Origin of the sequence: Verrucomicrobium sp. BvORR034, assembly GCF_000739635.1 — a bacterium.
Lineage (GTDB): Bacteria > Verrucomicrobiota > Verrucomicrobiia > Verrucomicrobiales > Verrucomicrobiaceae > Verrucomicrobium.
Window position 1 is genome coordinate 1 of the sequence record NZ_BATQ01000098.1, and the last position, 49,153, is coordinate 49,153.

40 protein-coding genes and 1 tRNA gene are annotated in these 49,153 nt (G+C 61.2%); 25 read left to right on the forward strand and 16 right to left on the reverse strand.

What is annotated here, in order from left to right:
- Positions 1–244: 244 nt before the first annotated feature.
- Positions 245–1,156, reverse strand: a complete 912-nt coding sequence (locus tag BV034_RS16360; RefSeq protein WP_050028077.1) for a LysR substrate-binding domain-containing protein — start codon at positions 1,154–1,156, stop codon at positions 245–247.
- Positions 1,157–1,273: 117 nt separating this feature from the next.
- Here BV034_RS16360 and BV034_RS16365 point away from each other — a divergent pair, with 117 nt between their 5' ends.
- From BV034_RS16365 to BV034_RS16390, 6 genes are all read left to right on the forward strand, one after another.
- Entirely contained in the window at positions 1,274–1,876 is a 603-nt protein-coding gene (locus BV034_RS16365) for a flavodoxin family protein (protein WP_050028078.1), read from the forward strand.
- A gap of 49 nt (positions 1,877–1,925) precedes the next feature.
- The gene (locus tag BV034_RS16370) at positions 1,926–2,294 is read left to right on the forward strand and encodes a hypothetical protein (protein ID WP_050028079.1); all 369 of its coding nucleotides are present in this window, start codon (positions 1,926–1,928) and stop codon (positions 2,292–2,294) included.
- A 94-nt stretch (positions 2,295–2,388) separates the two neighbouring features.
- Positions 2,389–2,820: a hypothetical protein gene (locus tag BV034_RS16375; RefSeq protein ID WP_265593085.1), complete on the forward strand. Its 432-nt coding sequence runs from the start codon at positions 2,389–2,391 to the stop codon at positions 2,818–2,820.
- A gap of 151 nt (positions 2,821–2,971) precedes the next feature.
- Positions 2,972–3,442: a VOC family protein gene (locus tag BV034_RS16380; protein WP_050028081.1), complete on the forward strand. Its 471-nt coding sequence runs from the start codon at positions 2,972–2,974 to the stop codon at positions 3,440–3,442.
- A 93-nt stretch (positions 3,443–3,535) separates the two neighbouring features.
- A tRNA-Val gene (locus tag BV034_RS16385) sits at positions 3,536–3,610 on the forward strand.
- A 305-nt stretch (positions 3,611–3,915) separates the two neighbouring features.
- The gene (locus BV034_RS16390) at positions 3,916–4,212 is read left to right on the forward strand and encodes a hypothetical protein (protein WP_265593086.1); all 297 of its coding nucleotides are present in this window, start codon (positions 3,916–3,918) and stop codon (positions 4,210–4,212) included.
- Between the two features lie 194 nt (positions 4,213–4,406).
- On the opposite strand, the gene BV034_RS16395 is transcribed toward BV034_RS16390, so the two are convergent.
- From BV034_RS16395 to BV034_RS16440, 10 genes are all read right to left on the reverse strand, one after another.
- Positions 4,407–7,586 carry an efflux RND transporter permease subunit gene (locus BV034_RS16395; RefSeq protein WP_050028083.1) on the reverse strand — a complete coding sequence of 1,060 codons (3,180 nt, stop codon included), beginning with the start codon at positions 7,584–7,586 and terminating at the stop codon, positions 4,407–4,409.
- Between the two features lie 74 nt (positions 7,587–7,660).
- Positions 7,661–8,914: an efflux RND transporter periplasmic adaptor subunit gene (locus BV034_RS16400; RefSeq protein ID WP_050028084.1), complete on the reverse strand. Its 1,254-nt coding sequence runs from the start codon at positions 8,912–8,914 to the stop codon at positions 7,661–7,663.
- A gap of 70 nt (positions 8,915–8,984) precedes the next feature.
- Complete coding sequence (locus tag BV034_RS16405) at positions 8,985–9,680, reverse strand: TetR/AcrR family transcriptional regulator (protein ID WP_050028085.1); 696 nt, start codon at positions 9,678–9,680, stop codon at positions 8,985–8,987.
- Between the two features lie 976 nt (positions 9,681–10,656).
- Complete coding sequence (locus BV034_RS16410) at positions 10,657–13,146, reverse strand: glycogen/starch/alpha-glucan phosphorylase (RefSeq protein WP_050028086.1); 2,490 nt, start codon at positions 13,144–13,146, stop codon at positions 10,657–10,659.
- A 61-nt stretch (positions 13,147–13,207) separates the two neighbouring features.
- A complete protein-coding gene (gene rsmI / locus BV034_RS16415; protein ID WP_050028087.1) occupies positions 13,208–13,951 on the reverse strand; it encodes a 16S rRNA (cytidine(1402)-2'-O)-methyltransferase in 744 nt (247 codons plus the stop codon).
- 78 nt (positions 13,952–14,029) lie between these two features.
- Positions 14,030–14,539, reverse strand: a complete 510-nt coding sequence (lptE, locus tag BV034_RS16420) for an LPS assembly lipoprotein LptE (protein ID WP_050028088.1) — start codon at positions 14,537–14,539, stop codon at positions 14,030–14,032.
- Positions 14,540–14,589: 50 nt separating this feature from the next.
- Positions 14,590–15,993 (reverse strand): outer membrane protein assembly factor BamD, encoded by a 1,404-nt coding sequence (bamD, locus tag BV034_RS16425; protein ID WP_050028089.1) that lies wholly within the window; start codon positions 15,991–15,993, stop codon positions 14,590–14,592.
- A 156-nt stretch (positions 15,994–16,149) separates the two neighbouring features.
- A complete protein-coding gene (gene leuB, locus BV034_RS16430; protein ID WP_050028090.1) occupies positions 16,150–17,253 on the reverse strand; it encodes a 3-isopropylmalate dehydrogenase in 1,104 nt (367 codons plus the stop codon).
- On the reverse strand, positions 17,250–18,467 hold the full coding sequence (locus BV034_RS16435) for a putative zinc-binding metallopeptidase (protein WP_050028091.1): 1,218 nt from the start codon (positions 18,465–18,467) through the stop codon (positions 17,250–17,252). The genes leuB and BV034_RS16435 overlap by 4 nt, the downstream gene beginning before the upstream one ends.
- 134 nt (positions 18,468–18,601) lie before the next feature.
- Entirely contained in the window at positions 18,602–19,144 is a 543-nt protein-coding gene (locus BV034_RS16440) for a pyridoxamine 5'-phosphate oxidase family protein (protein WP_050028092.1), read from the reverse strand.
- Between the two features lie 118 nt (positions 19,145–19,262).
- Here BV034_RS16440 and BV034_RS16445 point away from each other — a divergent pair, with 118 nt between their 5' ends.
- The 11 genes from BV034_RS16445 (at position 19,263) to BV034_RS16495 (ending at position 29,580) form a co-directional block, all read left to right on the forward strand.
- The gene (locus BV034_RS16445) at positions 19,263–19,982 is read left to right on the forward strand and encodes a metallophosphoesterase (protein ID WP_050028093.1); all 720 of its coding nucleotides are present in this window, start codon (positions 19,263–19,265) and stop codon (positions 19,980–19,982) included.
- A gap of 61 nt (positions 19,983–20,043) precedes the next feature.
- A complete protein-coding gene (gene ribH, locus BV034_RS16450) occupies positions 20,044–20,544 on the forward strand; it encodes a 6,7-dimethyl-8-ribityllumazine synthase (protein WP_038169019.1) in 501 nt (166 codons plus the stop codon).
- Positions 20,545–20,549: 5 nt separating this feature from the next.
- Complete coding sequence (gene nusB, locus BV034_RS16455) at positions 20,550–20,987, forward strand: transcription antitermination factor NusB (RefSeq protein ID WP_050028094.1); 438 nt, start codon at positions 20,550–20,552, stop codon at positions 20,985–20,987.
- 25 nt (positions 20,988–21,012) lie between these two features.
- Positions 21,013–21,858: a signal recognition particle-docking protein FtsY gene (gene ftsY / locus BV034_RS16460; RefSeq protein ID WP_050028095.1), complete on the forward strand. Its 846-nt coding sequence runs from the start codon at positions 21,013–21,015 to the stop codon at positions 21,856–21,858.
- A gap of 124 nt (positions 21,859–21,982) precedes the next feature.
- Entirely contained in the window at positions 21,983–23,107 is a 1,125-nt protein-coding gene (locus tag BV034_RS16465) for an Lrp/AsnC family transcriptional regulator (RefSeq protein ID WP_050028114.1), read from the forward strand.
- 217 nt (positions 23,108–23,324) lie between these two features.
- Positions 23,325–24,371: a hypothetical protein gene (locus BV034_RS16470; RefSeq protein WP_050028096.1), complete on the forward strand. Its 1,047-nt coding sequence runs from the start codon at positions 23,325–23,327 to the stop codon at positions 24,369–24,371.
- Between the two features lie 169 nt (positions 24,372–24,540).
- A complete protein-coding gene (locus tag BV034_RS16475) occupies positions 24,541–26,079 on the forward strand; it encodes an MBOAT family O-acyltransferase (RefSeq protein WP_050028097.1) in 1,539 nt (512 codons plus the stop codon).
- A gap of 89 nt (positions 26,080–26,168) precedes the next feature.
- Positions 26,169–27,374 (forward strand): bifunctional 3,4-dihydroxy-2-butanone-4-phosphate synthase/GTP cyclohydrolase II, encoded by a 1,206-nt coding sequence (locus BV034_RS16480; RefSeq protein WP_050028098.1) that lies wholly within the window; start codon positions 26,169–26,171, stop codon positions 27,372–27,374.
- Between the two features lie 68 nt (positions 27,375–27,442).
- Positions 27,443–28,036: an ACP phosphodiesterase gene (locus BV034_RS16485; protein WP_050028099.1), complete on the forward strand. Its 594-nt coding sequence runs from the start codon at positions 27,443–27,445 to the stop codon at positions 28,034–28,036.
- A gap of 362 nt (positions 28,037–28,398) precedes the next feature.
- Entirely contained in the window at positions 28,399–28,701 is a 303-nt protein-coding gene (locus BV034_RS16490; protein WP_038169012.1) for a hypothetical protein, read from the forward strand.
- Between the two features lie 174 nt (positions 28,702–28,875).
- The gene (locus BV034_RS16495) at positions 28,876–29,580 is read left to right on the forward strand and encodes a Sir2 family NAD-dependent protein deacetylase (protein WP_050028100.1); all 705 of its coding nucleotides are present in this window, start codon (positions 28,876–28,878) and stop codon (positions 29,578–29,580) included.
- A gap of 368 nt (positions 29,581–29,948) precedes the next feature.
- Here the strand turns inward: BV034_RS16495 and BV034_RS16500 are convergent, their stop codons facing one another.
- Both BV034_RS16500 and BV034_RS16505 read right to left on the reverse strand, forming a co-directional pair.
- Positions 29,949–30,944, reverse strand: a complete 996-nt coding sequence (locus tag BV034_RS16500) for a hypothetical protein (protein ID WP_050028101.1) — start codon at positions 30,942–30,944, stop codon at positions 29,949–29,951.
- Entirely contained in the window at positions 30,925–31,731 is an 807-nt protein-coding gene (locus BV034_RS16505) for a ParA family protein (RefSeq protein ID WP_050028102.1), read from the reverse strand. The genes BV034_RS16500 and BV034_RS16505 overlap by 20 nt, the downstream gene beginning before the upstream one ends.
- A gap of 163 nt (positions 31,732–31,894) precedes the next feature.
- On the opposite strand from BV034_RS16505, the gene BV034_RS16510 reads away from it, so the two are divergent.
- From BV034_RS16510 to BV034_RS16535, 6 genes are all read left to right on the forward strand, one after another.
- A complete protein-coding gene (locus BV034_RS16510) occupies positions 31,895–33,319 on the forward strand; it encodes a PTPDL family protein (RefSeq protein WP_265593087.1) in 1,425 nt (474 codons plus the stop codon).
- Between the two features lie 155 nt (positions 33,320–33,474).
- On the forward strand, positions 33,475–34,071 hold the full coding sequence (hisB, locus tag BV034_RS16515) for an imidazoleglycerol-phosphate dehydratase HisB (protein ID WP_050028104.1): 597 nt from the start codon (positions 33,475–33,477) through the stop codon (positions 34,069–34,071).
- Between the two features lie 53 nt (positions 34,072–34,124).
- Positions 34,125–34,751, forward strand: coding sequence for an imidazole glycerol phosphate synthase subunit HisH (hisH, locus tag BV034_RS16520; protein ID WP_050028105.1), 627 nt, complete (start codon positions 34,125–34,127; stop codon positions 34,749–34,751).
- Between the two features lie 506 nt (positions 34,752–35,257).
- Complete coding sequence (locus BV034_RS16525; RefSeq protein WP_050028106.1) at positions 35,258–35,842, forward strand: TetR/AcrR family transcriptional regulator; 585 nt, start codon at positions 35,258–35,260, stop codon at positions 35,840–35,842.
- 27 nt (positions 35,843–35,869) lie between these two features.
- Complete coding sequence (locus tag BV034_RS16530) at positions 35,870–36,994, forward strand: efflux RND transporter periplasmic adaptor subunit (protein ID WP_050028107.1); 1,125 nt, start codon at positions 35,870–35,872, stop codon at positions 36,992–36,994.
- A 41-nt stretch (positions 36,995–37,035) separates the two neighbouring features.
- The gene (locus BV034_RS16535) at positions 37,036–40,137 is read left to right on the forward strand and encodes an efflux RND transporter permease subunit (protein ID WP_050028108.1); all 3,102 of its coding nucleotides are present in this window, start codon (positions 37,036–37,038) and stop codon (positions 40,135–40,137) included.
- 401 nt (positions 40,138–40,538) lie between these two features.
- Here BV034_RS16535 and BV034_RS16540 read toward each other — a convergent pair whose 3' ends face one another.
- The 3 genes from BV034_RS16540 to BV034_RS16550 all read right to left on the reverse strand — a co-directional run bounded on the left by BV034_RS16540 (position 40,539) and on the right by BV034_RS16550 (position 46,116).
- On the reverse strand, positions 40,539–44,642 hold the full coding sequence (locus BV034_RS16540; RefSeq protein ID WP_050028109.1) for an autotransporter-associated beta strand repeat-containing protein: 4,104 nt from the start codon (positions 44,640–44,642) through the stop codon (positions 40,539–40,541).
- A 200-nt stretch (positions 44,643–44,842) separates the two neighbouring features.
- Positions 44,843–45,232 (reverse strand): VOC family protein, encoded by a 390-nt coding sequence (locus BV034_RS16545; RefSeq protein ID WP_050028110.1) that lies wholly within the window; start codon positions 45,230–45,232, stop codon positions 44,843–44,845.
- Between the two features lie 44 nt (positions 45,233–45,276).
- Positions 45,277–46,116: a helix-turn-helix domain-containing protein gene (locus BV034_RS16550; RefSeq protein WP_050028111.1), complete on the reverse strand. Its 840-nt coding sequence runs from the start codon at positions 46,114–46,116 to the stop codon at positions 45,277–45,279.
- Between the two features lie 110 nt (positions 46,117–46,226).
- Between BV034_RS16550 and BV034_RS16555 the strand changes: the two genes are divergently transcribed.
- Both BV034_RS16555 and BV034_RS16560 read left to right on the forward strand, forming a co-directional pair.
- A complete protein-coding gene (locus BV034_RS16555) occupies positions 46,227–46,448 on the forward strand; it encodes a hypothetical protein (RefSeq protein ID WP_050028112.1) in 222 nt (73 codons plus the stop codon).
- A 128-nt stretch (positions 46,449–46,576) separates the two neighbouring features.
- Positions 46,577–49,153, forward strand: a 2,577-nt coding sequence (locus BV034_RS16560) for a PSD1 and planctomycete cytochrome C domain-containing protein (RefSeq protein WP_050028113.1), incomplete at its 3' end; no start/stop codon positions are given.

Here is a 49,153-nt window from a genome sequence, read left to right on the forward strand (position 1 = left end):
AGAACCTGTTTGGATAAAAACGCTGGGTGTGTTGCGAGGCATTTTGAGTCTGGACAAGGCGAAGAGGGCGTGAATCGAGATTCACAACCGATGAGCAACGCAGTCCAGGCTCAAAAGGACCGCAACCCCGGAGGGGGCAGTTCTCAGGCTCGGCGAAGCCGCTTTTATCTCATTCCCTTAATTGAACCTGCCACACCCGGATGTTTTTATCCAAACAGGTTCTTAGTTGGCACCGCCCGACCTTCTACAGCGGACGCTGGGAGGGCACATTTTTGGCAACCGTGCGGGCGTGTTTCATGAACCGCTCCACGGTGGCGTCCTGCAGGTCATCGCGACAGGCCAGCACCACTTCCATTTCGGGCGGAGCGGGAGTTATGGGTACGAACTGGATGCGGGGGCCGGAGATGCAGAGCAGGCTCTCCGCACTGAGGGCAATGCCGCGGCCCCCCTCTACGGCGGCAATGAGGCTCAGCGCTCCGTCACATTCTTCCTCGATGTGCAGTTTCTTGGCAGGCACTCCCAGGATGCGGGAGAGCCAGCCGTGGTAGTCGTTGTAGTCCTTGCGGGTGTATGCCACCAGCGGCTCTGCGACCACTTCCTGCGCGGTTACCGCCTCTTTCAGGGTGAAGGGATGTCCGGGAGGCACAGCCACACCCACGCGGTATTTGCGCAGGGGCTGGTACACAATGCCCGGCATGATGTTGTGGGGTTGAGCCACCAGCAGTGCCAGGTGAAGTTCATCCTTGCGCAGCCCGTTCAGCATTTCTGCTGAGGTCATGTCATGCAGGGTGACTCGTACCCCGGGTGAGGACTCGCGGAAGGCCCGCAGGGCAGGGGGCAGGATCTCCACCGTGGGAGAGGGGGCATACCCCACATGCAGCTCACTGAGCTGGGACAGTGCCGCATCTCGAGCCGCCTGAATGGCCTCCTCAGCCCGCTGCAAGACTGCCCGGGCTTCATTGAGAAATACCCGCCCAGCCTGGGTTAGCTTCACGGATTTCGCTGTCCGCTCCAGCAGATCCACGCCCAGTTCGTCCTCCAGATCCCGAATCTGCCGGCTCAGCGGCGGCTGGGAGACATGGAGCCTTTCCGCAGCGCGGGTGATGTTCTGCTCTTCAGCAACAGCGACGAAGTAGCGGAGGTGACGAAGTTCCATGTAGCTCCAGCATACCTTTGGAGTATGCCAAGGCAAGTTAGATCATCTTAGAACAATGCGCGGTCCGATGGTTCGCTCCGGGTGTCAACCACAACACCTTTTCAGAACAGCAACATCATGAAAAACATCGCCATCGTCTACTTCTCCGGTTCAGGTCACACTGCTCTCATGGCTGAGGCCGTCAAAGGCGGTGCCAGCTCTGTCGAGGGGGTGAATGTCACGCTCATCCCCATCGAAGGCAAGGACATCGTCGAAGGCCGATACCAGAACGATGACGTCCTGGCCCGCCTAACCGCTGCGGATGCCATCGTCTTCGGTACCCCGACCTACATGGCGGGGCCTTCTGCGCAGTTCAAAGCCTTTGCCGATGCCACGGGGATGATCTGGTTTCAGCGCGGCTGGCGCAACAAGATCGCGGGTGGTTTTACCCACAGTGGGTCACCCAGCGGTGACAAGGTGGTAACGCTTAACTACCTCAGTGCTCTGGCTGCCCAGCAGGCGATGATCTGGGTGAACTTCCCAGAGATCCCGTCCTTCAACTTCGGCAAGGACGATGGGCTCAACCGTTTCGGCTTCTACACGGGTGCCGCTGGTGCCACGCCGATGAATCCTGGGGCTCCTGCAAAAGTTGACGCTGGCGACCTGCTCACCGCGGAAACCTATGGCCGCCATCTGGCGGAAGTGGCGCTGCGTTTCAACACCGTTCCCGCCCAAGCCTGAGGATCATAACCTTCCACGTCCCGTCATCCTTCCTTTGCACGTCTTCCGTATGAAAACTGCGTCCCTCATTGCCCGCGTTCTCCTTGCTTTGATCTTCATTGTCTTTGGGCTCAACTTCTGGTTGAAGCTCATCCCGGTACCACCAGCGAGCGGTCAGGCCGGAGCCTTCCTCGGTGCCATGTTCCTCAGTGGCTACCTGGCAGTGATCAAGGCCTTGGAGGTTGTCGGTGGCCTGCTGGTTCTCAGCAAGCGCTTCACGCCCCTGGGCCTGCTGGTGCTTGGGCCGATCATCATCAACATCAACCTCTACGACCTGTTCTTGTCCAAGGGATTCAATCCTCCAGCCCTGCTGGCCGCGGTACTTTCCTTGTTCCTGTTGTGGACGGAGCGGAACCGCTTTGCCGCGCTGGTGAGGTAACGGGCTGAAGTTCATCGTCGGCCCCCAGATAGAGGCGCAGGGAGACCTGCGCCTCTTTTGCTTTGTTCATATTCGTGGCGGCGCTTCGGACCCTGTGCTATCGGTTTCCCCCTCACCCGAGGCGACCAATCTTCATTCCGACCCGACGATCATGTTCAAGACCGGCCAGCAGGTGGTGTGCATCAACGACGAATTCGACCCGTGGGTTTATGACCTGTACCGGGCTCTGCCGAAGAAGAACCGGATCTACAAGGTCCGGGCCGTGGGAGTGGGCCGGTCCAATCCCACCTTTGTGGTCAATGATGACGCCGAGATCAAGCTGAGCGGGGCCGAGTTCGACCTCCTTCTGCTGCTGGAAGAACTGCGCAATCCAGATGATCCCCATTCCAGTGTGAAGCAGGAGCTTGGGTTCCGCTCAGAACGTTTTGCCCCGCTTGATGAAGAAGAGGAAGAGGAGGAGGAGTTCGAGCTCGTGGGCACCGGAAAAGCCGCCGAATCTTGGGAGCCAGCCACGAAGCCGGGTTGAGCAGGGGGGAAGTTGGCGTTCGCAGCGTTTGCCGCGGCACCATGCCCCTACATCCGGGGCGGGGTAGGGGAGCGATTTGGAGGGGGCCAGCCTCTCTCCGAAAGTGAGGCGGATCGCGTAGTTCGTGTCCAAACCCCAGCCATTTGCCGCCATGTCAGTTGCCTCCCTCATCCCCGCTGGTTACGAGGGGGCAACGCCCTATCTCGTCTGTAAAGATGCCGCTGCGGCGTTGGACTTTTACAAGGCGGCCTTTGGAGCGGAGGAATTGTATCGCATGCCGATGCCGGGCGGCAAGATTGGACACGCTGAGATTCAACTCGGGAAGGCCAGGGTCATGCTGGCGGATGAGTTCCCGGATTGGAAATGCTTCAGCCCTGCCACCATCGGCGGTACCGGGTGCAGCATCCTGGTCTATGTGGCGGATGTGGACGCCCTCGTGAAGCAGGCCAGGGCAGCCGGTGCCAAGGTCCTGATGGAACCAGAGAACATGTTCTATGGGGACCGCTCGTCCAAACTGGAAGACCCCTCCGGGCATTGGTGGATGTTCTCCACCCGCATCGAGGATTTGTCTCCAGAGGAGATGATCAAAAGAGGAGAGAAGCTGTTCGGCGGCAACGAGTGATGACTGGGCAGGGCCCATAAAAAAGTTCGTCTACCTGAAAATTTTTGTGGCAAAGTTCGCGACCTGAGGTACATAAACCTCCGCTTCGGCGACGCGCGGTTAGCTCAGTGGTAGAGCGCTTGCTTCACACGCAAGATGTCACAGGTTCGAACCCTGTATCGCGCACCATCCTCCTAGGTGTTTGTTTCGCCCGCAGACTCGCATGATCAAAGCTCTGCGGGTTTCTTATGCCGAAATGCTGACCACAAGGGTTGGGGCGATCATCGGTTGGCTGGTGATGTAGCCGAAATCCCCGGCTTTGCGATCCTCGATGCGCTGAAGGAATGCACGATATCCGTGAGGCGCGGCAGAATCAAACACCCTAGATATCTTACCTCCCACTGAGGGTGTGACGCGACTTGGGCCTTTTCGGTCACTGGGAGGGCTCACTGCGAGCGCTGGAACGCAACGCAGGGGCGCCCGGACCCGACGGGATGAAGACCACGGAACTACGAACGCACCTTGCCCGACATGGGGAGGTGCTCAAGAGAAGGTTGCTTGAAGGCAGTTACCAGCCTGGAGCTGCAAGGCGCAAGGACATTGCCAAGGCAGGCGGCGGAGCCCGCCCGCTGAGCATCCCCGTTGTGCAGGACCGCTTTGTGCAGCAGATGCTGTTGGGCGTGTTGCAACTGGAGTTTGACCCTGGCTTTAGCGCAAGCAGCCACAGGTTCCGCCCTGAACGCAGCGCGCATCAGGCCGTTGAGGCGGCAAGGGAAACGCTTTGGGTTTAAGATGCCATCAGAACTGAAAGGTTAAAACCAGCCGATCCAACCGCCGGATGGAGACCCGCATGTCCGGTGGTGTGGGAGGGCTGGGGAGCGTAATCTCCCCAGCTCGACCCGATCGCCTGAGGCGGATGCTGAAAGTAGTAAAGAGTCCCGCATGTGGGACTCTTTACTACTTGCTTCGCCCATCGCGCTGCCACTCAGCCTGCCTGTGGCGCGATCAAATGCGCATCACCATCAACAGCCGGCACCACCTTCTTGTCGTCCTTCGGCTTCACCGGTTTCACGCGGAAGATCCTCAGCACCACCACGTAGTACAGCGGCACGAAGAACAGCCCGAGGATGGTGGTGGTCACGGCGCCACCCACGACGCCGGTACCGATGGCGTTCTGGCTGCCTGCGCCGGGGCCGGTGCTGAAGGCCAACGGGAGCACGCCAAGACCAAATGCGATGGAGGTCATCAAGATGGGGCGCAGACGCTGTCTCACGGCAAAGACGGCGCTGTCGATGAGGCTCTCGCCCGCATCGAAACGCTCCTTGGCGAACTCGACCACGAGGATGGCGTTCTTTGCCGAGAGGCCGATGATGGTGATGAGGCCAATCTGGAAATACACGTCATTGGGCAGGCCGCGGATGGAGACGGCGGCGAGCACGCCGAGTGCGCCGAGCGGCATGTCCATCATGACGGAGATGGGGATGGCCCAGCTCTCATAGAGGGCGGCCAGACACAGGAACACCATGAGCAACGCCAGGCCGTACAAGGCGGCGGAGTTGGAGCCGGAGAGGCGCTCTTCATACGAGATGCCTGCCCAGGTGTAGCCGATGCCTGCGGGCAGCTGCTTGGCGAGGTCCTCCATGATCTTCATGGCTTCACCCGAGCTGTGCCCCTTGGCGGCTTCACCGCTGATGGCCACAGAGGGCGCGCCGTTGAAGCGCTCGAGCTTGGGCGAGCCCATAATCCAGCGCGCGGTGGCGAAGGCGGAGTAGGGCACCATGTCGCCGCGGTTGTTTCTGATGAACCAGCGGCCGATGTCCTCCGGCGTCATGCGGAAGGGGGCATCCCCCTGGATGAAGACCTTCTTCACGCGGCCTTTGTCCAGGAAGTCGTTCACATAACCAGAGCCCCAGATGTTGGCGAGCTCAGAGTTGATGCTGGCAATCGAAAGGCCCAGGGCGCTGGCTTTCTCTTCATCGATATCCAGCTGGAACTGCGGCGTATCGCTGAGGCCGTTGGGCCGCACGCCAAAGAGCGCCGGATTCTGCGAGGCCATGCCGACGAGCTGCATGCGTGCATTCATCAGCGCATCATGCCCCAGACCGGCCTGGTCCAGCAGACGGAGGTCGAAGCCGCTCACGTTGCCGAGCTCCTGCACGGCAGGCGGGGCGAAGGCGACGGCCATGGCTTCCTTGATCTGCATGAAGACGCCCATCGTCTGGCCCTGGATGGACTTCACGCCCTGGTTCGGCCCCTGGCGCTCCTTCCAGTCCTTGAGGTGGGAGAAGGTGATGACCTGGTTTTGACCGGCGCCGAAGAAGCTGAAGCCTGCCACGCCGAACACCCCGGCCACGGAGTCGCCTTGTTTATCGAGGAGATAATCCTCCATCTTCTGCACCACCGCGAGCGACTGCTCACGCGTGGATCCGGGAGGCAACTGGGCGGCAGTGAAGATCACGCCTTTGTCTTCATCCGGCAGGAAGCCGGTCTGCAGATGCTTGAAAAGATAGAACACCCCGGCAGCGATGAACCCGTACACGATGAGCAGATAGGCACTGCGGCGCAGCAGGTGGCCGACGGTCCAGGCATAGGCATCTGCGGTGCGATCAAACACGCGGTTGAACCAGCCGAAGAAGCCCCGCTGCTTGTGATGGGCTCCCTTGTGCACGGGCTTGAGCATGGTCGCACAAAGAGCGGGTGTGAGGATCAAAGCGACCACCACGGAGAGCACCACGGCGGAGACGATGGTGATGGCGAACTGGCGATAGATCACGCCAGTCGAGTTCCCAAAGAATGCCATGGGGATGAAGGCGGCGCAGAGCACAAGGCCGATGCCGACCAACGCACCGGAGATCTGGTCCATTGATTTCTGCGTGGCCTCGCGAGGTGCCAGCCCTTCCTCCTCCATGACGCGCTCCACGTTCTCGACCACCACGATGGCGTCATCCACGAGCAGACCGATGGCAAGCACGAGCCCGAAGAGGGTGAGGGTGTTCAACGTGAACCCGGCCGCCGCCAGCACGCCAAAGGTGCCCAGCAGCACGACCGGCACGGCGATGGTCGGGATGATTGTCGCCCGCCAGTTCTGCAGGAAGAGATAGATGACGAGGAACACCAGGATGATGGCTTCCACGAGCGTCTTCACCACCTCCGTGATGGAGTGGCGCACGAAGGGCGTGGTGTCATAGGGATAGACGACCTTCAGGCCGGGCGGGAAGAAGCGGGAGAGCTCGTCCACCTTGGCCTTCACGGCCACGACAGTCTCCAGTGCGTTCGCCCCGGCGGCGGCGCGGATGGCCATGCCCGCGGCGGGGCGGCGGTTGTAGCGGGCGAGGTTGTTGTAGTTCTCACTGCCCAGCTCCACGCGGGCCACATCCTTCAGCAGTACCCTCGAACCATCCGTGTTCACACGCAGCAGGATGCTCTCAAACTGCTCAGGCGACTGGAGCCGCCCGCGGGTGACGATGGTGGCCGTGAGCATCTGTCCCGGCACGGCGGGCAGGCCCCCCAGGGAGCCGGAGGAGACCTGCGCGTTCTGCGAGCGGATGGCGGTGTTCACATCCGCCGCGGTGAGCTGGTACTGCACGAGCTTGTCCGGATCCAGCCAGATGCGCATGGCATACTGGGAGCCGAAGGTCTGGATGTCGCCCACGCCGGTCACACGGCTGATGGGGTCCTGCATGGAGCCGAAGAGGTAGTCACTCAGGTCGGTGTTGTCCATGCTGCCGTCCTCTGACACGAGGCCGAGCACGAGGAGGTTGTTGTTGGTCGCCTTCGCCACGCGCACGCCCTGGGCCTGCACCTCCTGCGGGAGCAGCGGCAGGGCGAGCTGCAGTTTGTTCTGCACCTGCACCTGGGCGATGTTGGGGTCGGTGCCGCCTTCGAAGGTGATGGTCACCGTGGCGCCGCCGTTCGAGTCGCTGGCGGACTCGATGTAACGGAGGTTGTCGATGCCGTTCATCTTTTGCTCGATGACCTGGGTCACCGTATCCTCCACCGTCTTGGCGGAGGCACCGGGGTAGGTGGCGCTGATGGCCACCGCGGGAGGGGCAATATTGGGGTACTGCGAGATGGGCAGGGCCATCATGGAGATGCCACCTGCCACCATGATGACGAGGGCGACCACCCAGGCGAAGATCGGCCGGTCAATGAAGAAACGGGACATGAGGGAGAGGGGGTACGGGCTGCGGAAATGAGCCGCCGCCCGGGGGTTTAAGGAAAGTTGTCCGGTTCGATGAACTAGCGCTTCTGTGTGTCAGCGGCAGCGGTCGCTGCCGTGGCGGCTCCTGCCGGGGGCAAGGCCGTGGGCTTGATGGCTGCGCCGGGGCGGATGCGCTGGAGGTTGTTCATGATCACGCGATCACCTGCCTTCAGGCCATTGAGCACCAGCCAGTCGCTGCCCACCGTGCGGCCGGTTTCCAGCACCCGCAGCTCCACCTTGTCTCCCGCACCGACGACGAAGGCCGTGGCCTCGCCCTTGGAGTTGCGCGTGATCGCAGGCTGCGGCACCAGGATGGCGTCGGACTTGCTGCCTTCCACCAGGCGGGCCCGGACAAAGAGACCGGGAAGCAGCATGCCATTGGGATTAGGAAATATCGCCCGGATGGTCACTGAGCTGGTGCTGGGGCTCACGGAGACGTCGGAGAACTGCAGCGCGCCTTCCTGGGCGTACTCGGTGCCGTCGTCCAGCAGGAGTTTCACCCGGGCCCGGCCTTCCTTGTCGGTGCTCAGTTCGCCGCTGCCGAGGGCCTTCTTCAGACGCATCAGGTCATTGCTGGACTGGAGCACGTCCACGTACATCGGATCCAGCTGCTGCACGGTGGCCATGAGCGTGGCATTGGCCGCCTGCACATAGGCCCCCTCCGTCACCTGGGAGATGCCCACCCGACCTGGCACGGGCGAGGCGGCCTTGGTGTACTCCAGATTGATGCGGGCGCTCTGCACGGCAGCCTTGTTGGAGAGCACATCCGCGTCGAAGGCCTTCAGCGTGGCCATGGCGTCATCATAGTCCTGCTGGCTGATCGCCTTGGTGGAGATGAGCTGCTGGTAGCGTTGTTCCTTGATCTTGGCAGCATCTGCATTGGCCTCAGCCCGGGCCAGTGCGCCCAGAGCACGGTCCAGCTCTGCCTGATACGGGGCGGAATCGATCTCATAGAGCACCTGACCTTCTTTCACATCGGCCCCCTCGGTGAAGAGGCGCTTCTGGATGATGCCATTCACCCGGGCCCGCACCTCCGCCACGCGGAAGGCGGATGTACGGCCGGGCAGATCCTGCGTGAGGGTGACTTTGCGAGGTTCGATCGTGATATAGCCGACTTCCACCGGAGGCGGCGCGCCCCCAGGAGTCCCGCCTGCGGCAGGTCCGCCAGGCTTCTGTTCACAGGCAGAGAGGAGGGCGAGGCACAAGCCCCCGGCGAGCAGAGTGGCGTAGGGGCGATGAAATAAGGGTCGCGGGCCGGGACCGGTCGAGGTCTTGAGGATCGGGGATTTCATGAGAAGACGTGTGAAGGATTTTTTGTCTATCAGGGGGGAGAAGGAACGCCGTGCGGGCGTAGAGCCAGGCTCAGGCAATAGGCGCGGACAACCCGGCGGCAATGAAGGAGACCATCCTGTGGATGAAGCCTTCGCGGTCCGGCCGCATGGGCTGCATTTCAGGGTTGGGATGCGGCAGGTTGTCGAAGTGCACCCAGGAATCGAGCCCGTGGTTCAGGGCGCCAAAGAGGAAGCGCTCCCGCCAGACCAGCTCCTGCGGGGGCAGCCAGGGCAGGGCACGCAGCAGGGCGGAATCAATGCGCGTGGCGAACTCGGCACACTCCTTGTTCAAGAAGGCCTTGAGCTGCGGATTGGGATCCTGGAAGCCGCGACAGATGAGCCGGAAGAGCGCCATGGTGGTGCCCGGCTGCGTCTCGCGCGCCTCCACAGAGGGGCGCACGATGGCCTCCACCAGCTTTTCCAAAGGGACCGGTTGCTCTTGGGCTTCAGCCTCCAGAGCATTCAGGCGGGAAATGCGGTCCTGATTCAAGGGGCGCAGTCGACGGGCAAAGACCTCCAGCACCAGGTCTTCCTTGGTGCCGAAGTGATAGTTCACCGCGCCCAGATTGGCCCCGGCAGCCTTGATGATCGCCCGGGTGGAAGTGCCAGCCACGCCGTGCTCCACCAGAAGCTGCTCGGCAGCATCCAGCAGCGCCTCCCGGGTACTGGAACTCCGGGGGCGGTCAGGGGCGTATGCGGCCGGGGGCTGGCCAAGGGTGACGGACATGGAGCTTGCTTGAATTCATACGAACGTATGAATCACCCTTTCATTGTCAAAGGGAGTTCGCTTCTGGGAAGGGGTTGGGGGCGGAAAAATTGTCGCGAGGTTGGCATGACCGGCCCGCTGCGCGGGAGACAGAAGACTGGAAGACGAAAGACAGAAGACATGAGGGCCGGGGGGCGATTGACCAAGGAGCGGCGGTTTGTGCCTTGAGCACAAGCGCCGATGGTGGCCGGAGGGCATGAGGCACCACTTGTGTCTGAGCGTCCAACACCTCAGACAGCGCTGAGGTGTTGGTTACCTCCCGCTTCGCTACCCCTCGGCGGTTGTGCTTGAAGCACAAACCGCCGCTCCTTGGACAGGGGCAATTCCAATACGTCTTCGCGGGATGTTGGATGTTATCCTGGGTTGTAGGGCGACCGCCTCGGTTGCCAGATCAGGGGACGTTCGCGGCAAGCGGGGCGCTTGCCCTACAGGTGTCTGGGGCGATTGACCAAGGAGCGGCGGTTTGTGCCTTGAGCACAACCGCCGTTGGTGGCCGGAGGGCATGAGGCACCACTTGTGTCTGAGCGTCCAACACCTCAGACAGCGCTGAGGTGTTGGTTACCTCCCGCTTCGCTACCCCTCGGCGGTAGTGCTTGAAGCACAAACCGCCGCTCCTTGGCCAGGGGTATTCCAATACGCCTTCGCGGATGTTGGATGTTATCCTGGGTTGTAGGGCGACCGCCTCGGTTGCCAGGTCAGGGGTCGCTCGCGGCAAGCGGGGCACTTGCCCTACAGGTGTGTCTGGGGGAGGCGATGAGGTGGGCCATTTGGGGCGTGAGCCGGTTGGGACAACCGGACTACGCCTGCTGAGACCTCACAGGCACATCGCTCAAGTCTTGCGTCTTGTGTCTTCCGGTCCTGTATTTCCTAAAAAACTGGCCCAGCCCGGAACATCCGCGGCTGGGCCAGCAAGCTTTTCGAACTAGCGCTACTCAACTCACCCCACCTCAACCCGGGGCAAATTCCAGATCTGCTCTGCGTACTCGCTAATGGTGCGGTCGCTGGAGAAGAAGCCCATTCTCGCGGTGTTGAGGATGCTCATGCGCGTCCAGTTCGCGGAATCACGATACGCGGCGTCGACCCTGCCCTGGGCGTCCACATAGGTGCGGTAGTCGGCACAGCAGAGGAAGGGATCCCCGCCTTCGAGCAGGCTGCTACGGAGCGGCTTGAAGTCGTCCGAGTTGCCGGTGAAGAAGTCGCTGCCGATCCAGTCGATCGCATTGCGCAGCTCGGGATCGTTCCAGTAGTAGTCCCAAGGGTTGTAGCCCTTCTGGCGGAGGTCCTCCACCTCCTCGACCGTGAGGCCGAAGATGAAGATGTTGTCGTCGCCGACTTCGTCTTTGATCTCAACATTCGCGCCATCGAGTGTGCCGATGGTGAGCGCGCCGTTAAGGGCCAGCTTCATGTTGCCGGTGCCGCTGGCTTCCTTGCCTGCGGTGGAGATCTGCTCGGAGATGTCCGCGGCGGGGATGATCCTCTCGGCCAGGGTGACGCCGTAGTTTGGCAGGAACACGACCTTGAGCTTCCCGAGGATGCGCGGGTCGTTGTTGATTTTCTCGGCCACCGCATTGATGGCGAAGATGATGTTCTTGGCCAGGTAGTACCCAGGAGCGGCCTTGGCGGCAAAGATGAACACGCGGGGCTGCATGTCATACCCCGGATCCTGCAGGAGGCGGCGGTAGAGCGTGAGGATGTTCAGCAGGTTCAGGTGCTGGCGCTTGTACTCGTGCAGACGCTTGATCTGCACGTCGAAGATCGCATCCGCGCTCACCGAGTACCCTGTGAGGTCCTTGATGACATGCGTGAGGCGCTCCTTGTGCAGGCGCTTGATGGCACGGAAGCGCTGCTGGAACTCGGGATCATCCGCAAAGGATTCCAGCGCACGCAGCTTGGAGGCATCCCGCGTCCACTCGGTGCCAATGGACTCGTTGATCAGGGACGTGAGCTCCGGATTGCAGACCATGAGCCAGCGACGCGGCGTGATGCCGTTCGTCATGTTCAGGAAGCGGTCCGGATAAAGTTCGTTGAACTCGGGGAAGAGCTTTTCCTTGAGCAGGCGGGTGTGCAGCGCGGCCACGCCATTGGTGTGGCGGCTGGCGTGCACGGAGAGGTGCGCCATGCGGACGGACTTGCCGCCGTTCTCGTCGATCAGGGACAGCGTGCGGATCTTCTCCACGTCATCCGGCCATTTCTTGGAAATAACATTCGTGATGAGGTGCTGGTTGATCGCGTAGATGATCTGCAGGTGACGTGGCAGCACGCGCTCAAAGAGCGGCACGCTCCAGGTCTCCAGCGCCTCGGGCAGGAGGGTGTGGTTCGTGTAGCAGAACGTGCGCTGGCAGATGCTCCAGGCGGTGAGCCAAGGAAGGTTCTCCACATCCGTCAGCAGACGCATCAGCTCGGGAATCGCCACCGCCGGGTGCGTGTCATTGAGCTGGATCGCCACCTTCTCCGGGAAGGCATCCCAGCCCTGGTTGTCGCGCTTGTAGCGGCGGATGATGTCGCTGAGCGAGCAGGCGACAAAGAAGTACTGCTGCACGAGGCGCAGCTCCTTGCCGCTCTCGGTTGCGTCATTGGGGTAGAGGATCTTGGAGACCGTCTCGCCCGCCGCCTTGTCATGCAGAGCCTCGATGTAGGAGCCCTCGTTGAAGACGCGGAGGTTGAACTCATCCGTCGCGCGGCTTTCCCACAGGCGGAGGAAGTTCACCGTCTTGGAATCAAAGCCGATGATCGGGATGTCCCACGGCAGGCCCACGATCTTCTTCGTGTTCTCCCAGGTGTACACGGAGTTGCCGCGGTCGTCGAAGTGCTGGATGGCGCGACCGTAGAGATTGACCTCCACCTTGTACTCGGGGCGCACGATGTTCCAGGGGTTGCCATCGCGGATCCAGGGATCCGGCTGCTCCACCTGACGGCCGTTCACAAACTCCTGGCGGAAGAGGCCGAACTCATAGTGAATGCCGTAACCCACCGCCGGAAGGTCCAGCGTGGAGAGGGAATCAAGGAAACAAGCTGCCAGACGGCCGAGGCCGCCGTTGCCCAGGCCCATGTCGGCCTCTTCGTTGATGATCGTCTCCAGATCCTGGCCGAGCTCACCGAGCGCGGACTTGGCCGCATCATAGAGGCCCGTGTTGCGCAGGTTGTTCTCCAGCAGGCGCCCCATGAGGTACTCCAGGGAGAGGTAGTTCACCCGCCGCGTGTTCTTGCTGCGGTGGGCGGCCATCGTCTTGAACGAGATGGCCAGCGCGCGATCCCGCACTGCCATGCACGTGGCCGTCCACCAATGCGCCCGCCGCGCTGTCGTCGGATCGTGCGCCAGGGTGAAGAGCAGGTGGTTCCGGATGGAGGCCTTCAGGGACGCCGCCACTTCGGCGTCATCCAGAGGTGCGGGCGCTTCAGGAGAGGGGGTGGATTCGGATTGCCACATGATGTTGAATCGTTGGGAGGGAAGCGTTTGTGATGGGGTGCTGGGTGGACCCAGGAAATTGTTATTCCTTGTCGTCAGAGCTGCTGTTCTGGCGGGTCATCCACTTGGGAAGTTCCGCCGGGGCGATGAGCAGCGTGATTTCTCCTTTGGGAGCTTTCATTGCGAAGTGGTTAAGCACGGACTGAGCCGATCCGCGCTGAAATTCCTCAAACATTTTCGTGAGTTCGCGGGCCACGACCACCGGGTGATTGGGCGCACGGTTGGCGATCATCTGGAGGGTATCCACCAGCCGGTAGGGGGACTCGAAGTAGATACTGGTGCACTCGCGCGCCATGGCCACTTCCATCTCCTTGTCCCGCTGCCCCTTCTTGTGGGGGAGGAACCCGCCAAAGTAAAACGGAACCGTCGGCAGGCCTGAACCCGCCAGGGCCGTAAGCACGGCTGTGGCACCGGGAATGACCTCCACCTTGATACCAGCGCCGATGACCGCATGCACGAGCCGCTGGCCGGGATCTGACACCGTGGGGAACCCTGCATCAGACACGAGGGCGATGCTGGCCCCCTCGTGCAATTTCTCAATGAACTCCGGGATACGCCGGGCCTCGTTGTGCTCCGTCAGGGAGACGAGCGGCAGATGCAGCCCATGGTGCTGGAGGAGATGGATGGTGCGGCGGGTGTCCTCACAGGCGACCAGGGTGGCCGCCTTGAGCACCTCCACGGCCCGCACGGAGAAGTCGCCCAGGTTCCCAATGGGGGTGGCGACCAGTTGCAGCTTGCCGGAGCTTGGCGCTGTCACATCAGACATGGCAGAAAAAGAACGGGCGCTGCTGGTGCAGCGCCCGGGGAGAGTAGGGAGTGATGGTTGCCGGAAAAAGGCGGGCGCTTACCAGCCTTCCGAGATCTGACTGGCCAGAGACGTGGAGAGACGCTCGGCGGCATCGGCCAGGGCCTGGCGCTCCGTGAGCTGTACGTTCGGGTCGAGCACGATGTTGGACGCACCGGAGGCCTGGCCTGCCAGGAGCTCCGTGCCTGCGGTGTCATTCACCGTGTAACGGATCTGCAAGCGCATGAGCAGCTCACTGGTACGCAGGGTGTTGCTGCGCACGGCGCGGAACTGGCTGCGGTGGATGTCCACGATGGTGGCGTTCAACACCGCATCAGCCTCGCTGGCTGGTACGATCTTGTAGGCACCGTCCATCTGGAGCTTCTTGATCAGCGCATTCGTGGCCAGCACTTCAAGCCGGGGCTCAAGCGTGTCGTTCTTGAACGTCGGCACCGCCAGCTTGGTCACGTTGACCATCTTGGCGGGCTTGCTGGCTCCGAGTTGGTAGCCAGCGCACTGAGTGAGGAGAGAGAGGGCCAGAGGAGCGAGCAAAAAGGCAAACTTTTTCATGTATTGGGAGTGATGAGGTTGGCCGGGAACTTGGGAGTGATGCCAGTGAATCAGTTTGCCTTGGGAGCTTCCGGCGCGGGAGCGGGAGCTGGCGCAGGGACAGCTTCCGGCGAGGGGGCCGGAGGAACGGGAAGCGGGGCAAGAGACGGAGCCTCAAGTTGGCCAGCAGGAGCAGGAGGGACAGGCAGGGGAGCCAGAGCAGGCTTTGGCGGCTCGCCACCAGCAGCCGGGGGCAGGATCATGCCAGGACCCGCAGCGTCCACCGCGCCGGGGCGGGTAGGCAGCTCAGGCTCCTTGAGGGGCACAGGCTGGAAGCTGTCGGGCTCCACGCGCATCTCAGGCTTGCGATTGACCTTGGCGATGAGCGGGGCGGGAGGACCGGAGTATTCGTCACGGCTCTTGAGATTGACGGCAGCAGGCACGGTGTAGTCTGCATTGCCACTGGCGACCTGTTCCTTCATCTCCTCTGGGAAGGCAGCGGCCAGGCCGGAGAGGCGGGTGCGGGCATCCGCAGCGGCGTCAGGAGCGCCGAACTTGATGGCTTCGTTGTAGTAGATGGCGGCGGCCTTGGGCTTGCCAGCCTTCTCGTAGAACTTGCCGATCTCAAGCGAGCGGTAGGACTGGGAGGTGTTCACCTCCTGGATCAGGGACTCAGCCTCACCGGTGCGCTCACCGGAGGGGTTGGCCATCTTGTAGGTCTCAAGCGCGTCGCGGGTCGCGGTCAGGTTCTGCGCGTCCTGCGTCTTGCGGGCAGCCGCGCTGCTGATGGCACCAATGCGGAACTGGGCTTCGGAGGCGAGCTTGGTGTTCGGGTAGTTTTCCACCACGGCCTGGTAGGAGGCATTGGCCATCGGCTTGTCGCCGTCGTCCTGATACACCTCACCGATGGCGAACTGGGCGTACGGAGCATACTTGCCGTACGGGGAGTTCTTGATCACGCCTTCGTACATCTTCACGAGCTCGGACTTGTCGAGCTTCATGGGGATGAGCAGCAGGGAGGGCTGCTTCTTGCCGGCCTTTGCTTCTTCTGCGATCTCAAACTGCTGTTGGAGCGCTTCGCTGAAACGGGGGCTCTGGCGGTAGTTGTCGATGAACTTCTGGAAGCCTTCGTAAGCATCCTGCAGCTTGCCAGAGGCGCGCAGGCCGCGGGACAGCTCAAACTGGGCTTCTGCTGCGGCGTCCGTAAACTTGTAGCGGGCCACCACATCCTTGTAGATGGACTGGGCACGACCAGCATTGCCGGTGGAGGAAGCCGTGCGCGCATCGCGCAGCATCGCATCAGCGGCAGCTTCCTGAGATTGCTTTTCCGACACGGAAGGTACAGCATCCTCCTTGGATTTAAACCACTTCAGGGGATTTGCCTTGCCGAGGTCAACGGCCGATGCGGACGGCACGGCAATCGCCAGCGCAGTGGCAGTGGTCAATGTGACACGAAGGACGGGGTGCACTTTCATTCTGGCGAAACTAGTGGAGAGTCAGTAAGGCGTCAACTGGCGGAATTTTGGTTTTGTGAAGCATGGTTGACGCCATGAGGGCAGGGAAAAACAGTGACGAGGCCGAAACGGCATCCGCAAGGGACAACTTGTTTCAACCTCGTCACCTTGAGAGTGTTAGATGGCCTGGGAGATCGCCTCGCCGATCTCACGCGTGTTCACTTTGCGCGTGCCTTCAGCACCGCTGTAGATGTCGCCCGTGCGCAGTCCGTCGTCGATGACCTTGCGAACGGCCGTCTCAATTGCCTGCGCTTCGGCCTCAAGACCGAGGGAGAAACGGAGGAGCAGCGCGGTGGAAAGGATCTGGGCAATCGGGTTGGCAATGCCTTTGCCTGCGATGTCCGGGGCGGTGCCGCCGCTCGGCTCGAAGAGGCCAAAGTACAGACCATCGCCCTTGGCCTTGCCGAGGCTGGCGCTGGCCAGCATGCCCAGGGAGCCTGCGATCATGGCCATCTCATCGCTGAGGATGTCGCCAAAGAGGTTCTCGCACAGCACCACATCAAACCCGCGCGGGTTCTTGATGAGCTGCATGGCGGCGTTGTCCACATACAGGTGGGAGAGCTTCACATCCGGGTAGGACTGGGCCACCTCCTCCACCGTGGCCCGCCAGAGCAGGCCGTTCTCAAGCACGTTCGCCTTGTCGATGGACGTGAGCTCCTTACGGCGACCCTGCGCGGCCTTGAAGGCGACGTGCGCGATGCGCTCGATCTCGCTCTTCTTGTACACCATCGTGTCCACTGCGGTCATCTCGCCATCGATCTCCTTGCGGAACTTGGGCTGGCCAAAGTACAGACCGCCCGTGAGTTCACGCACACACAGGACGTTGAAGCCGCCCTGGATCAGCTCGTCCTTCACCGGAGAAGCGTGTGTCAGAGAGGGGTAGCAGATGGAGGGGCGCAGGTTGGCGAAGAGGCCGAAGTGCTTGCGCAAGGGCAGCAGCGCACCACGCTCAGGCTGCTCATTCGGAGGAAGCTTCTCCCACTTGGGACCGCCCACGCTGCCGAAGAGGATCGCATCACTCTGTTCACAGACCGCCAGGGTGTCCTCAGGCAGGGCCTTGCCCTTCGCGTCAATGGCCGCTCCGCCCACCAGCTGCTCGCTGAACTCGAACTGGGTGCCAAACTTGCTGGTGATGGTGCCAAGCACCTTGATGGCTTCCGCCATCACTTCAGGGCCAATGCCGTCACCGGCGAGGACTGCGATCTTGTGAACTTTACTCATCCCTTGCGGATAGCTTGAGGCTGTGCGGTGTGCAAGTCCTTGGTGAGATTGTCCGGTGCAACTTCGGACGGAAGCGGGGCAACCCCAGGCGCAGAGCCCGGACTGGGAGGGGGTGCCGCCGCGGTCGCCGGAGCAGCGGGCGGGACCGGTGCGGCAGGGAGAGACTGCGCCCGGTTCTCCGCCAGCTGAATGATCTGGTGAATGAAGTACAGCTTCGTGACGGTGGTGGTCGAGTGGACAAACGGGTACAGATTCCGCTGGCCCAGACTGCTGGCGATCTCATTCAGGGCAGGGGAGAGCGCGGACCAGCGGTGAATGATCTCGAGAAAGTCCGAGGGATCCTCCTCGGTCAGAGGCGGCGGCAGGAGGATGGTGGCGGGGTCGAAACTCGTCTCACTCGCCACGGGCTCCGCGCTCATGCCGAACTCCCGGGCCGTCTCCAGCGCATCGGTGATGTGCAGGTAGTGCGCCCAGGTTTCCGCCCAGTCCTCCCACGGGTGCATCGTCGCGTAGGAGGACACGTGGGTGAGTTGCCAGCCGGGCGGTGGGCCGGAGGTGTAGTACCGCTGGAGGGCAGAGGCGTAGTCCACCCGTTGATCGCCAAACACTTTTTGGAATCCATTCAGGAGATCGAAGTTCACCGGTGGCTTCTCGAACCACAGGTACCAGTAGTAATGCGCCAGCTCATGGCGGAAGTGGCCCAGCAGGGTTCTATACGGTTCACGCAGCTGCTCGCGGTTGCGCTCGCGGATGGAGTCGTTCGCCTCCTCCAGGTTCATGGTGATCACCCCATTCTGGTGCCCGGTGGTCACGGGCAGCGCCGGGGTGGGAACGAGGAAATCAAACGCCAGGCCGTACACCGGGTCCGCCACCCGGTTCACCAGGGGGAGATCGAGCTGGAGGATTGAGTACAGGGCCCGTCGCTTCGCGCGCTCAAACCGTGCCCAGGCCGGGACACCCGGCTCCACGCTCAGGTTCGGGATGATGTGGTTGAACTGGCAGGCCACACAGAGCGAGCCTGCGGGATTTCTCGGCACCACCCAGTTGCACACGCCATGCTGGAGGCCGTTGTTGCACCACTGAAACGGAGAATCCTTCGTCAGCGGCACCATCGTGGACGTGGCGGGATCGAACCCCACCTGCACACCGCACTGGAGGCAGTGGCTGTTTTCAAAATAGAGGGTGTTGGAGCAACAGCACCGGAAGGCTTTCATTCGTGATGGGGAGGGAGAGGAGCGTGGTCACCTTCAGAGGCAGGCGACGAGGCGATAAGGCGAAACGAAAACGGTGATTCTATGACGGAGGTTGGCGCAGAGGCAACTCTGTTCAGACCCGGTTCAGCACTTCATCATCCAACTTTCAGTGTGCCTTCCACGGAGTCATCCAGCGTCTTGCCTGCCACCGCTCCGATCACCATCTTGATGCCCGCCACCAGGAAGCCGTGCTTCGTGTCCCAATAATAACCTCCGTTGGGAGTCACCTTGATGACAGTGATGCGCTCGTCCTCCTCACCACCGGTGAACCAAGTCTTCAAGACAGGCTCCCACAGCTCGTGGATGACCTGTTTGTTCTGCGAGACGGTGGCGGCCCCCTGGAGATGGAGGAAGCCCGAATGCGGCGAGGACTGGAAGTACAGGTGCACGCTGTCCGGATCGATTGCGAGCTCCTCGTTGAGGTGACTGTCGGACGCACTCAGGAACCACAGGTTGCCGCTGTCGTCCACCTTGCGGACATTCATCGGCCGCGCCCCGCCGGAGCCCTCCACCACCGCCCCGGTGACGAAAAAGCAGGTCTCGGCCTTGTCCACAAGCTCTTTGATCTTGCTCACGGCCTTGGCTCCGGACATGTCGTCGCGATTGTCTTCTGATTGGTTGTCATTGATGGAACTCATGCCGCTGGATCGCGCATGGCCGCCAGACCGGTGGCATGGGTCGCTCGCGCACGATTGAACGCATGGGACCTCCGGCGGGACTGAGACCCTACCCCAAGCCGCCTGGCGCCCCCTTTTCATGAAGATTTGCTTTGTCTCCGACCTTCACCTGTTCTCCCAGCGTAGCCTCGCAGAACAATGGATGCCCCTGCTGCATGAGCGCATTCGCGAAAGTTCACTGGTGGTCTTGGGAGGGGACGTCTTCGACTTCAAGTGGTCCATCCACGGCTCAGCCCAAGCCACGGCGGAAGCGGCGACCCAGTGGCTCCAGGCGCTGATGCACACGCACCCGGCCCACACCTTCGTCATGCTCCTGGGGAACCACGATGACCACCCCGCCCTCCGGGAGAGGCTGGAGGTCCTGGCCGGGGAGTCACCGCAACTGGTCGTGGAAACCTACCTCTTCCGGGTGGCCAACACGGTTTTCCTCCATGGCGATTCGGCCAATCCCCGTTGCACGGAGGCCAAGCTCATTCGCTCCCGCAGCCGGACCGCCCACCATCGCACCCGGGGTCGGGCCATGAATCTCCTCTATGGCGGGGCCATCCGCCTCCGTCTGCACCGCGCCGGGGCCAACCTGATCTTCCCGAAGCGACTGGTGGCGCGTCGGCTGCTGGGCTACCTCGGGGAGGTGGGGCAGGGGCCCGAGAGCGGTACGGACACGGTTTACTTTGGGCACACGCATCTCGCGTTGCAGGACTACGTGTACCGGGGCGTCCGTTTTCACAACTGCGGAGCCCCCATGCGCGGCCTGAAGTTCCAGGTTTTGCTCGCAGAAACCGGGGCCATGTCACCCTGAGAGCGTTGGGAGCATACAATTTGTTGAATCTTTGCTCATCCGACATTAAATCTCCCGCCCCATGTCCCAAGACGCACCCTCACGCCCCCAGGTTTCGACCAGCCGGGCGAACATTGCCATCGTGGCCAGCCTCTACAACGAGACCTACGTCCAGGCCCTCCTTGATTCGGTGCGCGAGGAACTCGATGAATTGCTGCCCCAGGCCCAGGTCATGACCTATCGCGTGCCGGGTGCCTTTGAGATCCCGGTTTGCGCTGAGTTTGTGCTCCGCAACACTGAGCCGGACGCGGTCATCGCCCTGGGCGTGATCCTCCGCGGCGAGACGGAGCACGGCGACCTCGTCGGTGCCTCCGTGACCGATGCCCTCCAGCGCATGGCCGTGGCGCATTGCACCCCCATCGTCCATGAGGTGCTGCTGCTCGACAATGAGGAGCAGGCCAAGGTGCGCTGCTTTGGCGACCGCCTGAACCGCGGCACCGAAGCCGGTCGCGTGGCCGTAAACATGGTCCAGCTCTTTGAAAAACTCCGCCTCACATTCCCTTTTTCCCAGTCCTCCAAATAACGCTCATGGCCATCGGTAAACGACGCGAAGGCCGCCAGGCGGCAATGCAGTTCCTTTTTGCGCACGATGTGCATGGCAAGGTGGAAGACACAGATCGTGCGGCGTTCTGGACGCTGCACAGCGCCTCCCAGGACATCCGGGCCCATGCCGAGTCTCTGGTGACCGGCATCAAGACCCATCAGGCGCAGATCGACGACTGCATCGCCGCCACCCTGGAAAACTTCCGCTTTGAGCGCCTCGGCGTGGTGGATCGCAACATCCTCCGCCTCGCGGTTTATGAAATGCTCCACACCGAGGTGCCGGTGCCGGTCGTGATCAATGAGGCCGTGGAGATCTCCAAGGTCTTCGGCGATACCCAGACTTGTGCGTTTGTGAACGGCGTGCTGGACAAGATCGCCAAGCGGATCCCGGGGCGTCAGGCCCCGTCCGCCCCCCAACCGTAATCCCCATTTTCCTCCTACCCGCTCCGTGGCCGGATTCTTTAAAAAACTCATCCAGCGCTTCACCAAGGCGGACATTGACTGGGATGACCTTGAGGCACAGCTCATCGCCGGAGATCTCGGGGCCAAGCTGTCCGTGCAGATTGTGGACGACCTGAAAGAGCAGGCCCGCAAGCTTCATGACCAGGACATTGTGGAGGTGACCAAGAAGCACATCCGCAAGATCCTGCCAGCGACCGTCGCCCCGGTGAAACCCTTTGGCGACAAGCCCAAGGTCCTGCTCATCGTCGGCGTGAACGGCACGGGCAAGACCACCTCCACGGCCAAGCTCGCCAACCTGCTGAAGAAGCAGGGGCACAGCCTCGTGCTGGCAGCTGCCGACACCTTCCGCGCCGCCGCGGTGGAGCAGCTCGAAGTCTGGGCCAAGCGCGTGGATGTTCCCATCATCAAGGGACCTCCGAACGGGGATCCCAGCGCCGTGTGTTTTGACGCCTACAGCTCCGCCATCGCACGCAAGGCGGACTTCCTCATCTGCGATACCGCCGGACGTCTGCACACCCGGCACAACCTCATGGAGGAGCTGCGCAAGGTGCAACGCACCCTGGGCAAGAAAGACCCAACCGCGCCTCATGAAGTGCTGCTCGTGGTCGATGCCACCACAGGAGGAAACGCCCTCCAGCAGGCCAAGGAGTTCAACAAGACCGTCCCGCTCACCGGAGTAATTGTCACCAAGCTCGACGGCAGCGGGAAGGGCGGCGTGCTCGTCGCCATCCAGCAGGAGCTGGGCATTCCGGCCCGATTCGTCGGCACGGGCGAGCACATGGATGACTTCGAGCCCTTTGTGCCCGAGACTTTCCTGGACCAGATGCTCTAAAAAGCGACCGAAGAAGGGCAGGGGGGCGCAAATTTCGACCGGTCTTTCCCGCTTAAAGTCCAGAAACGCCTCTGAGCCGACGTATTTTAAGTTCTGCCGCTTTCCCACCCCACGCATGACTTTCATGATTGCCGAACCTCTTCCCACTGAGCACACCGATTCGATCAACGCGAAGATTCTCGAGGTCTCTGAGGACCAGATCAAAGGCTTCCACCGGCATCCCTTCCACTTTGTGGCCGAGCGTTCCGGGCTCCCCCTGGAGACCGTGCTTGAGCGCATTCAGGCCATGCTCCGTGCTGGTGTGATCCGCCGCGTGCGCCAGACCCTGCTGGCCAACAAGCTGGCGGACGGCGGCCTGGTGGCCTGGAAGATTCCCGGCGACAAGATCGATGCCGCTTTCGACTTCATGGTGAAGGAAGACCCCTTCAGCGGTCACGTGGTGTTGCGCTCCACCGACCGCGAAGTGAGTGGCTCCGACTTCAAACTCTGGACGACTATCAAAGTGCCGCAAGGCAGGGAGATCTCAGAGCATGCTGATGCGCTGATGCGTCTGCTGGGCGCGGAGGAGTACATCATCATGCAGCCCAAGGGAATCTTCGCCCTGGGAGTGGGCCACGTGCGTCGCAAGACGATGGAGATCGGCGACAAGTCCGATGAGCCCGCGGAAATGATCACCCCGGACATCGTGGATCTGGACAAAGAGGAATGGGATGTCCTCGTGGCCATGAAGCGCGACCTGACACCTGAGGAGATCGTCCCAGAGCCCTGGGTGGCTCGTGCGGCAGAGGCGGGCGTGAGCGTGGACCGCTTTTGCGAAGTGGCAGAGGGCTTTGACCGCAAGGGCATTCTCGGCCGGTTCTCCACCTTCCTGGAACATGTGAAGCCTTCTCAAACCGGCGTGCGCGTGACGAAGTTTAACGCGCTCTTCCACTGGCGTGTGCCAGAGGGCATGCAGCAGCGTGCCGGCAGCGAGGTGGGGCGTCACCACATCATGACGCATGCCTACTGGCGTGAAGGCGGACCCCGTTTCGCCAATGCCAACATCATGGGCGTGGTTCACGGCACGGACAAAGCGCGTGTGCTGGAGCACAAGGCCGCCATCGACCGCCATCTGGAGAGCATCGGTATTCCCGTGCTGTACACGAACGTCTTCTGGGGCGGTCGCAGTGAAATTAAGCCCTCCGAGATCTCACCAAAGGTGTACGCCGAGTGGCACGACAAATACCGCGGTCAGTCAAACATCATCTGATCGCGCCACATCGCGTAGAATCGCTTCGAGGCGGTTGGGTTTTCCCAACCGCCTTATTTTCTTCTGCTTACAGACATCTCAGAAAATTTATCTTGCTGCATGCAAAAAAACGTCCAATCTGGGGCCTCAGGGTTGCGCCATGCAGCAGTTGAAACCACTCCCAAAACCAGCACCGGAAATGCCCGCCCGGCAGCCATTGCCCCTGGTTCGGGAATCCATGTTTTCCACGCGGAAATACCTCCTCTGCCTGGTGGCCACCACCTTGCTGGTGCTGACGGTCGCGGCAGCGTTCAATTGGGTGATGAATCCCTACAACGTCTTTGATCCGCCTGTGCTGAAGGGCATCAATGACCGGCAACCTTTCCTCCACAGCCAGGAGCGCTTCGCCAAAGCCTGTGCAGTGATCCGCCAGCAACCGCAGACAGTCATTCTAGGCTCCTCCCGCGCGGACATCGGACTCTCCCCGCAACATCCTGGCTGGCCCCGGCAGCCGGTGTACAATTTCGGTGTCGCCGGGGCCTCACTGGAGGTGTTGGCCAAGCACTTTGAGCACGCAGTGGCTGTCGCTCCCGTGAAGAACGCCCTCATCATGCTGGACTACGCCAGCAAAGAAACGCCGCCAGGGTTCCAGCCCGCTGTTCGTGATCGGTGGCTGGACCAATTTGAAGACGGGGCCCGTGACTCCCAGGCAGCGGCTCGCCTCCATTTAGCCCTGCTGTCCTGGGCGGTCACTTCCACTGGACTCAAGACTCTGTTCACCAACGGATGCGACAACGTCCAGTTGCCCGATGGTCAGCTCGACAATCAGGACTGCTGGCGGCGGTTACAGGAAAAACATCGCGACAACCCGGGCTGGAGCTGGGAGGCGAACTTCAGCCTCGGTCTCATCCCGTTCTCCGGCCGTCTCAGCGTCGGACGCCAGTGGGAACATCTGCAGCACATCTTCGATCTGGCCGCCAAACATGACGTGGAAATAACCTATGTCATCTCTCCAACGCATGACCTGCTGTGGCAGCGCTGCATTGAAGAGGAGAACATGGACACCGTGGTGGCCTGGCGGTCTGAACTGCTCCGGCAAGCTCATGCGGGCTCGCGAAGGTTGGGCCGTCCGATGCCCGTCATCTGGGACTTTGCTCTGGCGGAAGCCGCTGGCATGTCACCCGCCGCACTGATGGAGGAGATGAAGAGCCATCCTCACAATACGTTGCCCCTCTATCTGGAGTCCTCGCACTTCACCCAGAGGCTGGGGGGACCTCGTTCTTGATCGAGTCCTGCTGGATCCCGCAGGGCCCGATCCTGCTTGCGGGGTGCGGCTGGATTTTGCCATGCTGCCCGGCCATCTCGCACGTCTCCGGCAACGCTGGAGCGAGGTGCCCCGGTGAGGTTCCCCAACGGTTGATCTGACACCCACGCCATCAGGCTGACTGGACCCCATGCTCTTCAACTCTTTCCAGTTTCTTCTCATCTTCCTCCCGATTGCGCTGGTGGGCTGGCATCTGGCGAGCCGGTATCTGAGCCGCCAGATCGCGCTGCACTGGCTCCTTGTCTGCTCGCTGGTCTTCTACTCCGGCTGGCATGCGCCGCATGTCCTGCTGCTGGGCACGGTGGTGATGGCCAACTATTTCCTCTGCCGCGGGATCGCCTCTGCCCGCGGCCCGGCCCGGAAGTGGTGGCTGGGCTCCGCTGTTACCGCGAACCTCCTGGTCCTGGGCTGGTACAAGTATGCCGGCTTCATCTTGGAGAACCTGCCGCTGCCCCGGTGGGTGGAGATGTTTCACGTTCCCGCTGCGCTGCCCCTCGGAGTTTCCTTCTTCACGTTTCAGCTCGTGGCCTTCGCCGTGGATGTGTACCGCGGCTTTCCCGCAGAGCGGCGCCCGGGCATCTTTGCACTGGTGGTTTCCTTTTTCCCGCACCTCATCGCGGGTCCCATTCTGCATCCCCGTAAGTTCCTTGCCCAGTTCGACCAGCACCCGATGCAGGGGCTGCGCAGCGCCGAGCTTTCACTGGGGCTGACGTGGTTTGTCATCGGCCTCTTCAAGAAGGTGGGCATCGCAGATGGGGTGGGGCAATGGGTGGGGGGAGTGTTCGATGCCGTACCAGGCACTTCTTTGACGTTCCTGGATGCCTGGACAGCGGCTCTGGCCTACACCTTCCAGCTCTACTTTGATTTCTCCGGCTACTCAGACATGGCCATCGGACTCGGCTGGATGTTTGGGCTTCGGATCCCCTTCAACTTCGACTCCCCCTACAAAGCGACCTCCATCGTGGACTTCTGGCGTCGCTGGCACATGACCCTGTCCCAGCTGCTCAGAGACTACGTTTACATCCCCTTGGGTGGCAACCGCCTGGGGCCGACCCGACGGTACACCAATCTCATGCTCACCATGCTGATCGGCGGTTTCTGGCACGGGGCAGGATGGAGCTTCATCGTCTGGGGTGGCCTGCATGGGGCCGCCCTCGTTGTCGCGCATCTTTGGGGCTTCCGCCGGTCGGAGGGGGCAGGGGGGGAGTCGTCGGCTCCATCCTGGTGGCAGCGGGAGGCTGGCTGGCTGGCCACCTTCTTCTTCATCATCGCCACCTGGGTGGTCTTCCGGTCCGACTCTCTGACCCGCGCCGGGGAGATGCTTAAGGCCATGACCGGCTTGAACGGGGTGGAGCTTCCGCAGTCCTACGTCGGGTTCCTCCATCGGCTGGGTCTGGGCTGGCTGCCCGTTTCGGCCCATACAGACTCTCCTTGGCTCATTTTTCGGGGCATCAGCCAGTGGCTCAGTCTGGCCGCTCTGCTGGTGGTGGTGAAGTATCTGCCCAACAGCCAGGAGCTCATGCGGCAGGCGGCGCCCACCGGCCAGGCTTGGACGCAGCGGCTCTTCTGGCGTCCCTCGCTTGCCTGGTCGCTGCTCATCTCTGCCGGGCTGGCCATCAGCCTTCTACGCATGGTGAAGTCGAGCGAGTTCCTCTATTTCCAGTTCTGAGCGGAGCCTCAGTTTGTTGCAACGAAAGGCGGGTCACAGGCGAAGAAGTACTTGAACCCTGCAACAGACCAATTGAACGTCTCCGTCCCATGCCAGATGACTCTCCTTTCGCACCCATTGAAGCTGCACTTGCCGATATCCGGGCTGGAAAGATGGTGATCGTCACGGACGACGCGGATCGCGAAAACGAAGGGGACCTCATCTGCGCTGCGGAACTTGCCACCGCAGAGACGGTGAACTTCATGGCGAGATACGGCCGCGGCCTGATCTGCGTGCCCGTCACCGAGGAGTACGCCCAGCGTCTGGGGCTCAGCGCCATGGTGAAGCGCAACCAGGATCCGTTCTCCACCAACTTCACCGTCAGCGTGGACGCCGCTCACGGCGTGAGCACGGGCATCAGTGCCCAGGACCGGGCGCACACCATCTCCGTGCTGGCCAATCTCCAGAGCAAGGAGACCGACCTCGTCCAGCCAGGGCACGTGTTCCCCCTCATTGCCAAGAATGGCGGCGTTCTGCGTCGTGCCGGGCACACGGAGGCGGCAGTCGATCTGGCCAGGATGGCCGGACTCGAGCCCACCGGCGTGATCTGCGAGATCCTGAACGACGATGGCACAATGGCCCGGCTCCCGCAGTTGCTGGAGTTTGGACGCCAGCACGGCCTCAAAGTCTGCACCATCGAGAGCCTGATCCGCTATCGGCAGGAACGCGAAAAGCTGGTCGAGCGGGAACAGGTCATCAAGATGCCCACCGACTACGGCGACTTCGACCTCCACCTCTACAAGAGCAAGCTGGACGGGGAGAACCATCTCGCGCTGGTCAAAGGCCAGATCGATGACGGAGAGCCCGTGCTCGTGCGCGTGCACAGCGAGTGCCTGACGGGCGATGTCTTCGGCTCCCGGCGCTGCGACTGCGGCGGACAACTCCACACCGCTCTGAAGCGAATTGAGCAAGAAGGCCGCGGCGTCCTCCTCTACATGCGTCAGGAGGGCCGGGGCATCGGACTCGCCGCCAAGATTCACGCCTACAAGCTGCAGGAGGAGGGGCTCGATACCGTCGAAGCCAATGAGAAGCTCGGCTTCGCCATGGACCTGCGCGACTACGGTTTGGGCGCACAGATTCTCTTCGATCTCGGCGTGCGCAACATCCGCCTCATGACCAACAACCCGAAAAAGGTCGTTGGTCTGGAAGGGCACAAGCTCCACATCGTCGAGCAGATTCCCATCAAACTGGAGCCCAACGAGCACAACGCCCGCTATCTGGAAACCAAGCGGACCAAGATGGGCCACAAGCTCTGACGGCTGACCACTGCGCCCCGCCTGCAACATGATGCTGGCCAGGGCGCATTTGAAAAAAAGAACACCCCGTGAACTGGCTGGCGCACCTCGTCTTGTCTGACCGGGGCGGAGCATTCCGCATCGGAAACCTGCTCCCGGATCTGGTGCGGGGTAGCGACTTGATCGCGCTGCCAGACGAGATGCTCGCTGGAGTCCACCAGCACCGGCTCATCGATGCCTACGCGGATGCCCATCCCGTGGTCACCCGGAGCGCGAGACGGTTTGATCCTCCGCTGCGGCGCTTCGGGAAGGTCTTCGCTGACCTCTTCTACGATCACTTTCTGACGACGCACTGGGACAGCTACTGCCAGATGGCGTTGCCGCAGTTCCTGGACGATTTCTTCCGCTCGGTCGAACCTTGGCGGAAGACGCTCCCGCCATTGGCAACCGAGCGGCTCGACCAGATCCGCGATCACGGCTGGATGAGCCAGTACGGCAACGTCAACGAACTGGCCCAGGTGCTGGATCGCATGGGCAGACGACTCAGGCGACCGGTGGACCTCTGCCCGGCAATGGCCGTGCTTGAGACTCACTACCATGAATTTCAGAGCGATTTTCTAGAATTTTTTCCAGATATTCGACGGGAGATCGCTCCGAGTGTGATTTTTCCTCTTAGAAGCTAGTAGAATTTTGCAGAGGCGATTTTTCCGACCCGGAAGAATGAACGCACCTTCATTCTCGCTAAAGGCCTGTCTGAGGGCGGAAGAATACCAATTTTCCCTATAATACGTTGCCCATCACATCGTTGTAGGTGGAGAGACAACCGGGCCAATGGAAGCAAAATGGGGATTCTGTCGCGGAAGTTTATAGGGCTTTCTCCGCAAAAAAATTAGGGTAGGGGAAGGTCAAAATAGGGGTTGTTCCTATGCTATGATCACCTTTTTCCTCGCATCCCGAGAAAATCGTGCTCAAATCCAAGGCGTTAACGGCATGTTTTCGAATCGACATAACTGCCGTCATTTAAGCTGCACCCTCGACCACTCCCATGAAGACGATCAAGGTCACCATTGAGCATTACGTCGAAGTTCCCGATAACGCGGAGATCACCACTTTCGATCTGGAGGGATTCCCCCAGTCCCACGTGCTCAAGATGCGAGGGCAGCTCTACCACCCGGACCTCGCCTGGTTGAAATACTTCAGCCGTGAGATGAACAAGGCCCGCTTCAGCCAGAAAGATTTTCATGCTCCCAGTTTTGAGACCGTGAGCACAGAGGAGTGGGACATGTTCCAGGGTGAGTACGACTACACCTGGAAGATGGTCGAAGAGGTGGTCACGCCTGGAGCGTGATGCCCGACCCTCGTTTGTCGATGGAAAACAGGCGGGTGAACCGCCTTGGATCCTCCAGCGCCCAATCAACGTAGAGAGCAGTGCCATGCCTAATGACGGGTTGACCGTCGTTGCGCATGGCAAATCTGTCTCAGATGGCGGCGTCTCAGCATTGTTAAAAAACCCACCTGAAAAGTGAACTCCCCAAGCACAACCATCAAGAAAGATAAAGTCGTCGTCGTCAGTGGTGCCGGGCTCAGCGCGCCCAGCGGCCTTTCTACCTTCCGGGACAACAACGGCCTCTGGCGTACCTATCGCTTTGAAGATGTCGCCTCGCCCAATGCCTGGAAGAAGCAACCGCAAGTCGTGCTGGAGTTCTATAACGAGCGCCGCGCCAAAGCAGCCGACGCTACGCCCAACGCTGGTCATCTGGCCATCGCAGCTTTGGAGAGGGAGTTCGAAGTCGTCGTCATCACTCAGAACGTGGACGATCTCCACGAGCGTGCTGGCTCGACGAAGGTGATTCACCTGCATGGAGAACTGTCCAAAGCCCGGAGCACCGAAGACGAATCACTGGTCTATGAAATCGGGGCGAAACCTATCGCTCTCGGGGATCATTGTGAGAAAGGCAGCCAGCTTCGTCCGCACATCGTGTGGTTCGGAGAGGAAGTGAAACTCATCGACACCGCTGCTGATGAACTGGCAGACGCCGGTCGCGTGCTGGTGGTCGGCACCTCCCTCAAGGTCTATCCCGCCGCCGGGCTCTGCTCAGTGGCTCACGATGAAGCGCTCAAATACTACGTGGATCTGGATGCCAAGCGGAAGGTGGAGGGGTTTGAGGTCATTCAAGGCTCGGCTGACGTGATTCTGCCGGAACTTCTCAAGACTTGGACTCGGTGAGGCTGCAAAAGGTAGTGCCAGTCCTGTCTACGGGACTGGTAGTACTTTCAGCTGTCGCTGCGGGCGTAGTCCGATTGTCTCAACCGGCCGTCGCAGCGGAGAGATGGCGTGTGTTGGGCGTTTTAGTGCAATGGGCTCTACGACGTCAGGGTTGGCGCGCATCCGACCGGGACAGGAATGTCCTTCTCTCCTTTTACTGACCGCGAGCCTGGAAGCTTAAAGGCTAGGTTTCTACCCCCAACCGAGGCCTCCCGAGAGCGGCAATGCTTGCCGCTCTTCCCCAAAAGCGCTGCGCGCCCAGGTGCGGACTCTATCCCTGACGTGGACGCACCAGAGCCTTCGATATCGGAAGCAAACCGTGCCACTCATCAACCATGCGCCGACGCAACGCTGCCCTCAATGCTCCTGACCAATCCATCCTGAAGCAGCCCGGTCGTCGCCACACTGATCTCGGCTGGGTTGATCAAGGCCAGGGTCACTGTACCGAAGCGGGTGGATGTGGGCAGGGCGTGGAGTTCCCGATTCTGCCCAAGCTGTGATCGCAGAAAGGCAGGCGTACCGGGGATGCGCGACCGGCTGGACGCATTCAGCGCCAGCATTGCAGTGAGGATCAGGTCATTGCTCTCCGGGTTCCCCCAGAGGAGATCCCCATAGTCGTCCATGAGAATGATCTGCTCAGCACGGGTGAGCCGCGCTGCCCAGTGCGTGTAACCTTCCAGGCGCTCCGCCATCGTGCCGTCTTCGGGCAGATGCAGGGCAGGTGGATTCACGTCTGACTCCGAGATGGAAGCCACTGCTTGAGCCAGCGATGAAAAATCTGGTGTCAGTCTGGGCTGTTCCTCGGCGGCTGCCCATACAGGCGCAGCCGGGGCCTCCTCGGCCACCGGCACCGGCGGCACATCAGGGGCAGGGGGCAGTAGTCCTGCAGCCTGAGCCCGGTCGCGGATGGCTTTGAGCCGGTCACGAATATGGGCCACCTCAGGTCGGTGACTGTCGTCTGGAACCGTGCCAACCGGCTCTGGAGCCGGGGTGATGACGGAGACGTGCATCTGCGGGGCGACGGCCAGAGTGGCCACCACAGCGACCTCCGCAACGGGAGGCTGCGTCACTACCGGAATTGCAGCAGGGACAAGGGCAGTGGACGCATCTGCAACCGGAATGGGGACCGGAGCAGTTGGCGCAGGCCTCGCGAACGAGGCCGACGAGGGCAGCGGACCGCCTTCCAGCAGGCTCGCGATCACCGCCTCATTCACCTCAGGGAATGCAGCTCCGACCGGAGCCTCAGCCTTGGGTTCAGGGAAAGCACCCTGCAACTGGCTCGTCAGGGCACGGAGTTCGTCTTCGTCAATCCAGGAGACTTGCATGGCTTTCTACTTGGTCTTTGGATTGCTGCAGGCCGATGCGTTCTTCCAGCTCGGCGGCGAGCTGGTCAAAGAGCAGCGCTGAAGGGGGTGGGTTCTTGCGGAGAAGGGAAAGGGGAAGTCCGAGGGCACTGGCCTCAAGGAAGAGGGGGTCACGCGGGATGGCCTGGGTGAAAAGCAGCTGGGCCGGCAGCATCTGCCGCAGTTCCTTGGCCACCTTCGCACTGGCGGGCTGGGACTCCATCAACATCGTCAGAAGAAGTCCGGCAAAGCGCACCGGAGCGCCCTCCGCGCGGAAGCGGGCCAACGTCTCCAGCAGGAGCGGGACACTGCGGATGGCCAGAGGCTCCGCCTGTTGGGGGATCACCACCCAGTCTGAGACTCGTACCGCCACCTCACTCAGGCCGGTGAGCCCAGCCGCGGTGTCGAGGATGACACAATCATACCCAATCAGTTCTGCCTGCTTGAGCAGGTCGCGCAGTCGTTGCTCGGACCCGCTCAGATCATGACGGCGCAGGAACTCTTCCGGCTGACCGCAGGGCAGAATGCTGAACTCGGGCAGGCGCGTGGGCAGGATGAAGGGGCGGATTTCTCCCCCTTTCACCAGATAGTCATAGAACCCCTTCTTCTTGCGGGTGCTCTTGCTGAGAGACAGGCCAATACCCCCTTGGGGATCGGTATCCACGAGCAGGATGTTCCATCCACGCCGGGCGAGGGCATGGCCCAAATTGATGCAGATGGTGGTTTTTCCCACTCCTCCTTTTTGACTGGCTGTGGCGAGGGCGATCACGGTGGCAGATTAGCGGGGATTCGGGGCTTTGCAGGGAAAAGTGGCTGCCCTTGGAAATTGTTCGCAGGCGAAGGGCCGTCGCGGCAAAAAACTTTACTCAAATCTGCAAACTCCCTAATCTTAGAAGATGTTTTCCAAGAAAATTGATTCTGCTTCATCAAACATGATTGCCCGATATCGACTTCGCCTCCCCGTATTCGCCGCTGCTGGCCTCCTTACGCTTCAACTGGCCCACGCGGATATCATCACCATGAAATCCGGTGAACGTTATCAAGGCCCCTTGATCACGGAAGACGCCTCGACGGTCACGATCGAGTACAATCTCACCCCGAAGATCAAGGACAAGAAGGTCCTCAACAAGGCGGATATCAAAGAGCACGTCCGCCAGAGTGCCGCCATGATCGAGATGGAAGAACGCGGTCTGGCCAAGATCCTGCCGACGCCGGATCTGCTGAGCGCTGCGGAGTATGAAGCCATCATTCAGGACAGACTGCGCACCTTCACCGCCAAGCACCCCGGCACACCGGAAACCACCGAGGTGGAGAAGATCATCGTCACCCTCGGCGAGGAAAAAGCTCGTGTGCAAAAGGGTGAAGTGAAAGTGGAAGGCCGCTGGCTGGACTCGGAGACCGCCAAGCGCGACGCCTACAACATCGAAGCCTTCCGTCTGCGTCAGCAGATGAACAAGGCTGCCGGGGAAAACGTGGACAGCCGCTACCTGACCGCCCTGCGCGCCTTTGACTCCCTTCGCACCCAGTACCCGGCCTCCCTTCAGTATGTGGCCTCCATCACTGAGGCGCTGGAAATTCTGGACAAGTATGAAAAGCAGCTCTCCGGCCTGATCGTTGAGCAGCCGATCATCAACAAACAGCGTGAAGACGGGCTCAAGCTGCTCAGCGGCTCCGACCAGCAACTCAGCAAGAGCGCCATTGAACAGGAGAAAGCCAACTACAAGACGCTGGCTGACGCCCAGCTCAAGAACAAGACCAAGTGGCGCGACACCTACAAGTATGACCTCAAGTCCCTCCAGGACGCGATGGCAGCCGTGATCAAGGAGCGCGCAGATCTCAAGGCTCTGAATCTGGCTGCTTTGCAGGCTGAGAATGAAGTGCTCACCGCCGCCATTCGGTACATTGCCGATGGCAATGCCACCGAGGCTCAAAACACCCTTTCCCGCATCGCCAAGGGCCAGGTGTACAACAAGCTGGCCTACGCTGCGGTGGACAAGCAGGTGAAGGCGGCTGTCATCGAGTCCCAGAAGCAGGCCAAAGCCAAAACCAGCGGCGCGGTCGCAGCGGTTCCGGAAGATGACAATGAAAAAGCCAAAACCGCGGAAGGTGCAGTCGGCAATCCGATGGAAGAGGCCATGAAGAAGAAGCAGGAGGAGCTGGCCAAGAAGAAGAAAGAAGCAGAGAAGAAGAAGGAAGAGGCCGCCAAGCCTGCCGCTTCTGCCGCCGCCGCTCCTTCTGCAGCAGAGCCGGAAAGCATGATGGAGAAGCTCGGGCCGTACATCCCCATCGTGGGAGGTGGTGTGCTCGTGGTGCTCCTCGCCGTGATCTTCCTCGGCAAGAAAAAGAAGGTGGACTGACCTTCACCCAGCGGTTCCCGTGATCCCACGGGACCGCGACATCCCTTCAAGCCCGCTGTGCCGAGAACCGGCCAGCGGGCTTTTTTCTGTCCCGTCACCTCAGGAGCTGAGGGTTGACTCCTGCGCCCGCGTGGCGGTTATTGGGAGTCCATTTCATGAGCGCAACACGCACCTCCCAGCAACACCGCAAGACCGCCGAAACCGACATCCGGCTGACCCTCAACGTTGACGGGACGGGAGCCTCCAGCATCAAGACCGGGGTTCCTTTCCTTGATCACATGCTGACCCTGTTTGCCAAGCATGGCCTCTTCGACCTGACCGTGGACGCCGTGGGGGATATCGAGGTGGACTTTCACCACACGGTGGAAGACACCGGCATCGTTTTGGGCAATGCGTTCAAGGAAGCGCTCGGAGACAAAAGAGGCATCACCCGGTACGGCTGGTGCCTTCTGCCCATGGACGAAACCCTGGCCCAAGTGGCCACCGACCTGAGCGGCCGTCCGCTGCTGGTCTTCCGCGCTCCTGAGCGGGTGGACACCATCGGCATCGGCTTCCACTTCCAGTTGGTGGAGGAGTTCATGCGCGGATTCTCCAGCGCGCTGCTCTCCACGCTCCACATGGAAATCCAGTACGGAAAGGACGCCCACCACATGGCTGAGGCTCTCTTCAAAGGCTTGGCCCGCGCGATGGATCAGGCCACCCGTCACGATCCGCGTGTGACAGGCGTACCTTCCACGAAAGAGACTCTCTAAAGCAGGGCATCTCTCCAGTTCCAATTCAGTTTTCGTCCCCAATCGCTCCTTCCTTGAAACTCGGCATTCTAGACTACGGCGGCGGCAATTTGCGCAGTGTGATCAACGCGTTCAAAGCCATTGACCAGCACGCCAGCCTCATCACCCAGCCTGACCAGTTTGACTCTCTGGACCTGCTGGTTTTTCCCGGTCAGGGAGCCTTTGGCGATTCCGTACGCCAGCTCAAGGAAACGGGCTTGTGGCAGCCGTTGAAGGAATGGCTCGCCCAGGATCGTCCCTATCTCGGCATCTGTCTCGGCTACCAGTTGTTGTTTGAGCGGGGCGAGGAAAATCCCGAGGTCGAAGGCCTCGCAAAATACCAGGGCACCGTGCCCCGCTTCCCATCCCTGCCCGGCATCAAGGTGCCCCACATGGGCTGGAATACCGCCCGGTTTGCCGACTCCGCCCATCCCGCGTGGAAAGGCCTCGGTAGTGAGGACGTGTTCTATTTTGTACACTCCTATTACCCGCAGCCCGCGGATCGGAACCTCGCAGGTTGTTTCACCGACTACGCTGGTGAGTTTGCCAGCGGCATCGTGACCGATCGTGTCATCGCCGTGCAGTTCCATCCGGAGAAGAGCCAGCGCGCCGGTCTGACGCTGTTGAAGAATTCCGTGGAACATCTGGCCAAACAGGGATGATAGGGGAGCCAAGGCAGAGTTGGGCCCGATAGGGGCTGATCCCGCCAAGTCGGCGGCCTACGAGAGGGTCCACGTCGTGGTTTAAGCAGGATTTGCCAGGGTGCCCGGACGTCATCAGAAAAAATTTAAGCTCTCGCGCATCTGGCGGGTAGGGATTGCCGTATTCGCTCTACAGAATTAGCCAGCTTCAATCTGCCGCTCTCCCAAGCGGTAGCACAAACTCCATTTCCAGTGGAGTCCACGGGCTGGCAGTTCAGCATTCCAAAAACCCCCTCTCGACCATGAACACAACGATTCGGCCCGTGCTACCAGCGACTGCACCAGATGAGGCCGTTCCCGCCAAGAGCGGAAGATTTCGGCCGGAAATGTCACATCTGGCCTAGCTGGTTCGTCATTCCAGCGACGAGAACCACAGACTTCAATTCATCTGATTAGCCCGAATCCGAAACAAACCGTCCAGACGGTATGCGTAAACCGTCCAGACGGTCTGGATCACCACCTTTCTTATGTCCCGCCCCAATCCCGTCATTAAAGACACCCTGCTCGACGCAGCCGAAACGATCGCCGCCCGGGATGGGGTGGCTCGACTCACCTTTGACGCCGTGGCTGCCGAGGCCGGGGTCAGCAAAGGGGGAGTGCTCCACTACTTCACGACGAAAGACCAGCTCATCGAGGGCATGGTCAAGCGTACCGCCACTCGCTGGCGGGACTACTTCAAGGCCGCCTACGATAATGAGCCGGAAGGTCCCGGGCGCATGACCCGGGGGCTGCTCAAGAGCTGCTTCACAGATGCCCAGACGTGGACAGAGGCGCTGCGTCGCGCCTTCGGCTCCGTGTTTGCCGCCCTGGCTCACAACCCAGCTCTCATTGAGCCGATGAGGGAGGCCTACACCGAGTTCTACCACTACGTGGAACAGGACGGCCTGCCTCCTGGCGTCGCAGAGTCAGTGACCACGGCCATGGATGGCCTCTGGTTCTACTGGGTCCTGCGGTTGCGCCCTGTGAACCAAGGCGACTTGGATCGCATGCGGGGTGCTCTGGAACTGACCCTGGATGACGCCCTCAAATCTGTGGCTCAAGCCGCCGCTTAAAGAATCTCTCATACACACACTCACACCATGAAAATCATTCGTTGGATCGGAGCCTTTATCTTGATCGCCGCTGTGGCTTCAGGAGGGCTTGCCCTCGCCGCCTGGAAACGTTCGGAACTGGAGAAGTCGGCGGCTGAGGCGGCCAATCAGCCGGAGCCTATGGAAACTGTGATCGTCGCTGCTGCCAAGGAGCGCGAGCATCGCAGAGTCACCACCTCCATTGGAACTGTCCTGGCGATGCGCTCCATCACGTTGCGCAATGAAATCGCCGGCACCGTGGAGCGCGCTGCCCTCAAACCTGGGCAGATTGTTGAGGCTGGAACCGTGCTGGTGGCTCTGGATGTCTCTGTAGAGGAGGCGGAACTCAAGGCGCAAGAAGCACAAGCCGCGCTCGCAGAAACCACGCTTAAACGCATGGAAAAACTGGCAGAGAACCGCGCTACCCCAGAGATGGAACTGGATCGCGCCAAGGCGGAGCGGGATGTGGCCCTGGCCCAGACCGCCCGCACGAAGGCGGTGATGGCTCGCAAAACCATCCTGGCTCCCTTCCGGGCCAGGGTGGGGCTTGCGGATGTGCACCCGGGCCAATATTTGGAGGAAGGCACGGTGTTGACCACGTTGCAGGGGGTGGATGAAGCGGTGCATGTGGACTTCACCGTCACGCAAGCAGTGGCAGGGACGCTGAAGGAAGGGGAGACCGTAGAGGTGCTCGCATCTCTAGATTCCGCACCCGTCCTGGCCAAGATCGTGGCGCTTGATTCCCGAGTGGATCCCAAGACTCGCAATGCTGGCGTGCGTGCCAAGATCGAAGACGCCACCCAGGCACCCAGCCCAGGCGCGTCCGTTCGCGTTCGCGTCCCGGTAGGACCGATGCGGAAGGTGGTCAGCGTGCCAGTGAGCGCCCTGCGTCGCGGTCCGGAAGGGGATCACGTTTTCGTGGTCGCCACGGACGCCAGCGGTGCCCGCCGGGCTCATCAACGCATCGTTCAGAGCGGTGCCGTGCAGTCCGACGAGGTGCTCATCGAATCCGGCCTGAAGCCGGGCGAAGAGGTCGCCGCCTCCGGTTCCTTCAAACTACGTGAGGCGGTGCTCGTGGCCGAAGCCAAGGCCGCGGCCCCCGTCACCACCATGGCCACCGGCAAGGCTGACTGAAGAACGCCTTTCACTCCCAACCGCAGAAATGCCCCGTTTACATGCGCTCATCTTTCACAGACATCTTCATCAAACACCCAGTGTTGGCCATCGTGGTCAACCTGGCTATCGTCCTGGTCGGCTGGAAGTCGATCAGCTCCCTGCCAGTCCAGCAGTATCCCAAGATTGAAAGCTCCTCCATCATCATCACCACGCTCTATTATGGAGCGAGTGCGGAGACGGCCAGAGGCTTCCTGACGACCCCCATCGAGCGGGTGGTCTCGCAGATTGGGGGCGTGGACTACGTGGACTCTACCAGTCGTGCGGGCATCAGCACCGTGACCGTGCACCTAAAGTTGAACCACAACATCACTGCGGCACTTGCCGAGGTGACGGCCCGGCTTCAACAAGTGCGGACGGAGTTGCCACCCGAGGCAGAACCTCCCGTGGTGGAGGTGCAACGTGCGGACCGGCCTTATGCGACGTTCTACCTGAGCTTCAGTTCCAGCGAACGCTCTGTACCTGCGGTGACCGACTGGCTGACGCGGACGCTGCAGCCGCAGCTGGCCACCCTTCCCGGGGTGCAGCGTGTCACCATCGAAGGGGGGCGCCAGATCGCCATGCGCATCTGGATCGACCCTGATCGTCTGGCGGCGCTGAACCTTTCGCCAGGAGACGTGCACGGTGCTCTGCGCCGCAACAACTACCTGGCCGCCGTAGGTCGCACCAAAGGCAACCTGGTGGAGATCAATCTGCTGGCCAATACGGACCTTCGCTCCAAGGATGAGTTCGCCAACCTCATCGTGGCGGATCGTGACGGGGCCATCGTTCGTCTGAGCGATGTCGCCAATGTGGAACTGGGGGCGGAGGATCCCGACCTGATTGCCAAACACGACAAGAAAGAGGGCGTGTACCTCGGGGTATGGCCGCTGATTGGCTCCAATGAAATCGATGTGGCAAAGAACTTGGAGGAGGAGATGGCCCGCATCCGGCCTACGCTGCCCAAGGACATTGAAATGAGTCTCGTCTGGGACGGTACGATGTTCATGCGGTCCGCGCTCAAGGAGATCAGCAAGACCCTGGTGGAGACGGTGCTCATTGTGGGCCTGGCGGTGTTCCTCTTCATGGGCTCCTTCCGCACGGCCCTGGTGCCGCTCATTGCCATGCCCATCTCGCTCATTGGCGCGGCAGCCATCATGCTGGCCTGTGGTTTCAGCCTCAACCTGCTGACCATCCTGGCCATCGTGCTGGCAGTGGGTCTGGTGGTGGATGACGCCATCGTTGTGGTGGAGAACGTGGAACGTCACGTGCATGCCGGGAAGTCTCGAACGCAGGCAGCACTCATCGGTGCACGGGAGCTGGTGGGGCCGATCATTGCCATGACCATTACCCTGGCCGTCGTGTATGCGCCAATTGGTTTCCAGGGCGGTCTGACGGGTTCGCTGTTCCTCGAGTTCGCCATCACCCTCGCTGCAGCGGTGGTTGTGTCAGGGTTCGTGGCAATTACCTTGTCCCCCATGATGAGCTCCAAGTTCGTGCATCCGCAGGGCAAGGAAGGCTGGCTGACGCGTCTGGTGAACCGCACCTTCGAGCGCGTGCGCCGTGCCTATGGCGTGATGCTGGACGGAGCCATGCAGATCCGCTGGGCCATTGTGCTGGTGGGGTTGATGGTGATGTTTGCCGCCTGGCCGTTCTACATGTTCTCAGAGAAAGAGCTCGCTCCGGTGGAAGACCAGAGCCACATCAGCCTCTTCCTCGATACACCTCCTGATTCAACGATTGAATCTGCCAACCGTGAATCACTCCGGCTGGTGGAGGCCATTGCTGCTTTCAAAGAGGCAGAGTACATGTGGTCGCTCACGGCCGGCTGGGGTGGTTTCGGCGGCATGGTGGCCAAGGATTGGAAGAGTCGCGGCCGTTCCACGGCCGAGATGTATGGCGAGGTGTACGGGGCCGTCTCGCAGGTGCCGGGGCTGCGGGTGTTCCCGCGTCTGGATCCGCCGCTGCCGACTCCGGGACAATATGATGTCGAGCTCGTCCTTCAAACGCATGCCCCGGTGGAGCAACTGCTGGAGACAGCATCCGCCGTCATCGCGGCCGGCTACCAGAGTGGTAATTTCCTCTATGTGGACACGGATCTGAAGATCGACCGTCCGGAGGCCCGGGTCATGATTGACCGCGAGAAGCTGGCGGACCTGGGCCTGGATCTGGCCGGGGTAGGGCAGGAACTGGGCACCCTGCTGGGCGGGGCGTATGTGAACCGGTTCAACTACTTCGACCGCAGCTATAAGGTCATTCCGCAGATCGGCGACAGTGACCGCGCCACGGTGGGGCCGCTTCTAGATCTCAAGGTGAAGACGCCTGAAGGGGATCTGGTGCCGGTGTCCACATTCACCAGCATCGAGGCCCATACCGCGCCGCGGACACTGAACCGCTTCCAACAACGCAACGCAGTGAAGATCTTTGCCGGGGTGCAACCGGGGGTGACCAAGGAAAAAGCACTCCGCGTACTGGAGGATGCCGCGAAAGCTGCGGCAGGACCTGGCGTAACCCTGGACTATGCCGGGGAGTCCCGCCAGATCCGCAAGGAGGGTTCTGCTCTGACCGTCACTCTGGGATTCGCCGTGGTGCTCATCTACCTCGTGCTGGCAGCGCAGTTCCGCAGTTTCCGCGATCCCTTGATCGTGTTGCTGGGTTCAGTGCCACTGGCCATCTCTGGGGCTTTGATCTTCACCTTCCTGGGCTTCACCACGATCAACATCTACTCACAGGTTGGGTTGATCACGCTGGTGGGATTGATCGCCAAGAACGGGATTCTGATCGTGCAGTTCGCCAATGAGCTGCAGCTGCAAGGTCTGGAGAAGATGGCCGCGCTGCGTGAGGCCTCGATGACCCGTCTGCGTCCCGTGCTGATGACCTCCGCCGCCACCGTGTTCGGTCACTTCCCGCTGGTCCTGGTGACCGGCCCGGGTGCGGAAGCTCGAAACAGCATCGGCATTGTGCTCGTGACCGGCATGGTCGTGGGCACCTTGTTCACGCTCTTCGTCGTGCCGGTGTTCTACTCGCTCATTGCTGAGCAGCACAAGCCAGAGACAGAGGGTGAAGAAGAAGAAGGGGCAGGGGAGACGGCTCCGGCTCTGTTGCCTGCGCCGAGCGTCGCGTAAGGTAGTAGGGAGTGAGATTAAGCAAGCCGAGCGTCGTGATGCGATGCCCGGCTTTTTTGTTTGGCGTGGGCGCTTGAGGGGCGTCCAATGTTGGGTTCTGACAGACTCCTTTCCCTTGGAGGAACGGATTCAGCAGGGGAGCCGCCTGCGCTCCCCAAGGGTCATCGATGCGCGGGCCTTGCGGGGGTAACTTCGGATGTCGCTCGTCAACAGACCGCCGAAACTCCTTCGGAGTAAACTCACTGCTCTTGCCAACCCAACGTTGGGGGTGGCGGTGCTTCTGGGGCGTTCACTGAACCGGAGAAGGCTCCCAGGGATCTTGATCGTGCGTCTCTGTGGCGATTGAGCCAATGGGGACCATCGGACCACGCCCAAAGCGTCGTCCTAGGTCATTGCAATGGTCACGCTTTCTTCCTCCGACGTCGCAACACAAGAGCCGACAGCCCCAGCGCCAGCAACGCGGTAGAAGTGGGCTCAGGGGCGATGGTCACCACAAGGCTGCCGCCTGTAGCGCCGTCCACCAGGTTCGAGATTTCATAGTACCAGTCTGGGTTGTACGCAGTCAGATCGGGCAAGATCAGATTGGAACCGTTGGTAAAGCCGTTCAACGTCAGCAAACCGCTCCAATCAATCAGTGACCAGGTGGAGCCGACAGTCGGGTTGTAACCACCGTCAAAGCTGAGCTCAATCTTGCTGTTGCTGCTGAAGGTCAGGGAGCCGGTGACCTGGATCTTGTCCGCCACCCCGGTGGAGTCCACATTGAGGACAGCCACCGTGGAAGATGAGGTGGGAGCAAAGGTCAGGCCTTGGGCGAAGTTCAACGTGCCGGCAGACGTTCCGCCATTGTCCCCTGGGCGAATCGTGCCGAGGATCACCGTTGCTGCGCCGCGGATGGTGCCGGTGCCAGCGAGCACGCTGCCTGCGCCGTTGACGGTGACGGCACCAGTGCCCGTGGTGCCAATGCCTGACTTGCCCACCTGCAGCGTGCCTCCGCTCACGGTGGTTGCGCCGGTGTAGCTGTTTTGATAGGCGCTGCTGCTGCCGGTGGAACTGAGGGTGAGAATCCCAGCACCGGCCTTAACGAGAGCGATGTTGCCTTCAATCATGCCCAGATAGTCTGTGTTGGACGCTTGATTCACCGTCAGGGTGCTTTGCGTGGTAGAGCTGTTGAAGATGCGCGCCTTGTCCGACGCGGTCGCTATAGAGGTCACACCAGTGCTCTGCAAAGTCCCAATCGTCTGGTCAAAGCCATTCATGTCAAGCCCGGCGTAGTCGGTGGTGTTGCTGTTCGCCTGGTGCACATCCAGAACCGTGGTGGTGGTGAGCGTATTGGTGGCCCCAAGCTTGAGGGTGCCGCGGATCAGTTCTGTGGTCCCATTGTAGGTGTTGGCTCCGGACAGCATCGTGTAAGAGGTGAGCCGATGGGCAAAGTCGGCATCCCCGCTGATCTGCAGTCTGTAGGTGCTTGCCCCGTCATCAATCACCCCGCTGATGATCAGAATGCCGTTGTCCTGGGTGCCCACGCGGGCGTGATCAGTGAGCAGGATGTTCCCGGTCCAAGTGCCTGTGGCACCCGCTTCGACCTGAAGGGAGCCGCGGTTGGATTGTGCCCCGCCAGCCACCTGTGAGGTGCCGCCGATGCTGAGGGATTCTCCCGTTACCGTCACACCGTTTTGCAGGCGCAGGATCCCGGAGTTCACTCCGGACGCGGCGACCACCGTGCCTGCGGTGTTTGAACCCAGAGCCGTATTGGAACCCACCACAAGGAGGGCATTGGCCGAGACGGTGGTGATGCCGGTGTAGGTGTTGTTTCCTGTCAACGTCAGAGCCCCGGTGCCGGACTTGGTGAGAGGCCCGCTGCCAGCGATGACTCCGGAGTAAGTGGTGTTGAAGGCTTGCGTATCGAGGGTGCCGCCCGCAGCTCCCAGAGTCACACCTCGTGCTGCATTCAGCGTGAAGGCCGCGCCCCAGCGCAAAGTGCCGCCATTGAGCGTGATGTTGTCTGCCTGGGTGCTGCCCGGCAGCAGGCCCAAGCTGCCGTCCGCCGCGGCGGTGAGGATGCCTCCCTGGATGTACGTCTTGCCGCTGTAGGTGTTGCTGGTGCCATTCAGGATCAAAGTTCCGGTCCCGGTCTTGATCAGGCTGACCGCTCCGGTGCCGTTGTCGATGATAAGAGAATTGATCGTGATGGAGCTGCCGGAGGCGGCATTGAAGTTGGAGATGATCAACTCGCCAGCGGCGTTCGTAGCCCCGCCTGCAGTCAATCGGCCATCCCCGGCAGTGGTGCCAATGACCAGCGAGCTGGCACCACTGGCCAGCAGAATGCCGCCCGATGCTCCAAACCGGAGGATGTCGGTGGTGCCTGGAGCAATCGTGGCCGTGCCGCCCGTGGCGCTCTGTGCAAGCGTGTTGATGTCAAAGACGCCGCTGACTCCGCCGGTGAGGGTGATATTGCCACTGGCACCGCCGTCCACGATCTTCACATTGCTCCCTGCCAGGCTGCTGATGACGCCGCCTAAACGGTCAACAAGGGCATCCGGAGTGTAGGCCACGATGTTTCCCGAGGCATTCACCGTCGCGTAGTCCGTGCCATTGACGGTGGCCCATCCGCCCAGGATGCGGTTGGTGTTGGTACTGGTGGTGAGGACGCCGTTGGTAGCGTCCTGGGTGCCTGCGGGCAGGGCGAAGTTGACGGTGGCCGTGGCACTACGGGTGATGCTGCCCAGGGTGAGTAGCAGCGGATTGGCCGTGGCGTTGGCAGTCAGGGTGATCGTGGACGATCCTTCAGTAAGCGACAGTCCATTGAAGGTCTGAGTGTTCGCAGTGGAGGCTTTTCCCGTCAGTGTCAGGCTCGCGGCGTTTAGCGTCAGGGCGCTCGTTGCAGCGATGATGTTGCTGACCGGGGCCGTGCTGGCGGAGAAGTTCAACGTCAATCCGCCTCCTTGAACCACGGTGGGGCCGGTATAGGTGTTGGCTGCGGCGAGCGTCATGGTGCCAGTGCCCACCTTGGTCAGCCCACCGGTGCCGGAGATGATCCCCGCGTAGATGGTCGAGGTGTTGTTTCCTCCTGTCGCGAGGGTGGCACTTCCCAGCGTGACGTTCCCGCCCAATGCTCCGCCGCCGGAGAGAGAGGCGATGGTCTGGTTGAACCCGGCGAGATTGAGGATGGCTCCTGCAACGTTCGTGAGCGTCACGGCAGAACTGGCGGAGAAGGCATTTACGGCCCCTGCGGAGAGGGTGCCGGCCGTCACACTGGTGGTGCCGGAGTAAGTATTGGCGCCACTGAAGGTGACGGTGCCACTCCCGGATTTGGTGAAGCCATAGCCCAGGCCTCCATCGCTGATGGTGTTGGTGAAGATGACAGCGCCCGCGCTGGAGTTCGTGATCGTCCGTGTGCCGGTGAGCAGGACGGTCCCGGCAAACGTCAGCGCATTGCTGCCGCCTCCGGAGGCAAAGATGGTGTTGGCATTGAAGACGATGGCATTGTGCAAAGTGATGCTGCCTCCGCTGGTGGGGCGCATTTGCCCTCCGTTGAAGGTGATCGTGCCGGTGCCGAACGGTCCGCTCGTGATGACCCCGCCTGTGAGGACGGAGCTGACCGTAGGCACCACCACCACGCCACCGGAGATGACGGTGCCGCCGCTGTAGGTGCTGGAGTTGTTGCTGAAGGCAAGGGTGCCGCTGCCATTGATTGTGAGCGTCCCGACCTCGCCCGCCACGTTGGTGATGGCACCGTTGACGAAATTCGTCGCTGCGGTGTTGTTCAGGATGGTGCCGCCGTTGTTGCCAATGGCGATGCCCCGGTTCGCGCTCAGCTGGATCTGTATTCCCGAAGCAAAGGAGATCCCGCCCCCGTTCAGAGTGATGTTGCCTACGCCCGCGGCGGCTGATGTCGGCACCTTGCCCAACTGACCGCCCGCTGCGCTGCCTTCTGTCGTAAATTCGACCAGTCCACCCGTCACCGTGAGGCTGGTAAACGTGTTGGTGCCGGACAAGGTGAGCTTGCCCGCGCCCGCCTTCGTGATGCTGGAGCCGGAAATCACCGAGGAAATAACGGCATCGACGTTGGTTGTGATCGTCGGGTTGGAGCCGCTCATGGCAATGCTGCCGCCAGCGAGGGTGTAGGTGCCAGATGCGGTGGCATTGAAAACGATGCCGTTGGCGATGACGGTCCCAACCGCGACAGATCCGGCCACGCCACTGGTGCCGCCTCCAAAGATGGCGATGCTGGTGTCGGTGTTGGGCCAGACGAGATTGCCATTGCCATCGAACCACACGGCATTGCCTGCCGTTGTGTTCCAGCCTGCGCTGGATCCATCGGTGATGCCATTGGCGGTATCACCGTCGTCATCGTAGGTGTAGCTCGCGCCGGGAACGAGGGCCGTGGAGGTTAGCCAACTGATGCCGATCCAGGCGAGAATCTGGAAGCGCCAAGGCCGTTTGCGAAAGGCATGGCGAGGGCAGTGATGCGACTTGGGAACGGTCAGGGGCTCGTGGTGCGACATGGGAACAAGGAGGCTTTGAAAGCATTTGTCCCCAGCCCAGTGTTGCAGCACATGAAATTTGTCAGAAAGTATTCATCGTGAACTAGGTATAAAGTATTAAGCATGGTGCGGAGAATGCACAATGCGAATACGAGCACGGCCCGGACCGTGAATAAGCTGGAGCCTCATATCCGGGGCGTAAGACCTTTACGCGAGTACGCTTAGGCCGGAAGCAAGGTCGCCAGGTACCAGTGATTGCCTGCGGGATCCATGACGCCGCCACTTCTCTCGCCATAGGGCATGTCTGTGGGTTCGTAGAGAGAGGTGCCGCCCGCTGCAATGGCCTTCTGGTAGGCGGCATCGGTGTCTTGCACGTAGAGGTGGAGCCCCGCCGTCATCGGCTTCCATTGAGGGTTGCCGTCGGCAAGTTCGATGTTGGAGTCGCCGATCAGGAACCCTGCGTGTCGCACCTTCCCGGCATCGTCATGGACCAGGATCTTCTCCTTGGCGTCGAATGCCTCGATGAGGAACTGGATAAGACGGGCGGCGTCAGGTGCGATCAGATAGGGCGTGATGGCCGAAAAACCTTCGGGGCGGTAGGGTGTGCTCATGCCCTGATCGTAAGCGGAGGCGACCCTCGCGTATTGGAAAAAATTTACCCCTGGGCGCTGTCTGTGAGCCCCACGTGATTGGGGTGTTTCGTACGGAGCGCTCGATACTGGGTGGGGGAGAGACCGCTGAATTGCTGAAAGTCCCGGATGAGATGGGACTGGTCATAGTAGCCGGCATCGAAGGCGAGCTCACACCAGTCCACCTGGCGACGGGCATGCACCTGCTGGAGCGTGCGTTGAAAGCGCTGGATGCGACTGTAGAGTTTGGGCGTGATGCCCACCTGACGGGTGAAGAGCTCAATAAATCGCCGTTGACTGAGGCCGCTGTCATCTGCCAGCTCCCGCACGCTGGTGGCCGTGGGGCAATGATGAAACTCCTGCAGTGCCATTTGTACGGAGGCGTGCATGTCTCGTTGCCTGCCTCGTGCGATCACTTTGATCAGGGCGCGCTCCAGTGCGTGCACGCGGCTCCAGGCATCGGGCAAACCCGCCAGTTGCTCCCACAGAAACAGGACCTCGTTGCCCCACACATCGGCAGCGCTGAGATGGGTGTCACTGATCTCAGCGACACCAAACCCTGGCAGCACATGGGCACCACCGGGCTTGAAGGCCACTCCCATGATCAGTGTCTGCTGACTCGCATCGATCACCGAGAAGGAGCCCTGCACGCCGGAGAAGAGGGGGCCCCGATAGTGCTCGATCTGCCGGACATCTACGGGATCATGAACGCGCAGGGCTTCATCGTTCAAGTTGATGATCAGATCCACCCGTCCCGTGGGCATAAGCTTCTCCAGTGAGAAAGGCAGGGGGGCGCACTCGTAGTGCCAGATCATCTCCACCCACTGGGACAGGGGCGGGTGCGGAGCGTGGCAGACGAGTTTCATGACGCGGCCGGGACGATGGCACAAGGGACGGCCAGCCCAAGGACAATGCAAGGGAAGAGCTTTGTGAATTGCCTCCCGACCACCCGGTCAGGCAGGTGCGTATTGCCTGTGTGAACGCCACCTCTCAGCCCGATGGATCAGATGAGGGATGGCCCTCGTTTGAGCCGGTCAAGTGGGTGGGCTTGGTCGTGCCGCCCCGTGGATCGTCGGCCCGCCAGGAACTGTTGCAAGAGGGGCTGGAGATTGTGCCCAAAAGCTTTGGGGAACTCCACATCCGCTGCCGCCGGGAGCTTCAGCGCGGCCGGGTGGTGCCTCGTGGCACCAGCGAGTAGGTTACGCTCAGGGGATTGCAACGATTCGCCCGCACGGTGAGTCAAATAGGACATGCGAAGGTGCAGGACAGAGTGCGGGAAGACGCGACGTTTCTGATTCCTGTCACGCACAGTCTGCTTCCGTGCCCATGAAGTTCCTCCCACCCATATTCCTGCTCCTGCTGGTCACCGCCACCGCGCAAGGCGAGGGAAAGGTCAAGTTCAACCGGGACATCCGTCCCATCATGTCGGACACGTGTTTTCACTGTCATGGTCCGGACAAAAGTTCCCGCAAAGGAGGCCTGCGACTCGACATTCGGGAAGAGGCGCTCAAGCCGGGCAAGAGCGGTGCCATTCCCATTGTGCCCGGGGATGCGAACGAGAGCGAAATCATCAAGCGGATCTTCACCAGTGATCATGAGGACCTCATGCCGCCGGAGGAGGCTCACAAAGAGCTGACCCCGGAGCAAAAAGAGATCTTCAAGCAATGGGTGGCCGAGGGGGCAGTTTACGAAGCGCACTGGGCCTACACCCCGCTGGTGCGGCCTCCCGTTCCCGGGGCAAACGCCCAGCTTACCGGGGAGAAGGCCGTTGATGCCTTCATTCAGGCCGGGCTGTCCGCCAAGAACATCCAACCCTCTGCCGGGGCGGACCGGCGCACGTTGTTGCGAAGGTTGAGTCTGGACCTGACAGGCCTGCCACCGACACCGGAGGAGCTGGAGGCCTTCGTCAAAGATGCCGCCCCCGATGCCTACGCCCAGCAGGTGGAACGCCTGCTCAAGTCACCTCACTATGGCGAGCGCATGGCGGTCTGGTGGCTGGATGTGGCCAGATTCACCGACACCGTAGGTTATCACGGCGACCAGAATCAACGGATTTTCCCGTATCGCGATTATGTCATCGACGCGTTCAACCAGAACAAGCGCTTTGACCAGTTCACCATCGAGCAGTTGGCAGGAGACCTGTTGCCGAATCCCACGAAGGAGCAACTGGTGGCAACCGGCTTCAACCGGTTGAACATGGTGACCCGTGAAGGTGGTGCCCAGCCCAAGGAATACCTGAGCAAGTACGGCGCAGAACGCGTGCGAACGGTCGGCGGTGCCTGGATGGGGGCCACGCTGGGCTGCAGCGAGTGCCATGACCACAAGTTCGATCCCTTCACTGCAAAGGACTTCTACGCCATGCAGGCGTTCTTTGCGGATGTGAAGCAGTGGGGAGTCTATTCGGACTATGGTTATTCCCCCAATCCCGAGCTCAAAGGCTGGAACAATGAGTATCCTTTTCCGCCCGAGATCGAGGTCACGAGCCCTTACCTGAAGCAGCGTAGCGAATCGCTGAGAAAGCGCATGCTGGCGCTCGCAGCCGGGGAGCTGAAACAGCCAGCAGTCCAGCAGGCATTTCGGGCCTGGCGGACGGAGGCGGAAAAGTTCCTGAACGAACACGAGGACGGCTGGCTCACGCTCCCGCCCACCGTGAGTGTGTCTGCCGCGCCTGTGGGCAAGAAGGCGGCGACTCCTCCCACTGAGGCGAAAAAGGAGGTGCCAGCCCCGCTGGTGGGGGCGGAGCAATGGATCACTGCCAGCTCAAAGGCGGCAGACAACTCCCGGATTGAGTTGAGTCCAGGTGCCATGAGCGTGGCCGCGGTGCGGATTCAGCTGCGTCCCCATGGGACAGGAGGTTCCATCTTGCGCAGCGGGGGCGAGGGGAGCACGATGGTCAAGGTGTCCGTGGCCGTAAAGAGGCAGGGTGCGGAGAAGGAGCAGGGCCTGGCGGTTGCCTATGCGGACGCCGATTTCCAAGATCCCCGCTACAGCAGTACCGTGCAGGTCTTGAACCTCAAGGACGGCTGGAAGACGGCCTCCTCCCGATGGAACGCCGTCCAGCAGTCCGTGTGGCAGCTTGAAAGACCCGTGTCGCTCAAGGAAGGGGACAGGCTGGTGGTGAAGCTGGATGCCAACAGTGCAGCCAGCTACCGGGTGCAGGTTTCGCCCTTCGCCCCTGTGAAACCCAATGCTCCTGAAGCGTTGGCATCAATGAGGGACGACCTTGTTTCACCTGATGTCCCGTCCCGGCTGGCGGAGACCTTTTTGCGTTCTGCCTCGATGGAGCCGGGTGGCGCGACGGCAGAGTATCGCCAGTTGTTCAGCCAGTGGCTGGAGTGCCGGGAAGGCAAGACGTGGACGATGGTCACGCAAGCCATGCCACCCTTGACGGTGAAAGTGCTGCCACGCGGGAACTGGATGGATGAGACGGGGGAGGTGACCCCGCCGGCGGTGCCGGAGTTTCTGCCTGCCTCCTTCCGGGCGGGCGCAGAGCAACCCCGCGCAACCCGGCTTGATCTGGCCAAGTGGCTCTGTTCACAGGACAATCCGCTCACGCCTAGGGCCTTTGTGAACCGCCTCTGGAAGCAGTTCTTTGGCAATGGTCTCTCGATCGTCGTGGATGACCTGGGCGCCCAAGGGGAGCCTCCCAGCCATCCTGAACTGTTGGATTGGCTCGCCTCAGAGTTCCGCGACAGCGGTTGGGACGTGAAACACCTCATCCGCCTGATGGTGCTTTCCCACACCTACCGCCAGAGCTCCAGCCTGCGACCAGAGTTGAAGGACGTTGATCCCAACAACCGCTTGCTGGCTTCGCAGAATCCCCGCCGCCTAGATGCGGAGTTCGTTCGGGACAACGCTCTCTTTATTGCGGGTCGTCTCAATCTCGATTTGGGCGGGCCGAGC

What these genes read in the sequence shown, in the direction of transcription:
- BV034_RS16360 (WP_050028077.1), bottom strand. Translation starts at nt 1,156, where the DNA reads ATGGAACTTCGTCACCTCCGCTACTTCGTCGCTGTTGCTGAAGAGCAG.
- BV034_RS16365 (WP_050028078.1), top strand. Translation starts at nt 1,274, where the DNA reads ATGAAAAACATCGCCATCGTCTACTTCTCCGGTTCAGGTCACACTGCT.
- BV034_RS16370 (WP_050028079.1), top strand. Translation starts at nt 1,926, where the DNA reads ATGAAAACTGCGTCCCTCATTGCCCGCGTTCTCCTTGCTTTGATCTTC.
- BV034_RS16380 (WP_050028081.1), top strand. Translation starts at nt 2,972, where the DNA reads ATGTCAGTTGCCTCCCTCATCCCCGCTGGTTACGAGGGGGCAACGCCC.
- BV034_RS16390 (WP_265593086.1), top strand. Translation starts at nt 3,916, where the DNA reads ATGAAGACCACGGAACTACGAACGCACCTTGCCCGACATGGGGAGGTG.
- BV034_RS16395 (WP_050028083.1), bottom strand. Translation starts at nt 7,586, where the DNA reads ATGTCCCGTTTCTTCATTGACCGGCCGATCTTCGCCTGGGTGGTCGCC.
- BV034_RS16400 (WP_050028084.1), bottom strand. Translation starts at nt 8,914, where the DNA reads ATGAAATCCCCGATCCTCAAGACCTCGACCGGTCCCGGCCCGCGACCC.
- BV034_RS16405 (WP_050028085.1), bottom strand. Translation starts at nt 9,680, where the DNA reads ATGTCCGTCACCCTTGGCCAGCCCCCGGCCGCATACGCCCCTGACCGC.
- BV034_RS16410 (WP_050028086.1), bottom strand. Translation starts at nt 13,146, where the DNA reads ATGTGGCAATCCGAATCCACCCCCTCTCCTGAAGCGCCCGCACCTCTG.
- rsmI (WP_050028087.1), bottom strand. Translation starts at nt 13,951, where the DNA reads ATGTCTGATGTGACAGCGCCAAGCTCCGGCAAGCTGCAACTGGTCGCC.
- lptE (WP_050028088.1), bottom strand. Translation starts at nt 14,539, where the DNA reads ATGAAAAAGTTTGCCTTTTTGCTCGCTCCTCTGGCCCTCTCTCTCCTC.
- bamD (WP_050028089.1), bottom strand. Translation starts at nt 15,993, where the DNA reads ATGAAAGTGCACCCCGTCCTTCGTGTCACATTGACCACTGCCACTGCG.
- leuB (WP_050028090.1), bottom strand. Translation starts at nt 17,253, where the DNA reads ATGAGTAAAGTTCACAAGATCGCAGTCCTCGCCGGTGACGGCATTGGC.
- BV034_RS16435 (WP_050028091.1), bottom strand. Translation starts at nt 18,467, where the DNA reads ATGAAAGCCTTCCGGTGCTGTTGCTCCAACACCCTCTATTTTGAAAAC.
- BV034_RS16440 (WP_050028092.1), bottom strand. Translation starts at nt 19,144, where the DNA reads ATGAGTTCCATCAATGACAACCAATCAGAAGACAATCGCGACGACATG.
- BV034_RS16445 (WP_050028093.1), top strand. Translation starts at nt 19,263, where the DNA reads ATGAAGATTTGCTTTGTCTCCGACCTTCACCTGTTCTCCCAGCGTAGC.
- ribH (WP_038169019.1), top strand. Translation starts at nt 20,044, where the DNA reads ATGTCCCAAGACGCACCCTCACGCCCCCAGGTTTCGACCAGCCGGGCG.
- nusB (WP_050028094.1), top strand. Translation starts at nt 20,550, where the DNA reads ATGGCCATCGGTAAACGACGCGAAGGCCGCCAGGCGGCAATGCAGTTC.
- BV034_RS16465 (WP_050028114.1), top strand. Translation starts at nt 21,983, where the DNA reads ATGATTGCCGAACCTCTTCCCACTGAGCACACCGATTCGATCAACGCG.
- BV034_RS16470 (WP_050028096.1), top strand. Translation starts at nt 23,325, where the DNA reads ATGTTTTCCACGCGGAAATACCTCCTCTGCCTGGTGGCCACCACCTTG.
- BV034_RS16475 (WP_050028097.1), top strand. Translation starts at nt 24,541, where the DNA reads ATGCTCTTCAACTCTTTCCAGTTTCTTCTCATCTTCCTCCCGATTGCG.
- BV034_RS16480 (WP_050028098.1), top strand. Translation starts at nt 26,169, where the DNA reads ATGCCAGATGACTCTCCTTTCGCACCCATTGAAGCTGCACTTGCCGAT.
- BV034_RS16490 (WP_038169012.1), top strand. Translation starts at nt 28,399, where the DNA reads ATGAAGACGATCAAGGTCACCATTGAGCATTACGTCGAAGTTCCCGAT.
- BV034_RS16500 (WP_050028101.1), bottom strand. Translation starts at nt 30,944, where the DNA reads ATGCAAGTCTCCTGGATTGACGAAGACGAACTCCGTGCCCTGACGAGC.
- BV034_RS16510 (WP_265593087.1), top strand. Translation starts at nt 31,895, where the DNA reads ATGATTGCCCGATATCGACTTCGCCTCCCCGTATTCGCCGCTGCTGGC.
- hisB (WP_050028104.1), top strand. Translation starts at nt 33,475, where the DNA reads ATGAGCGCAACACGCACCTCCCAGCAACACCGCAAGACCGCCGAAACC.
- BV034_RS16525 (WP_050028106.1), top strand. Translation starts at nt 35,258, where the DNA reads ATGTCCCGCCCCAATCCCGTCATTAAAGACACCCTGCTCGACGCAGCC.
- BV034_RS16530 (WP_050028107.1), top strand. Translation starts at nt 35,870, where the DNA reads ATGAAAATCATTCGTTGGATCGGAGCCTTTATCTTGATCGCCGCTGTG.
- BV034_RS16535 (WP_050028108.1), top strand. Translation starts at nt 37,036, where the DNA reads ATGCGCTCATCTTTCACAGACATCTTCATCAAACACCCAGTGTTGGCC.
- BV034_RS16540 (WP_050028109.1), bottom strand. Translation starts at nt 44,642, where the DNA reads ATGTCGCACCACGAGCCCCTGACCGTTCCCAAGTCGCATCACTGCCCT.
- BV034_RS16545 (WP_050028110.1), bottom strand. Translation starts at nt 45,232, where the DNA reads ATGAGCACACCCTACCGCCCCGAAGGTTTTTCGGCCATCACGCCCTAT.
- BV034_RS16550 (WP_050028111.1), bottom strand. Translation starts at nt 46,116, where the DNA reads ATGAAACTCGTCTGCCACGCTCCGCACCCGCCCCTGTCCCAGTGGGTG.